Here is a 55,323-nt window from a genome sequence, read left to right as displayed (position 1 = left end):
GGGATGTGCAGCGGACCGAGGGCGAGCACCGCGCGGAACTCCTTCGGCGGCACCGGACGTGAGAACAGCCACCCCTGGTACGCGTCCACGCCGACACCGCGCAACACGTGGAACTGCGTCGCCGTCTCCACACCCTCGGCGACGCACTTGCGTCCCATCGCCCGAGCCATGTCCACCACCGCGCGGGCAACGGCGAAGTCCGAGGAGTCGTTGCCCACACCGGAAACGAACCGCCGGTCCACCTTGATGATCTGCGCCGGCAGGTCCTTCAGCCGGGCCAGCGACGAGTAGCCGGTGCCGAAGTCGTCGACGGCGAACTGCACGCCGCGCTGCACCAGTTCGTCCATCGACTGCCGCACGCGCGACGGCAGGTCGACCAGGGCGGTCTCGACCAGTTCCAGGACCACGCGGTCCCAGGGCACGCCGGACTCCAGGATCGCGTTCGACACGATGTCCACGAACTCCGGGTCACCCGGCACCAGGCCCGCCAGGTTCACCGCCACCGACACGGGACGGCCGTCGGGCGCGGGCCAGGTCGCGGCCTCCTTCAACGCCGTCCGCAGCACCCACCGGTCGAGCTCGCGCATCAGGTCGCCCTGTTCGGCGACCGGCAGGAACACGTCCGGCGGCAGCAGACCGCGGTCGGGGTGCGGCCAGCGCACCAGGGCCTCCGCGGTCAGCACCGCGCCGTCGACGCCGACGACCGGCTGGAAGTGCAACGCCAGACCGTCGTGCTGCAACGCGTCGCGCAGCTGGCCTTCGAGGTGCACCTGGCGGTCCGCGGAAGCGATCAGCGCGGCCGAGGCCAGCGACACGCGCCCGGCACCGTTGCGCTTGGCCTCGAACATCGCCGCGTCGGCGAAGCGGAGCAGGTCCGCACCGTTCGCCCGCGACCCGTTCGGCACCGCGGCACCGATCGAGGCGGAGACCCGGACGAGCTGCCCGTGCACCGGAACGGCCGTGCGCAACAACGACGCCACGCGGGTCGCGAGAGCGTCGACGCCACCGACCGAGTCGATGTCCTCGCAGATGATCACGTACTCGTCGCCCGACAGACGCGCGGCCGTGCAGCCGTCCGGCAGGCCGCCCTCCAGCCGGCGTGCCAGAGCCACCAGCAGCTCGTCGCCGGCGTCGTGGCCGAGGGAGTCGTTGACGCGCTTGAAGTTGTCGATGTCGCAGAAGAACACGGCGACCTTGGACCGGCCCGGGCCGTCCAGCAGCTTGCCCAGCATCTCCTTCACCAGCGCGCGGTTCGGGAGGCCGGTCAGCTCGTCGTGCGTTGCCTGGTGGCGCAGGGCTTCCGCGGTGCGGCGGCGCTCGGTGATGTCGAGGAACACGATCAGCCAGAAGCGGCGGCCGTCGTCCTGCACCGACAGCGCGATGTGCAGTTCGCAGTAGACCTTCTCGCCGTCGGGGCGGACGAGGATGCGCTGCGGGATCTTCTGCGTGCGCTCGGCTGCCCACTGCAGGCCCGGTGAGGTGTCCTCGGGGTGGGTGAGCTGCTCCGCGGTCATGCCGCGGAGTTGCTCCAGTTCCATGCCGAGGAGGTCGCACAACGCGTCGTTGGCGTCGACCAGGCGCTCGGCCTCGTCGAACAGGCCGATGCCGACGGGCGTGACCGACACCAGGTCGGTGAAGCGCTGCGAGGAACGCTTCATGCGAGCCTCGGCCGCGCGCTGTTCGGTGACGTCCTGGGCGGTGCCGACCGCGAGCTGCTTGCCACGCGGGTCGTGGACGATCATGCCGTGGCAGCGGAAGATCCGGGTTGAGCCGTCGTGACGGACCACACGGTGCTCGAACTGCATCGCGATCTCGTCCACGATCAGCTGGCGGCACAGGTCGTCGACCCAGCCGCGGTCCTCCGGGTGCACCAGGTCGAGGTACGCCTGGTAGCTGCCGTCGAGTTCCGCGGGCAGGCCGAAGAGCTCGCGCAGCATGTCCGACCACACGACCTCGCCGGTCGCCGGGTTCCACTCCCACATGCCGAGGCGGGCCGCCTGCTGCGCGTCCGCCAGTCTTCTGCGGTCGTCGCGCATCTGACGTTCCAGCGCACGGGCTTCGGTGACGTCCTGGATGGTGCCGTGGTAGCGCTCCACCCGTCCGGAGGACGAGATCTCGGCGCGGGCGCGGCAGATGTAGACGCGGTCGCCGATCTCGCTGCGCACCTCGACCTCGATCGGGGCGTCGTCACGGGTGTGCAGCAGCCGGTGGCGGAGGTCCTTGACGGCTTCCCTGTCGTCCGGGTGCACGCCGCTCAGCAGGTCGTCGTCCGGGGTCATGCCCAGCTCGGCGTACATCTCCATCAACACTTCGCTGCGGTGCACCGCGCGCGTGCCGGTCTCGTAGGCCCAGCTGCCGATGCGGGCGATGCGCTGGGCTTCGAGCAGCCGCGCGCGTTCCTGGGCGAGCTCGGTGGCCGCGCGCTTGGACTCGGTGATGTCGCGGATGTAGCCGGTGATCTTGTCGAGGCGGCCGTCGTCGTCCAGTCTCGCCTCGGCGACACCGCGGATCCACCGCAGCTGGCCGTCCGGGCGCACGATCCGGTACTCGATGTCGATCGGGTCGCCGGTGATCTCGCGGCCCTGCCAGTACGACTCGACCATGTCGTAGTCGTCCGGGTGCACCACGTCGAGGACGGCCTGGGCGCCGGGCACGACCGCACCGCGTTCGACGCCGAGAAGTTCGTAGTGGGTGTCCGACCAGACGGTCAGACCGGTCTCGGGGTCGTACTCCCACGACCCCAGCTCCGCGACCCGCTGAACCTTGCGCAGCCGGCGCTGTTCGTCGCGCAACGCGTCCGCGGCGGCGGCGAGATCGGAGACGTCGATCAGGAGGACGGCCTGCAGTCCCGTCCCCGGGACGGCGTGCCGTGCCACGCGCACCGGCAGTTCCGTGCCGTCGCAGCGCAACAACCGCAGGTCAGACTGGTTGCCCAGGAGCAGCTCGCCCAGCGGGTGCCCGACGAGGTCGTCGGCTCCCTGTGCGCCGGCCAGCTCCACGGCGGCGGGATTGGCCTGCATGACGACGCCCTTGATGTCGACGAGCAACGACGGCGCGTCGGGCAGGGTCAACCCGTCCAGCGTCACCGGAGGCTTGGCAGCCGTCCGTGCACGGCCGTTCACCACCGTCGCGCGTCCTACCCACTTGGGCACCGGCCCACCCTCTCCCGCATCTGCCGCCCGCGGCAATTCGGGTGGGCACGACAACGGCACCCGAACGGCGGCAAACACGAACCCTCTCCTCGGGTGAACACCCGAGGAGAGGGACGGTAGCGCTTCAGAGCGTCATCGCCCACCCCTTGACGGGTTAACGAAAAACCACGTTCGTGGTTCCGGTACCCACCAACTTGCAAAAGGGTGGCAAATGTTCGGGCTGGATCAGGCGACTCCGTCGGCCTTCGCGGCCACGGCCACAGCCGCCGCGACCTCGGGTCCGACCCGCGGGTCCAGTGCGGACGGAACAATTCGGTCTGGACCCAAATCATCTTTCGCAACGGCCAGAATGGCATCGGCGGCCGCGAGCTTCATGCCCTCGGTGATCCGCCGCGCACCCGCGTCGAGCGCCCCGCGGAAAATGCCGGGGAACGCGAGCACGTTGTTGATCTGGTTCGGGAAGTCGCTGCGGCCGGTCGCCACGATCGCGGCGTGCCTGGCGGCGACCTCCGGGTGCACCTCGGGGTCCGGGTTGGACAGAGCGAACACGATCGAGTCGCTCGCCATGCTCGCGATCAGGTCCTCGGACACCTTCGACGAAGACACGCCGATGAAGACGTCCGCGCCACGCAGAGCCACGTCGATGCCGCCGTCGAGGTTGCTGGAGTTGGTGACCGCCGCGATCTCCTCCTTGACCGGGTTGAGACCGGCGCGACCGGTGCGGACGATGCCGCGCGAGTCGAGGAGGGTGATGTCACCGGCACCGGCGGCGATGAGGATCTTGGCGATCGCGATGCCCGCGGCGCCCGCACCGGAGATGACCACCCGCTGGTCACCGATGTGCTTGCCGAGCACCGTGTTCGCGCCGTTGAGCGCGGCGAGCGAGACGACGGCGGTGCCGTGCTGGTCGTCGTGCATGACCGGGCAGTCGAGCGCCTCGATCAGCTTCTGTTCCAGCTCGAAGCACCGCGGGGCGGACACGTCCTCGAGGTTGACCGCGCCGAACGACGGGCGCAGCCGGACCAGGGTCTCGACGATCTCGTCCACGTCCGTCGTGTTGAGCACGAGCGGGATGGAGTCGAGGCCGCCGAACGTCTTGAACAGCGCGGACTTGCCCTCCATGACGGGCAGGGACGCGCTGGGGCCGATGTCACCGAGGCCGAGCACCGCGGTGCCGTCGCTGACGACGACGACCAGGCGGTGCGCCCAGGTGTACTTCGCGGCGAGGCTCGCGTCCTGGGCGATGGCCCTGCTCACTCGGGCGACACCGGGGGTGTAGGCGATGGACAGCGCTTTCGGGTCAGCGAGCGAGGCGGTCGCGCCGACCTCGAGCTTCCCGCCCAGGTGCGCGTTGAAGATCTCCTCGTCCGTCAGCTGCGTCGGATCGGAGTTCTCGGTACGGGCTTCGTTCACTGCTGTCACGGGGTCCCTCCTGCGGTGCGGGCGGCGTAGTAGCCCAACGTGGGCTCATCACCAGACGGCGCACCGGCCCAGCGTTGTCACGCCGGGTGCACGGGGCCTGGAAACTCGGTCGAGGCCCTCCGACGAGTTGCGTCGGAGAACCTCCCGAGTGCTGCGGGTGACGGAAGTGTGGCAGGGTCGCGCTCCGCTGTCTGCGGCGGGGATCACACTTTTTCCGCAGGTCAGAGGGCATGTAGCAAGACGTCCGTCCGGTTTTCTGCACCGACCGGTCGGTTTATGCAGGCAGGAAGCACCCGATCGGTCAAGAAACTTTGACGCCTTAGAGTGACGGCATGCAGGCGAGTTCGCTGAAAATTGACGGCGCGTTCGAGTTCATCCCCCGGACATTCCCCGACGACCGCGGCGTGTTCGTCTCGCCGTACCAGGAGGCCGCCTTCACCGAGGCGGTCGGACACCCCCTCCGAGTCGCCCAGACGAACCACAGCGTCTCCCGTGCGGGGACCATCCGCGGCATCCACTACGCGGACGTCCCGCCGTCCCAGGCCAAGTACGTCTTCTGCCCGCGCGGCTCGTTCATCGACGTGATCGTCGACATCCGCGTCGGCTCCCCGACGTTCGGCCAGTGGGAGGCCGTGCTGGTCGACTCCAAGAAGTGCAACGCCGTCTACCTGGCCGAGGGGCTGGGCCACGCGATGATCGCGCTGGAGGACGACACGACGATGAACTACCTGTGCTCCACGGTCTACAACCCGTCCGGCGAGCACGGCCTGACCCCCCTCGACCCCGCGCTGGACCTCCCGTGGCCGCGCGAGCTCGAATTCCTGCTCTCGGAGAAGGACACGGCCGCGCCGACGCTGGCCGAGGCCTACGAGGCGGGCGTGCTGCCGCGCTACGAGGACTGCCTGGCGCTGTACGCGTCCCTCAAAGCCTGAGCCTGGGCCTCGGCCACAGTCGGGCTTTGACGACTCCGAGCACCTCGGCCGGCCCGAGTTGCTCGGAGTCGGTGCTCGCAAAGGGGTTGTCGCCCACCACGTGCCACCCGCCGTCCACTGGGTGAGAGGCCCGCTTGATGGACAGTTGCTCCGGCCGGTGCGCCCATTTCACGAGCACGACGTCACCGGCTTTGGCCCGCGCACCCCATCTGACCAGCACGATGTCGTCGTTGCGCAGCGCGGGGACCATCGACGGCCCTTTCACGAGCACGGTGGAGAGGCGCGGTCTCAACGATCACCCTTCGGTCAGCCGGAGTAGGGTCTTCTTGTCGGAGCATCCACTGTTTTCATTCTGGGAGGAACGATGCGACTCGTGTCGCGCATTCTCCGCCCGCGCGTCGAGGCAACCGCGCACTGCGACCTGCCCTGCGGCGTCTACGACCCGGCACAGGCCCGCATCGAGGCCGAGTCGATCAAGGCGGTGCAGGAGAAGTACCAGGCGAACGAGGACCCGGAGTTCCGGGAGCGTGCCGTCCTGATCAAGGAGCAGCGCAGCGAGCTCGTCAAGCACCACCTGTGGGTGCTGTGGACGGACTACTTCAAGCCGCCGCACTTCGAGAAGTACCCCGAGCTGCACGACCTCTTCAACCGCGCCACCAAGGCCGCGGGTGCGGCGGGCACCAAGGGCTCGATGGACCCGGCGTCGGGTCAGGCGCTTCTCGACCTGATCGCGCAGATCGACAAGATTTTCTGGGAGACCAAGCAGGGCTGAGCCCTTCCTGGCTTTCTCGCGAACGGCGCCGCTCCCCCGGGCAGGGAGCGGCGCCGTTCTGCGTTTTCCGGGCAACCCGCGCGTCGCGGCGTGGGATGTGACCAGACGCACAGGGTTCCGGGTCCTTCTTCAGCGTTACGCGGCGTCAGCCACCTTGCCGGTCACCTCGAACCCGACACCGGTGGGCGAGCGCCCCTCGAACTTCAGCTTGACCTGCTCCTCACCCTCGGCCTCGGCGTCGGTCACAGTCGGCACGACGACCTCCACGCTCGTCTGCCCCGGCGGGACGGACACCCACAGCTGAAGCCCGGTGGAGGACAACGGCCGCGAGGGCAGCGCTTCCTCGCCCGAGTTCTGGAAGAACCACTCGGCATCAACGTCCGTTGTGGACAGTTCTCCGACGCCAGGTGCCAGCGGCAGTCCGACCAGGGTGAAGCTCGAGTCCGCGGCCTCCGACAAGGTCAGCTTCCAGCGCAGCGCACCGCCCTCGCCCACGCTGTCGGCGACCGGGGCCACCGTCAGCTTCGGGGCCGGGTCGTCGTCGCGCACCAGCAGGGCGCCGAACGCGGCGCCGATCACGGCGTTGTCGATCGCCACCACGCCGACGGGATAGCGGGTGCTGGGACCCCACTTCGTGTTGGCGGTGTAGGTGATCGGCACGTCCACGCGGTGCTCACCCGGCTTCAGCGTCACGAGCTTGGTGACCGGGGTGTTCGTCGTGTCGTTGTAGAAGAGCCGGACGGTTCGGGTGCCGTTGCCGGTGGCGGTGACGGCGACGTTGTGCGTCACCGTGCCCGAGTTGCCCTCGTCCACCGAGGTCACGGTGGCGTCGACGCGACCGAGACGGGCCGGCACGACCGGGACGAGACCCTTGTCCCAGCCGTGGGCGTCGATGAGCAACGCCTCGCCCGAGGCGGACTCGGGGACCAGTTCCAGTGCGGTCGCCTTGCCCACGCCCGCGGGCAGCGGGACGCGGACTTCCTGAGCCCACAACGCACTGAGGCGCGCGGTGCCGGGAAGACCGGTCACCGACACCGTGCCCAGCGAGCGCTTCTGTCCATTTTGGTCGGTCACGGAGATGGCGAAACGCGTGGCCGGGGCGTTTGCCGGAACGGCCAAGCGCAGCGCGAGTTCCTTCGAACCGTGCAGCGACACCGGCGTGGCCGGGCTGACCACGGCCGCCTGACCCGCAGCCGTCCACTTGAGCGCGATCGACTGGCGCTCCGGCTGGGAGGAGGCGAAGCGGAAGCGGACGAGGTGCGGCGAGCGGACTGCACCGCACGCGGCCGCCGGATCCGTGGAGACCTGGGCGCACACCCTTGCGCTGCCGGAAGCCTGTGTGTCCAGCGAAGGCACGACGAACGGCTTGCGGTCGCCGCCGACGGCGTGCGAGAGGACGCGCGCAGGGTCGGCGGACGGGGCGCGGACGCCGGAGCCGTCGAGCAGCGGCAGGACCGACTCGTCGCGGGCGAGGAACAGGTGTGCCGACGCCGCGATGTAGGTGGCGCCCGCGGTCTGCTGCTGGTCCGCGGTCAGGCGGGTGGCGGTTCCCGGCGCGCACACGGCGTCCGGCTGCTCGCCCGGCCAGAAGTCGTCGAACGCCGGCGCTTCGGCCTGGCCTGGCGTCCATTCGCTGTTGAAGTAGTTGTGGTTGGCGCCGACCATGTACAGCGCGCTGTGCAACGCGGCACCACGGCTGACGCCGCGGGTCTGGTCCACGAACATCTGCCCCTGCAGGTCGGACACGTCACCGTCGCAGCCGGGCAGGAACGTCACGGACGGCACGTCGGGCTGCGGGTTGTGGCCGAAGATCGTCGGGCCGATCAGCACGTCACCGCGAATGTTCCAGCGCACCGGGCCGCTGAAGCCGGTGTCGCCTGGCGGCGGGTTGAGGCTGTCGGTCGCTGCGCGGTTGACGCCCTCGCCACCGCGGGAGTGGCCGACGAGCAGCACCTTCGACATGTCAGCCGGCGGCGCGGACTTCACTGCGGCGGGCGCGGACGAACGCGCTGCGCCTGCCCAGTCCGCCCACTTCGTCAGGTGGTGGCGCACCAGGGAGGAACGACCCTGCGCGCCCGCGTCGATGGTCGCGGCGTCCTGGGCGTTGATGCCGTTGGCGGAGATCGAGACGGTCACGTAGCCCTGCGAAGCGAGCAGCTGCTGCGCCTTCAGGTAACCGCGGTGGCTCGGCACGGCGGTCAGCCCGGCAGGGCAGGGCCAGCTCATGCCGATCTGGTTGGGATTCGTCTTGCTGTAGCAGGTGAAGTGCCTGCCGTGCAGGAACAGCACCAGCGGCCGCTTGCCGGGAGCGTCCTTGGGCGCGACGACGACGGCGTCCATCTCGATCGGTGCCGCGTACTCGGGCAGCTTGATCGGGTCGAGTGCGTACTCGCCCGTGCTCGTGGCGTACGGGCCCGGCTTGCCGGGATCGGCCTGTGCCTGCGGCAGCAACGCGGGGAGCTCCGGCGCGGCGAGGCTCGCCGGTGGCGCGGGCTCCGCGACGTCCAGCCGGCGCCCCGCCGACCGCACCTGCAGCGCGGCGGGATTCGCCGGCTTGGCGTCCAGCGTGAACGTGCGGAGGTCCGCCGACTCCCTGGCGGTGCCGAGGATCCGGTCACCTTCCCAGAACTCGACGCCCGCGTCCGTCGGTGGCATCGGAGCGGGAGCTGTCCACCGGATCACGTCGCCGGCGACGCTCCATCCCGGTGCGGGCGACGGCGGTTCCGGCGCGGCCGAAGCCGGCAACGACGGTAGGACCGCGACGAGCAAAGCAGATGTGAAAAGCGCGACTGTGCGGCGCATGTGTGGGTCCCCCTCTGAAGGACGATCCACTCCGTTCTAGCGACGCCGCACAGCACGCGGCACACGGTTTCGCCCGGAATCCGCCAATCAAAACGACAACCCGACCTGAGTATTACGCCGTCCGGCCCAGCAGGCGGGGATCACCCTCGCTCATCAGCGGAGCTCGGCACGAGGTCAGTAGTCCCTGACGTCACGCTCGTTCTGGCGCAGCTTGTTCCAGGTGGAGGTCAGTTCGGCTCTGATGCGAGCGACGCGAACCCCGAAGGCCTCGCGGATCTCTTGGGCATCTACTTCGTCGGGGGCGCCGTGGTCGGGGTGATCGGCGGTCATGGCGGCCGGGATACCTCGCAGGGGCACTGCCCCAAACGTGGTTCCCGTCACTCCCTAGGATCGAACAGGTGAGCACCCACCTCTACCTGCTGCGTCACGGCCAGACCGAGTGGTCCGAGAGCGGCAGGCACACGGGACGCACTGACATCGAGCTGACGCCAGAGGGCGAGCAGCAGGCACGCCGCGCGGGCGCCACGCTCGCCCGGCTGCGGGGCACGGACCGGGCGCCCGCGCTCGTGCTGACGAGCCCGCGGCAACGTGCGACCAGAACCGCCGAGCTGGCCGGGCTCGAGATCACCGCGACGACCGAGAACCTCGCGGAGTGGGACTACGGCGACTTCGAGGGCATCACCACGCCGCAGATCCGCGAGCGCGTGCCGGGGTGGACGGTGTGGTCGCACCCGATGCCGAACGGCGAGACGCACGCCGAGGTCCAGGAACGGGCCCGCACCGTGCTCGCCGAGGTGCGCAAGATCCTGCCCGGCGGCGACGTGGTGCTCGTGGGGCACGGCCACTTCAGCCGAGTGCTGATCGCGGCGTGGCTGGGACTGGCGCCCGACCAGGGCGTCCACTTCGGACTGGACCCGGCCGGCACCTGCCAGCTGGGCGACGAGCGGGGCGACCCGCAGGTGCGCAGGCTCAACGTGCCTGCCTGGGAGGTGTGATGATCCGGCGGGTGGAACCGAGTGACGTCGACGCGGTCGTGAAGCTCGTGCACGAGCTGGCGCTGTACGAACGGGCGCCGGAGCAGTGCCATCTCACCTCGGAACAGTTGCACACCGCGCTGTTCAACGAGACCCCGGCGCTGTTCGGCCATGTGGCCGAAGTGGACGGTCAGGTCGTCGGGATGGCGTTGTGGTTCCTCAACTTCTCGACGTGGGACGGCGTGCACGGCATCTACCTCGAGGACCTCTACGTCACGCCCGAGCAACGCGGCAACGGACTGGGCAAGAAGCTTCTGGAAACACTTGCCCAGGAGTGCGTCGCCAAGGGCTACACGCGTCTGCAGTGGTCGGTGCTCAACTGGAACGAACCTAGTATCCAGTTCTACAAATCTCTTGGTGCCAACCCAATGGACGAGTGGACAGTGATGCGAGTAGCCGATGAAGCGCTGCAAAAGCTCGGTTCTTCACTCTGAAGGTTGACAGAAGGTCTCGAAAGGCTCACGAAACAGTCATTCCACACAGGACGAGTGCACGGTGCTGGCAGCGTCCCCGCACGCCGATCCCCCGGCACAAGTAAGCGTGGAAAGAAGGAAGACCGTGTACGAAGACTCCGGAATGAGCACCGGATCCCTGATCTTCAGCCTGGCTTTCGCCCTGCTCGTCATCGCCGGCATGTGGGCCACGTTCAGCAAGGCCGGCAAGCCTGGCTGGGCCGCCATCATCCCGTTCTACAACATCTACGTGTGGCTGAAGGTCGCCGGCCGTCCTGGCTGGTGGCTGATCCTGCTGCTCATCCCGATCGTGAACTTCGTGATCTCGATCATCGTGTCGCTGGACGTCGCGAAGTCGTTCGGCAAGAGCGGCGTGTTCGGGTTCTTCGGCCTGTGGCTGTTCGGCTTCGTCGGCTACCCGATGCTCGGCTTCGGTAGCGCGCAGTACCGCGGCCCGGCCGCAGCCTGATCACAGCTCGACCAGGCCGGGTCTGTACTTCGGGCCCGGCCTTCACTATGGTCAGTGATGAAATCGTTTTCAGAACGTTTCAGACGCCGAGTTGCCGCCGCCCTCGACGCAGGACGAGGAAGGACATCTCAACGATGAGGCGTCGACTGACCGGCGCGTTCGTCGCACTAGCGGTGGTCGTGGCACCGGTGGGCGTGGCGAAGGCGGCCAGCTTCAACGTCAAGGACTACGGCGCGAAGGGCGACGGCAAGGCGATCGACTCGGTCGCCATCGACAAAGCCATCGCCGCGGCGTCGGCGGCGGGCAACGGCGTGGTCGAGATCCCGCCGGGCACCTACCTGTCGCGCTCGATCCACCTCAAGAGCAACATCACGATCAACATCCAGCAGGGCGCGCGGATCGTGGCGTCCGGCAGCGGCATCGACGCGCCGGAGCCGAACCCCACCTACCGCAAGTACCAGGACTTCGGGCACAGCCACTTCCGCAACGCACTGCTGTGGGGCGAGAACGTCGAGAACATCAACTTCACCGGCAAGGGCGTGATCGACGGCGCCAACAAGCTGGAAACCGGCGAGAACATCCCTGCGGGCAAGGGCGACAAGATGCTGTCGCTCAAGTTCTGCAAGAACGTCAACATCACCGACGTGACGTTCCGCGAGGCCGGCCACTTCGCGATCATCACCAACGGCTGCAACGGCATGAAGCTCGACCGCATCACGGTCGACTCCCCTGACGACCGCGACGGCATCAACTTCATCAACAGCTCCAACGTCGAGCTGTCGAACTCGACGATCATCTCCAGCGACGACGCGGTGGCGTTCAAGAGCGACTACGCGACCGGCAAGACCTTCCTGAGCGAGAACAACATCGTCCGCGACTCGACCATCCAGTCGACGGAGAACAACGCCGTCCAGTTCGGCTCGGAGACCTGCGGCAGCTTCAAGAACATCCAGTTCCGCAACCTCAAGGTCACCGGCGCCTCGAAGGCGGGCCTCGGCATGGTGTCGATGGACGGCGCGGTCATCGAGGACGTGCTCTACGACAACATCCAGCTCACCAAGACCGCCTCGCCGATCTTCATCCACATCGGCAAACGCGGCCGCTGCCCCGGCAACCCTCCCGCGGGCAAGATCCGCAACATCACCTACCGCAACATCACCGGCACGAACCTGACCGCGCCGCGCGACATCCCCGGCGACCCCGAGTACGCGTCGACGATCTCCGGCCGCGCGGACTCGAAGATCACCGGTCTGACGTTCGACAACGTGCGGCTGACGGTGCCGGGCAACCACAAGGAGTCGGACGCCTCGCGCGTGCCGCCGGAGGTGTCCGGTGAGTACCCGCCGCGGATCTTCGGCGTGCGACCGGCGTTCGGGTTCTGGATCCGCAACGCTTCCGACGTGAAGTTCGTGAACAGCACCCTGGAGTTCGACAGGGGCGACGGGCGACCCGCGTTCACGACGGACAGCGTTTCCGGCATCTCCCTGAACGGGGTGAAGGTGGAACGGAGCACCGGCGCGAGCGATCTGCTGTGGCGCAAGAGCAGCGGAATGTCGGTCACGGACAGCACGTCGACGTCAGGGCAGGCGCTGCGGGCGAGGACGAGCTAGTGGCGCGACCCGGACCGTTGGCTGGGTGATTCACGCTCAGCAGGGCACCTCGCGGCACCCGTCTGACCGCGAATTCGCCCGGCAACGCTCCGGGCCACGCCACTAGATGATGACGCCGACAGCGCCGTAGGTGGAGGCGTCCGCCGCCGCAGACGTACCGGGCAGCTCGCCGTCCGCCCTCCAGTGGGCGGCGAGCACCAGCCCCGGCTCCAGCAGCTTGAGCCCGCAGACGAAGTCCGCCACGTCCTGCTTGGTGCGGGGCACGATCTCGGAGCCCATGCCGTCGGACAGGTCGACCAGCTGGTCCACCAGACCCGGCTCGACGTCCTTCGTCAGGTGCGTCAACGCCAGCACGCTGCCCTCGCACAGGGCGGCCCGGTAGCGCGCCACCATCCCGGCGGGCTCGTCGGTGATGTACGGGAGGATGCCGACCATCAGCACGGCGGTCGGCTTCGTGAAGTCGATCAGGCGGCGCGTTTCCGGGTGGCGGAGCACCGCGCCCACGTCGCGCACGTCGGCCTGGACGATGGCGGCACTCAGGTTGTCGCGCAGCATCGTGCGGGCGTGGGCCACGGTAACCGGGTCGTGGTCGACGTAGACGACGCTGCAGGACGGGTCGATGGACTGGGCGACCTCGTGGACGTTGCCGGCGGTCGGGATGCCGCTGCCGAGGTCCAGAAACTGGCGGATGCCCATCTCCTCCACGCACAGGCGTATGACGCGGCGGGAGAAGGAGCGGATCGTGCGGGCCATCTCGGCTACCGGAAAGCGCTTGATGCTCTCCTCGGCCAGGGCGCGGTCAACCGCGAAGTTGTGCGCGCCGCCGAGGTAGTAGTCGAACAGACGGGCAACATTTGGGCGTTCTGAATCGCCGTTTGTCGTCACCCGCTTCGGGCCGTCCTGCACTGCGCACCTCACCCTGCTCCCGAGCGGCGCGAACGCTGGCAGCACGGTAACCGGCTACTCCGTTCGTGTCCATCCACCATTTAGTGAACACGCACGGTGATGGCCCCCGGCCGGAGCCGAGGGCCATCGCAGGGTTACCGCTGATCAATCAGGGTGTGTCACACGCCCGCGGTCCGCCGGATCCAGTCGCGGTAGGGGGCGTGGTTGATGCTGGTGTAGTTCGAGACGGTCTCACGGTTCGAGGTCGACGCCACGCCGACCTGACGGCCGTTGGCGAACATCGGGCCGCCGGAGTCTCCACCTGCAGCGATGCCGTCGATGCGGTACACGCTGATCGCGACGCCACCGCGGTAGTCCCGACCGTTGGTGCTCGTGACCCGCGTGTTCGCGACCTTCAGGTAGCGGGACTGGCAGTTGATCTCCGGCTGGTTCCTGCAGGTGGCGCCCCAGCCGTAGAGCTGCACGGTCTGGCCGTTCTGAACGCTCGCGACGAGCGGGGAGAACGGGCCGGACATCGACGGCGTCACCTTGACCAGTGCCAGGTCGGCCGACGAATGCTTGATGACCTGAGTACCGGTCACCATCTCGCCGCCGGACGTCTGGTCCAGGCTGCCCGCGCGGAACGTGTACCTGGCGGAAGTCGACGCCACGCAGTGCTCAGCGGTCAGGATCCACTGAGGTGCGATCTTCGTCGCCGAGCAGTTCTCCCGCCCGTTGGCGAACAGACGCGCCGCGTAGGGGAAGTTCGACGCGTAGCTGCCACCGATGATCATCGGCGACATTTCCGGGTCCTCGGGGGCGGCCGAGGCCGTAGCAGGGGCGAGGGAGAGCGCCGCCAGGAGGGCGCCCGCGATCGCGGTCAACAAACGCATGGTTGGTCACCTCTTGAGTGCAGGGAGTGGTTAAGCAACCACGCACAGCTTCACTCGATCGTGTGACCGTGACCACCCTCCGTTAGTCGGCTTTGTCGCCTTCGTTCACATCGGCCAGGCCCATGGCCCACTGACGACCGTCGCGGGTGAACAGCAGCACGAGCACGACCACGCAGTAGATGCCGCCCAACGAGCCGAGAAGCTGCTGTTCGGACGGCCCGTACGCGTACCAGGCACAGCCCAGAAGCAGCAGCTGCGTGACGATGACGGGCGTGCGCGCGCCGTGGTGACCGCAGAACAACATGACCGACGCGAAGATCACCCCGCCGAACCAGAGCACGAGCACACCGGCGGCCCCGAGTATCGGGCCCGCGGACGGGGCACCCTGAATCACCCGCACGACAAGCGCAACGGCCAGCGCGATCCCGCCCAGGCCCTGCAGCAAGGTGAGCACGGCGGCGGTGCGCACAGCGCGCGGCGGCGCCGGGGTCCCAGTGGTCACAGGAGACCTTTCCTCACGTTCTGTACTGGTCACGGATCGTAGGCCACCCGGTTGGAGGTCTCACTTGGCACGTCCGGCGAGGGAAGATCAAGGGGCCTTCAGCGAGCCGGCGGTCGTCCGGGGTGCACTCGGCTGCGGGCCTACGCGGTGCGAGCGGAAGGGAGATTTGCGCCACTTTCGTGAAGCTGGGGCCACCCTGAGGGAGGACATGCGCGCCGCTGACGGTCACGCACTGTCTTACTCTGCAGTAGTGCGCGCTCTTCTCGTGGTGAACCCGCAGGCGACTACAACCACGCCGGCAGGCCGTGACGTGTTGGCGCACGCACTCGCCAGCGACGTGAAGCTGGAGATCATCGAAACCTGCTACCGCGGCCACGCGGCGGACGCCGCGAGCCATGCCGCGGAGGACGGGTTCGACCTGGTCATCGCCCACGGCGGCGACGGCACGGTCAACGAGGTGGTCAACGGCGTCCTGCGTGGCGGCCCACGGCCCGACAAGCCGATGATCGGTGTCGTGCCGGGCGGTTCGGCGAACGTCTTCGCGGGCGCCCTCGGGATCCCGCGCGACCCCGTCGAGGCCACCCACGTCCTGCTTCAGTCGATCGAGCACGGCACCCGGCGCCGGATCGGGCTCGGCCAGGTCTTCGCGGACGTCATCGAGGGCGACAAGAGCCGCTGGTTCACCTTCAACGCGGGCATGGGCCTGGACGCCGACGTCGTCGCCGGTGTGGAGAAGAAGCGGGCCAAGGGCCGCAATGCGAGCCCTGCTCTCTATCTGAGCGTCGCTGTCAGGGCTTATGCGCAGAACGTCCGAAAGCCGCAGCACTTCACCGTCGAAGTGCCCGGAGAGCCGCCGTTCGGCGATGTCGGCATGGTGTTCGTCTCGAACACCGACCCGTGGACGTACTTCGGCGACAGGGCGATCCAGCTCAACCCCAGCACGTCGTTCGACGGAGGCCTGGGTCTGAGCGCGCTCAAGACCCTGCGCGTGCCCACCGTCGGCCGCTACATCGCCCAGGTCCTCGCCACCGGGAATCCCAAGGGCGGGAATCTCGTTCGGCGCGACGACGTCGGTTATGTAAGAGTGAAGTGCGAGGAGCCCGCCAACCTCCAGGTCGACGGTGATTTCCTCGGCACGACCACTGCGGTGGAGTTCCGGGCGGTCCCGGACGCGTTGACTGTTGCCGTATAAGCGGCTTGACGGTCCGTGATCGGTTCGTGACTGTCTCGGTACCCACCCGGGATGTACTGCAATCGAGCGACAGCAGAGCGTTAAACCCCAGGTGAACGCTGTCGATCTTTTGGGTGAGTTCACTCACCGGGTCAGTGCTAACCCCTTGACATCCCAGCCGTTCGTGAAAGCATTCACAAGCACCCCAAAACGACCGCTGACAACCGGCGTGCCCTTGTGCGCGCCTAGCTGAGGAGTAGTTCCAATGGACTGGCGCCACCGCGCGATCTGCCGCGACGAGGACCCCGAGCTGTTCTTCCCCGTTGGGAACAGTGGTCCCGCGCTGCTTCAGATCGCCGAGGCGAAGACCGTCTGCCGCCGCTGCCCCGTCGTCTCCGACTGCCTCGCGTGGGCGCTCGAGAGCGGCCAGGACGCCGGCGTCTGGGGCGGGATGAGCGAAGACGAGCGCCGCGCTCTCAAGCGCCGCAACGCCCGTACGCGGGCTCGCAGCAACGCCTGACCAGGCAGTTAGCCGCGAAGTTCAGCTAAAAAGTAGAGCCCGACACCGTGCCAGGTGTCGGGCTCTTCTTTTGTTTGCACACCCTCCCGCATGACCACGTGAGACCGCTGAGGCTGGTCGTCACGTGTGCACGGCGTTAGTTTAGCGCCGCCCTCTGAGCGGTACGCGCAGGACCGCCTCTGTACCGCCTCGGGGCCTTCGCCGCAAGCTCAACGAGCCTCTCAATTCGGAATCGACAAGGGTCCGAACGATCTGCAAACCGAGACGATCGGTGCGCTCCAGGGAGAAACCGGGCGGAAGCCCCTTCCCGTCGTCGGAGATCGTCACGTCGAGCCACTTGGCGGACCGCTCGGAGTGCACGACGACCTCCCCGCGCTGGCCAGGGGCGTAGGCGTGCTCGAACGCGTTCTGCACGAGCTCGGTCAGGACCATAACCAGCGGGGTCGCGATCTCGGCAGGGACGATCCCGAACCCGCCCTCGCGGCGGACCTTCACCTGGGTCTCGGTGACCGCCACGTCGCTCATCATCGGGATCACCTTGTCGACCACGTCGTCAAGATCGACTCGCTCGTCGACCGACATCGACAACGTCTCGTGAACCAGTGCGATGGAAGTCACACGGCGGACCGACTCGGCCAGCGCCTCCTTCGCCTCCGGGTTCGTCAACCTGCGGCTTTGCAACCTGAGCAACGCCGCGACGGTCTGCAGGTTGTTCTTCACCCGGTGGTGGATCTCGCGGATCGTGGCGTCCTTGGACATCAACGCGCGGTCACGCCGGCGCACCTCGGTGACGTCGCGGCACAGCACGATCGCACCTGCGGCCTGGCCACGTGGCCGAAGGGGCAAGGAACGGAACAGCACTGCGGCACCGCGCCGTGACTCGGCCTCCATGCGCATGGACGGCTGACCGTCCAGTGCCTGCCTTATGCGCTGAGCGACCTCGGTGGCGTCGAACGGGTCCCCGATCAGGCTGCGGGTCAACGGCGCCAGGTGCACGCCGACGAGGTCCGAGGCGTGCCCCATGCGGTGGTACGCCGACAGCGCGTTCGGCGACGCGAACACCACCGCACCGGACGGATCGAGCCTGATCAGGCCGTCACCGACGCGCGGACTGGTGTGCACGTCCGGCGACGGCTCGGGCGCGGGGAAAGTGCCGTCCGCGATCATCTGGCACAGGTCGGCCGCACTGCCGAGGTACGAGATCTCCAACGGCGACGGCACCCGCGGCACCGCCAGGTTCGTGCTGCGGCTCAGCACCGCGATGACCTGGGCGCCCAGCCGCACCGGGATGGTTTCGCGCCGCACCGGCACACCCAGGTGCCAGCGCGGGTCCTCCTCGCGGCAGATCCGCGACTCGTCGATGGCCCGGCGCAGCTGCGGGTGCTCCTCGGCGGCCACCTCGCTGCCGACGACGTCCTCGGGGTGCGCGGTCGGTGCCGTCGTCGGACGGGCCTGCGCGACGCAGAGGAACTTCTGGTTGTCCAGCGGCACGTACATGAGGAAGTCCGCGAACGACAGGTCGGAGAGGAGCTGCCACTCGGCGACGACCAGCTGGAGGTGGTCGACGGCGGCACCGGAGAGCTTCGTGTGCTCGGCCAGCAGGTCCGTGAGCGTGCTCAGAACTCCTCCATGTCAAGATGTCACTGTGTTCGTCTGGTCGGCTGGGCCGACCATTTTGAATCAGTGACCAGCAGGTCGGCCCAGCCGACGTGTGGGTGAAGCAGTTCGATCCTAGGAGACACAGATGTCGAAGCGTGCCCGCAAGCGCCGCGACCGCAAGAAGGGTGGCGCGAACCACGGGAAGCGCCCCAACGCCTGAGTGCTGCGAAAAGGCCTGGTCACCAGCTCGGTGACCAGGCCTTTACGTTTGCGGCCAGAGCTCAGCCCTCGCTGCGGATCTCCACGATCGTGGCGCGGATGCGCGCCTTCAGGTCCGACGGGGCGAGATCCCCGCCGCACTTGCGCGCGAGCAGCGCCTTGAGGTGCTCCTCCAGCCCGAACTGCTCCAGGCACGGATGGCACTCGTCGAGGTGCGTCTGCAGGGCCTGACGGCGCTGCTGGTCGCACTCCTGGTCGAGGAACAACCAGACCTCGGACAGGACCTCTGAGCAATCGGTGTCGTGGGGTTCGCCGCAGTTCATGACCCGTCTCCGTTGTTGCCTCGGAGGAAACCACGCTCACGTGCGACGTCGGCCAGCATGTCGCGGAGCTGGCGACGGCCCCGGTGCAACCGGGACATCACCGTGCCGATCGGGGTGCCCATGATGTCTGCGATCTCCTTGTACGCGAAGCCTTCGACATCGGCGAGGTAGACCGCGATCCGGAACTCCTCCGGCAACCGCTGCAATGCTTCCTTGACGTCGCTGTCGGGCAGGTTGTCGAGTGCCTCGACCTCTGCGCTGCGCAGCCCGGTCGAGGTGTGGCTCTCCGCCTGCGCCAGCTGCCAGTCAGTGATCTCGTCCGTAGGCTGCTGGAGAGGCTGACGCTGCTTCTTGCGGTAGCCGTTGATGTAGGTGTTGGTGAGGATCCGGTACAGCCACGCCTTGAGGTTCGTGCCTTCCGAAAAGGACTCGAACGCCGAGTAGGCCTTGAGGAACGTCTCCTGCACCAGGTCCTCGGCGTCAGCCGGGTTGCGCGTCATGCGCAAGGCCGCCGAGTACAGCTGGTCGAGCATCGGCATCGCGTCGCGCTCGAAACGCGCGGCACGCTCCGCCGTCGTCTCCGTTGTGCCGGTGGCGGGCACCGCGCTCCCTTCCCAATGGTCCTGGGTCGGTAGTGATGCTACGCGGGGCCGCTCGAGCATGTTCGTCACCACGTCCTGGGTAACAACGGAAGTGCTGGTAGTAATTCCGCATGGCCGGACGTGGGACGCCCGCCACAGCGCTGCTGGACAAGCAGCGGGTGGCGCACACCTTGCACTCGTACGAGCACGACCCCCGCCACGAGTCCTACGGGCTGGAGGCGGCGGAGGCGCTCGGGCTGGTGCCGGAACGCGTTTTCAAGACGCTCGTGGCCGAAGTGGACGGCAAGCTCGCGGTCGGCGTCGTGCCGGTGACCGCGCAGCTCGACCTCAAGGGTCTCGCCGCGGCGTTGAAGGGCAAGAAGGCCAAGATGGCCGTCGTCGCCGACGCCGAGCGCGCCACCGGGTACGTCGCGGGCGGGATCTCCCCGCTGGGGCAGAAGAAGCGGCTGCCGATCGTGGTGGACGAGTCGGCGCTGGGCTTCGACACGATGTTCTGCAGTGCCGGGCGGCGCGGGCTCGAGGTGGAGATCGCGCCGGCCGAGCTGGTGCGGCTGACCGGTGCCGTGGTGGCGTCGATCAGCGCCTAGCGTCCGACCCAGGTGGCGATGCAGACCTCGTTGCCCTCGGCGTCCGCCAGCACCCACCAGCTCGGCGCGTGGCTGTCGTCCTTGAGGGTGCCGCCCGCTCGCAACGCTTGCTGGACGCGTTGCTCTGCCTGGTCGTGCGGTACCGACACGTCGATGTGCAGGCGGTTGCGGTCTGTTCGCGGCACGTCCATGTCCTGGAACCAGATGCCGGGTCCCTGGCCGCGCGGGTCGACGACGTCCTCGTCGCCTTCCGGCTCGTACCCGAGCACCGCCAGCCAGAACGGCATGACGCCGGCGCTGACCAGTGCGTCGAGGGTGAGGCCGACGTGCTGGAGCCGGACCGGTTCCGGGGTGGCACCGAGCTCGCGCGCCCTCGCGGAGATGCGCCGGGCCTCGTCGATGCTCGCCTCGGTGAGCGGAAGGCGGACGGTGATGCCGTCCGGCCGGATGTCCGCCGTGTCCGTGACCAGGTGCTTGATCTGGTCGAACGTGCCGCGGAAGTACGCACACGCGCCCGAGGTGAGCACCCGCCAGTCGGCAACGCCCTCGGCCGCGTGGAACTCCGCCGCGGTGATCGGCCTACTCACCGACCTGGCCGTCGATCGCCTCGCGGATCAGGTCGGCGTGGCCGTTGTGCCGCGAGTACTCCTCGATCATGTGGGTCAGGATCCAGCGCAGGCTCGGCACCCGGCCGTCCCGCCACGGCGCATGCTTGGCCAGCTGGCCGAGGTCACCGGTTTCGAGGGCTTCCGCGACGGCCTTGCGGGAGCGGTCGACCTCCTCCTGCCACAGAGCGATCAGCTGCTCCGGGCTGTCCTGAGCGGCCGAGTGCCAATCCCAGTCGTTGTCGGCCTTCCAGTCGACGCTCGCCCACGGCTCCAGCGGCTCGCGGTCGTGCAGCACGACGTGGAACCACTGCTGTTCGACGTACACGAGGTGCTTGAGCATGCCGCCGAGCGTCATCGACGACTTCGCGGTCGTCGCGTTGAGCTGCTCGGCGGTGAGGCCCGCGGTCTTCCACGCGAGGGTGGCGCGCTGGAACTCCAGGAAACCGCTCAGGGTGGCGAGCTCGTCGCCGTCCATCGGTGGTTCCGGGCGGCCCTGCTCGTCGAAGTCGGTCATGGGCGTGATCACAGCCCATTGCGTACAGTGCCACCACATGGTTTAGACCATTCAGGGAGGCAGGCATGCGCATCCTCGACCTCGACCGCACCGGGCTCGCGGCCCTCCGCGGCCAGGACCTCACCAGGGCGGTGGCCGCGTCCGAGGGACGGACCATGGTCGCCGAGGTGTTCGCGGATCGCGCCGCGCTGTCGTTCGACGGCCAGACCGGCGTGCACAACGCCGAGCTGATGGCCGCGTTCGGTGCCGATGTCATCGTGCTGAACATGATCGACCGGGTTTGGGACGGCACGACGTTCCGCTTCCCCGGTCTCGGCGAACTCCCCGGCCTGCACGCACTGGCCGAGAAGATCGGCCGTCCGATCGGCGTCAACCTGGAGCCGGGCACCGTTCCCGAACTGCGCAAGGCCACTCGTGCGAATGCTCAGCGGCTCGCCGACGCCGGTGCCGCGCTCATCGTGCTGACGGCCAACCCCAGCACCGACGGTTCGCTCGACGGCATGGCCAGGGCGACCGAGGAGATCCGGACCGACGCCGCGCTCTGGGTCGGCAAGATGCACCACGCGGGTCACCCGGAGCCGATCACCGCGCGGAAGCTCGCGAACCTCGTCGACGCTGGCGCGGACGGCGTCATCCTCCCGATCCCCGGCACGCTGCCCGGTGTCACGAGAGAGGCCGCCGCCGAAGCCGTCGCGGCCGTCCACGAGAAGAACGCGATCGTCATGGGCGCGATCGGTACGTCGCAGGAAGGCGCGCACACCAACGTGGTGCCGCAGCTGGCCCTCACGGCCAAGGAGATCGGCGTCGACGCGCACCACATCGGCGACTGCTTCCTGCCGGGCATGGGCGACCCCGAGCTGCTCTACGCCTACTCGGTGGCCGTCCGGGGCCGCCGGCACACGTGGACACGGATGGCGCGTTAGTCCAGCGGCCTCAGCACGCGGTCCAGCCACTCGCCGACGAACCGCCCCACGTCCGCGACGGACGCCTTCAGCGAGTGGTCGCCCTTCAGCAGCACCACTTCACGGTGGTGGCCTCGTGGGGGCAGGCCGAACGGGTCGTTCTCGCCCTGCACGACCAGGGTGGCGACCTCGACGCCGTCCAGCTCCGCCAGGCGGGACTTCTCCGGCTTGCCCGGCGGGTGCACCGGGAACGCCAGGCACAGCACCGCCACCGCCTGCCCCTCGACCGACGTCCGGCAGGCCACCCGCGCGCCCGACGACCTGCCCCCGAACACCAGGGGAAGGCCGTCGAACCAGCGCTCGCCCAGGTCGTCGACGACGGACAGCCAGGCGGTGTCGAGCTGCGTGGCCGGCGCTGGGGCACGACGGCCCGCGACGCGGTACGGCTGCTCGATCAGGGCCACGTGCACGCCGACGGCGTTCGCGGCGTGGCACGCGGCGACCAGATCCGGGGCTTCGACGCCACCGCCGGCGCCGTGGCCCAGCAGCAGTGCCGCGCGCGGTTCGTGGGCACAGTGCAGTGAGGCCCGCGCCGGACCGTGCGGGGTGTCCACCAACAGCGTCGTCACGACAGCTCGAACAACGTGGGTGAGGGCTTCTCTTCTTCGTTGAGAGAGACGCGTTCCATCAGGGACGGATTGTTGTTCTTCACGCTGTTCACCGCCATCGACACAGGACGCAACTCCAGCGCGTCGACAATCGAGGGATCCGGGGCCAGCAGCTCGGACGGGTCCTGTGACGTCGGGTCGAGCCACGCCGACCAACGGTCCCGAGGCAGCAGCAACGGCATGCGGTGGTGCACCTCGGTCATCGCGCCGATGGCGTCCGTGGTGAGCACCGCGCACGTGACCGTCGGGACGTCGTCCTTCCACCACACCGACCAGATGCCGGCCATCGCGAGCGAAGCGCCGTCGCCAAGGGTGATGAAGTACGGCTGTTTGCGCCCCTCGCCCGGCTGCCATTCGTACCAGCCGTCGGCGGGCAGGATGCAGCGGCGCTTCATCGCGGACTGCTTGTAGGCGGGCTTCTCCAGCACGCTCTCCGCACGGGCGTTGATCATCTTGGCCGCGCCGGAGAGGTCCTTGGCCCAGTGCGGGACCAGGCCCCAGCGCATCACGCGAATGCTGCGCTCCACCTCGGCAGCGTCTTCTGCGGGTTTGCGCTCGACCACCGCCATGACGTGCTTGGTGGGAGCGATGTTGTAGTCCGCCCCTGGCGCCTCGTCGCCGGTTCCGTCCACCGCGTCGAACTCGGCCGCCAGCAGCGCCGGGTCCTTGGTGGAGGCGTACCTACCACACAAAACCGATCACCTCCGAAGTCGTCATCGTCGCACGTCGGGAACACCTGTGCGAGCCACGCCACCGGCCATGCGGGATCATTCACGCATGACTCAGCACTGGTCAGCCCCCAGCGCAGCCGGCCCAGTCCACGCGACCGTGCCGGTGCCCGGCTCGAAGTCGATCACGAACCGCGTTCTGGTGCTCGCGGCACTGGCCGACGGGCCCTCCGCGGTGCACGCACCGCTGCGCAGCCGCGACACCGTGTTGATGGCTGCCGCGCTCTCCTCCCTCGGGGTGGGTTTCGCCGATCGCGAGGACGGTGGCTGGGACGTGACGCCCGCCCCGTTGCGCGGACCGGCCGACGTCGACTGCGGCCTCGCGGGCACGGTCATGCGGTTCCTGCCGCCCGCCGCCGCGATCGCCGAGGGTGAGATCCGGTTCGACGGCGACCCGCACGCACGCAAGCGGCCGATGAGCACCGTGCTGGGTGCGTTGCGCTCGCTGGGTGCGGACGTCGAGGGCGACGCGCTGCCGTTCACTTTGCGCGGCACGGGATCGCTGGCCGGTGGCGAGGTGACTATCGACGCGTCGGGCTCATCGCAGTTCGTGTCGGGGCTGCTGCTGTCCGGTGCGCGGTACGACAAGGGCGTGACGGTGCGCCACGACGGCAAGCCCGTGCCTTCGTTGCCGCACATCGACATGACGGTCGAGACGCTGCGTTCGGTCGGCGTCCGGGTGGAGACCGAAGCGAACCTGTGGCACGTCGAGCCGGGCCCGATCGCCGCGCGCACGTGGCACGTGGAGCCGGACCTGTCGAACGCGACGGTGTTCCTCGCGGCGGCCGCGGTGACCGGTGGCGAGGTGACGGTTCCGCATTGGCCGGCCAGGACCACGCAGGCCGGCGACGCGGTGCGAGACATCCTGGAGCGGATGGGCTGTTCCGTCGAGCTGTCGGACGAGGGTCTGACGGTGCGCGGCCCCGCGAAGCTGTCCGGTCTGGACATCGACCTGCACGACGAGAGCGAGCTGACGCCGACGGTCGCGGCGCTGGCGGCGCTGGCCGAGGGGCGGACGGTCATCCGCGGTGTCGCGCACATCCGCGGCCACGAGACGGACCGGATCGCGGCGCTCGTCAACGAGATCAACGCGCTGGGCGGCAACGCGTCCGAGACCGAGGACGGCCTGATCATCGAACCCGCGCCGCTGCACGGCGGGGTGTGGCAGGCCTACGCCGACCACCGGATGGCGACCGCGGGCGCGATCGTCGGGCTGGTGGTGCCGGGCGTCTCGGTGGACGACATCGGCAGCACGACCAAGACGATTCCCGATTTCCCAGGCATGTGGAACGCCATGCTCACGGAGGCGCGTTGAAGTGAGCAAGCGGGACTGGCGCAAGCTCGACGAGTCCGACGTTCGCGTGCGCCCCGGCAAGGGCACGCGGCCGCGCAGCAAGAGACGGCCCGAACACGCCGACGCCGAGAGCGCGATGGTGATCGGCGTGGACAGGGGCCGCTGGACGTGTGCGCTGGAGTCCGGTGTCATCGTCACCGCCATGCGTGCGCGCGAACTCGGCCGCACGCCCGTGGTGGTGGGCGACCAGGTCGGCATCGTCGGTGACACGTCGGGTCAGCCGGACACGCTGGCCCGGATCGTGCGCGTCGAGGAGCGGACCTCGGTGCTGCGCCGGACCGCGGACGACACCGATCCGTTCGAACGCGTCGTCGTCGCGAACGCCTCCCAGCTCATCATGGTGGTCGCACTGGCCGATCCCCCGCCGCGCACGGGTTTCATCGACCGGTGCCTGGTCGCCGCCTACGCGGGCGGCCTGGAACCGGTGCTGTGCCTGACGAAGTCGGACCTCGCTTCCGCGGACGAGCTGCTGGCGCTGTACACCGAGCTCGACGTGCCGGTGATCGTGACGCGGTTCGACGAGGAGCCAGCCGCCCTGCGCGCCAGGCTGACGGACAGGGTGTCGTGCCTGATCGGCCACTCCGGCGTCGGCAAGTCCACTTTGGTCAACAAGCTGGTGCCGGACGCGAACCGGGCGGTGGGCGTGGTGTCCGGCGTCGGCAAGGGCCGGCACACCTCGACGCAGGCCGTGGCGCTGCGGCTGCCGGAAGGCGGCTGGGTCGTGGACACGCCGGGCATCCGCTCGTTCGGCCTCGCGCACATCACGCCGGACGACATCGTGAAGGCGTTCCCGGACTTCGCGGAGGCCGCGGAGGAGTGCCCGCCCGGCTGCGGCCACCTGGGTGCGCCGGAGGACCCCGGCTGCATGCTGGACGAACTGGTGCCGGACGCGCCCGGCCGCCTGACGTCGTTGCGGCGGCTGCTCGCGTCCCGCGCGGGGCTGGACGACCACGCGGATTGAGCTTGCGCCCGTCAGTCACACTTCCGGCGTGAGCAGACAGCTGGGGGTTCTCTCGCTGGTGGCCGGGGTGGTGGGGCGTGACGTCCAACCCGCGGAGTCAGACGGGCACCGGTGTCGTGGTGACCGAACTTTCGGCCGACCGGGTCCTCGCGGTGAGCGCCGAGCGGACACCGCCCGGGTACGACATCGGGATGGCCGCTCGCACCAAGATCGTCGCGATCCTGCGAGAGTTGGTGTCGTGATCAGGTACCTGGGACTCGTCGCGCTGGTGGCGTTGACGGCGTGCACCGCGGAACAGCCCGCTCCCCCGAAGTTCGAGGACACCGACCCGTGCACGCTGCTCGCGTCCGGTGACGCGGGCAACCTCAAGGGTGCGGCCAAGGGCGAGCGGGCGTGCGACTTCACGTTCGACTCGCTGACCGTGCGGCTGACGCTGCGGACCGAGAAGTTCGCGGACGCGTCGCATCCGTTGCTGTCGGATGGCGGCTACGGCGCGGTGGTCAACGACCACCCGATGACCCGCCGCTGCACCGACGAGTCCGGGACCGTGACGTGTGAGGGCGTCGTCGAGGCGCGGGACGGTCAGCTGATCGGGCTGAAGGTGGTCCAGCGCAGCCACGACCTCAACGTGGTCGGGCAGGTCACCCAGGGTCTCGCTGCCAAGGCACTGGAAAGGCTGCCGAAGTGAGGCGCTGGCTGCCCTTCGTGCTTCTGCTCACGGGCTGCAGCGCCGCACCGGTGGCGACCGCGCCCTCCAGCACCACGACCGAGACGACAACGACGACGGTCGCCACGACCTCGCCGCGCATCGACACACCGCGCAAGCTCGCCGGCGCCGACCCGTGCCAGATGCTCACCGCCGCGGACCTCGGCGGGACGTTGTTCGGCAGCCCTCAGCCGCACCCGGCCGTCCCGCGGTCCTGCCTGATGCAGGTGGGTCCCGGCACGGAGAAGGACATGATGGTCCTGGTGGCGTTCGGGGACGCTTATGCGCGGCCGGACAAGGCCGTGGAGATGCTGATCGGCGACGGTCACTCGGCAGCGACGTCGTGTGCCGCCACGCCTCAAGGCGTGGAGTGCACGACACTCGTGGCGATCAACGCGACCGAGTCGCTGAAGGTGGTCGTGCGCCTGCCGGACGGCAACGCGGACCAGGTCGCTTCCATCGTGCAGGAACACGCGAAGGATGCGTTCGCCCGAGTGCCTGTCACGTCCTGACGCGCTGTCTCGTCCACTGGTCATGAAGGTATTCGTGATCGGTGCGACGGGTGTGCTCGGACGGGAAGCGGTGCCGCGGCTGCGGGCGGCGGGACACGAGGTGGGGGTGCTGGACCGGCACACGACCTCGATGTTCGACGCAGGGCAGCTCGCGAAGGCGCTCACGGGCTACGACGCCGTCATCAACCTGGCCACCCGCATCCCGCTCACCGCGAAGGCGGTCATGGCCAGTGCCTGGGCGGAGAACAACCGCATCCGCACCGAGGGCAGCGCCGCGCTCGTCGAGGCGGCTCAGCGCGCGGGCGTCGAACGGATCGTGCAGGAGGGCATCTCGTTCGTGTACGCGGACGGCGGCGACCGCGAGCTCGACGAGACAGCGCCCATCAAGCCGGTCGGGCACGTCGCGAGCTCGGTGCAGGCGCAGCAGAACGTGCTCAGGCACCCCGGCGGGGTGTTCCTGCGCATCGGGCTGCTGATGGGCGGCGAGGCCATGTCGCCGCCGGTGCTCGTGGGCGACGGGTGGATGTCGGTCGTGCACCCCGGAGACGCGGCAGCCGCGGCCATCGCGGTGCTGGACGCGCCTCCGGGCATCTACAACGTCGGGTCGCCGGTGTTGAAGCGCGACCTCGGGATCACGCGGCTGCCGAAGTTCATGGGCAGGTTCGCCGCGTCGTTCGAGGTCTTCGCGCGGTCGCAGCGGGTGGTGAGCACGAAGCTCACCGACGCCACCGGCTGGAAACCACGGGTTCAGCCCATGTGCGGATAGGTGTGATCCGTCGGCGGCACCAGCGTTTCCTTGATGGCACGCGGGCTCGTCCAGCGCTGCAGGTTGTAGATCGAGCCCGCCTTGTCGTTGGTGCCGGAGCCGCGCGAGCCACCGAACGGCTGCTGCCCGACGACCGCGCCCGTCGGCTTGTCGTTGACGTAGAAGTTGCCCGCCGCGAACCGCAAAGCCTTGTGCGCCTGCGCGACCGCCGCCCGGTCGCGCGCGAAGACGGCGCCGGTCAAGGCGTACGGCGTGGAGTTCTCGATGGTCTCCATGATGTTCGGGAAGTCCGCGTCCTCGTAGACGTGCACGGCGAGGATCGGGCCGAAGTACTCGGTCGTGAAGATGTCGTGGTGCGGGTCGGTGCCCAGCAGCACCGTCGGATCGACGAAGTAGCCCACCGAGTCGTCGCACGTGCCGCCCGCCAGCACCTCGACCGAGGTGGACGCGGACGCCATCAGCAGCGCGTCCTTGTGCTTGGCGAACGCGCGATGGTCGATCACCGCGCCGCCGAACGCCGACAGGTCCGTCACATCGCCGTACGACAGGGACTTCGTGACGTCGAGCAGCCGTTCACGAACCTCGCTCTCCCACAACGACCGCGCGACGTACGCCCGCGACGCCGCCGAACACTTCTGGCCCTGGTACTCGAAAGCGCCGCGAACCAGCCCCGTGACGAGAGCCTTGGGGTCAGCGGAAGCGTGCGCCAGCACGAAGTCCTTGCCACCGGTCTCGCCGACGACGCGCGGGTAGGCGCGGTAGTGGTCGAGGTTGCTCGCCATGGTCTGCCACAGCGCCTTGAACGTGCGCGTGGACCCGGTGAAGTGCAGTCCCGCGAAGAACCTGTCCCGCAACGCCACCTCGCTCACCGCCTGGCCGTCGCCGGTGACGAGGTTGATCACGCCCGGCGGCAGACCGGCCTCTTCGAGCATCCGCATGGTGTAGTGCGCGGCGAGCTGCTGCGTCGGCGACGGCTTCCACACCACGGTGTTGCCCATCAGCGCGGGCGCGAGCGGCAGGTTCCCGGCGATGGCCGTGAAGTTGAACGGCGTGATCGCCACGACGAACCCGTCGAGCGGCCGGTGGTCCATCCGGTTCCACACGCCGGGGCTGCTCGCCGGCTGCTCCTCGAGGATCCGCCGCCCGAAGTGGACGTTGAACCGCAGAAAGTCGATCAGCTCGCACGCCGAGTCGATCTCGGCCTGCTGCACGGACTTCGACTGCCCGAGAATCGTGGCGGCGTTGAGCGTGTCGCGCCACGGCCCGCTCAGCAGCTCGGCCGCCCTGAGCAGCACCGCTGCGCGTTCGTCGTACGGCAGCTCCTGCCAGCCCGGCGCAGCGTGCTGGGCAGCTCGCATGGCCTCCGCGACATCGGACTTCGTCGCCTGTGCGGTCACACCGAGCACGTGCCGGTGATCATGCGGCTGAACCACGTCGATGCGATCGCCACCAGCCATGCGCTGCTGACCGCCGATGGTCATGGTCAGCTCGTGGGTGATGCCTTCAAGCTCTGAGATGCGCGCCTGCAGACTGGCGCGTTCTGCGCTACCAGGAGCGTAGGTGTGCACCGGCTCGTTGACCGGTTCGGGTGCAGACGTTACGGCGTCCATTCCCCCATCGTGGCACGCGGTAGTAGGGTCCGTCGGGTGGCGCGGGTGACTGGCATCGGCGGGGTTTTCCTGCGTTCCCGAGATCCTGCGCGCCTGGCCGCCTGGTACCGCGACAACCTGGGCGTGCCGATGAGCGAAAAGGGCACCGTCACCTTCCACTGGCTCGACACGGCGACGTCCGAACGTCCGGGCACGACGACGATGGCGTTGTTCGCCCAGGACACCGACTACATCGGCGAACCCCACCAGCGCACCATGCTGAACCTGCGCGTCGACGACCTGCCGTCGTTGATGGCGAAGCTGCGGGCGCGTGGCGTTGAGGTGCTGCCGGACACCGAGGACTCGGAGTTCGGGAGGTTCGGGTGGTGTGTTGATCCGGAGGGGAACCGGATCGAGCTGTGGGAGCCCGCCGAGGGCATGTAAAACCGGGTGCGGCTGGACAGCCAGTGGTGTCTGATCGGCCCTGTGTTGCGAACGCCGGAAGTCGACGAGCTGACCGCGGCCGTGCAGGCCCTCCGCGAGTGGCAGCACGACGACGCGCCCATGCAGCTGCATCCGGGGGACATCGGCTGGGCCTGGCGGCTCGGCGCCGAGGCGACAGCCGCCACGGTCCGCACCTGGAGCCGTGACGGCCGGATCCTCGCGGTCGGTTTCCTGGACCAGCCGGACCTGCTCCGCTTCACCATCGCCCCGGACGCCCACCACGACGAGGAACTGGCTCAGCGGCTCGCCGCCGACGTGAGCGACCCGGCCCGCGGCGTGCTTCCGGCGGGCAAGGTCTACATCGAGTCCCCCAAGCACACCCGCTTCCAGGAGCTGATGTTCCAGAACGGCTGGCAGTCCGACGTACCGTGGACCCCGCTGCGCCGCGACCTCTCATCGCCGGTCGAAGATCCCGGCGTGGAGATCGAGGTGATCGGCCCCGACCGGGCCCACGTGCACGCCGACGTGATCAGGGCGTCGTTCGAGAGGTCGACCTTCACCGCGGACCGTTGGCACAACATGGCGAACGGCCCGTACGAGGACGCCCGCAGCCTCGTCGCCCACGCCGGGAACCAGCCGGTGGCAGCCGTGACCGTGTGGTCGGCGGGCCCCGGCAAACCCGGCCTGCTCGAACCGATGGGCGTGCACCGGGACCACCGCGGCCAGGGCTTCGGCAAGGCCATCACCATCGCGGCGGCGAAAACCCTCCAGGAGCTCGGTTCGTCCATCGCGCTCGTCTGCACGCCGAGTTCCAACGTCGGTGCGGTCGCCACCTACCGGGCAGCGGGGTTCCAGCCGATGCCGGAGGTGTTCGACCAGCGCCGCGACTAGAGGAGTTCGAGCACGAAGGCGAGCTCCTGCGGGGCGTACCAGGCCAGCTCGTGGTCCTCGGCGCTGCCCAGCGTGAACTCGGCGTCCGGGTCGCCCATGTCGGCGGCGTCGACCACCTCGGCGGCCGCTCGGACGTCCTCTTCGGCCTCGGACGTGTCCAGGTGCACGGACGCGACGTCCTTCAGCGTGACGGAGCCGGCGACCTTCACGACCGAGTGGTCGAGGTCGGGGCGCAGCGTCACGTCGTCGGCGTCCACGGCGATGACCGCGCGGCGCGGCTCGGTCTTCTCGTCGCCCGCCAGCAGCCTGAGCGAGGCTCGGGCGGCGTCGAGCATCGCGGCGTATTCGAGCTCCTCGGTGTCGCCCGCCGCGTAGGACTCGCGCAGGGCGGGCGTCAGCGCGAACGCCGTGCCGCCGATCGGGGTCAGCTCGCCGCTGTCGACGAACGTGCGCAGCATCGACACCGTGGCCGGGATGTAGACCCTCATGAACCGCTCGCCGTCCCCATCAGTTCCTCCACCGACTCCTCGACCATGGTCGCGAGAACGTCCACATCGGACATGGCGTCGCGGTCGCCGTTCAGTCCGAAGTAAACACCGCCGTCGTACGACGTCACCCCGATGGCCAGTGCCTGGTTCTTGGCGAGCGGGACGACCGGGAAGATCTCGGTCATTCTCGCGCCCGCCGCGTACAACGGCACCTGCGGGCCGGGAACATTTGTGACGATCACGTTGAACAGGCGGCGCGAGAACGACGAGGCCGCCCGCGCGCCCAGCGCGTGCAGCGTCGGCGGGGCGAAGCCGGAGACCTTCACCAGGGCGTCTGCGGCGACGGACTGGCCGGACTCCTTGTGCGCGCGCATCGCGTGGCTCACGTGGTGCAGGCGCACGACCGGGTTCGGTTCGCCGACCGGCAGGTCGACGAGGTAGGCACTGACGTTGTTGCCCGAGTCCGGGTCGGCGTCGCGGACCGAGAGCGGCGCCATCGCGCGGATGGTGGTGCTGCCGGTGACGTTCTCGCCGCGGCTGAGCAGCCAGTTCCGCAGCGCACCGGACAGGGCCGCGAGCACCACGTCGTTGACCGTGCCGCCGTGTGCCTTGCGGACGGACCGCAGGTCGTCGAGCTGAGCACGCGCGACGGCGAAACGGCGCTGCGGCGACGTGATGCGGACGTTCAGCGGGCTGCCGGGCGCGGGGGTCGCGGCGGTGCGGACGGCGGCGGCCACGGCACCGAAGGCGTTGAAGACCTTCTCGACCGTGGCGACGGTGTCGAGCGCGGCGCTGCGGACGTTCTCCACGAGTTCGCCGGGGCGCTGCACGATGTCGGTGACCGCGTCGGCCACGAGCTGCAGCGAGCTGGGCTCCGGCTGCGGCATCCAGAGGTTCTCGACGTTCGTGCGCGGCGACGGCGACACGTCCAGCATGACCTGGCCGATCTCCAGCGACGCGATGCCGTCGATCATGGCCTGGTGGGTCTTGGTGATGACGGCGGTCTGGTTCTTCGCGAGGCCCTCGACCAGGTAGATCTCCCACAACGGGCGGGAGTGGTCGAGCGGGCGGGACATCAGGCGCGCGACCAGGTCGTGCAGCTGGGTGTCGTTGCCGGGCTTGGGCAGCGCTGACCGGCGCACGTGGTAGGTGACGTCGAAGTCCGGGTCGTCGATCCAGACCGGGCGCGCGATGCGTCCCGGGACGTGCACGACCTTCTGCCGGTAGCGCGGCACGAGGCTCAGGCGTTGCTCGATGAGGTCGACGAGCTTGTCGTAGTCGAATCCCGCCTTCGGCCGTCGGAAGACCGCCACTCCGCCGACGTGCATCGGCGTCGTGGAGTCCTCCAGGTACAGGAACGAGGCGTCCAGCGCTGACAGGCGGTCCGGCATGCCCGCCAGCCTAGTGGCGATCGGGGTCCATGAGTTTTTGAAGTGCGGCACGTTCCACGGGGTCGCGGTCGTGGCGTTCGAGCCGGATGCGCGCCGCCTCCGGGATCGCCTCGCGCGCCTTCGGGTCCACGTTGGCCATGAACGCCTTGAGGAACCGCCACCGCGTGAGCTTCTTGACCGGCGCGAGACGGGCGACGGCCAGCGACACCCAGCTCAGCGCGACGTCGAGCCTGCGGTCGCCCTTCGTGGCGCAGGCCCAGTCGAGGACCACGGGCCCTTCCGGACCGAGCACGACGTTGCCGGGGTGCAGGTCGAGGTGCAGAAGGTCGCCCTCGCCGCTGAGGAAACCGGGCGCCGGGATGACGTCGAGACAGTGGTGGAGCTCGGCCAGATCCCGTCCGAGCTGACCGGCGAGCCAGGGCTTGCGGCCGATCTCCTCGGACATCCGCGGGCCGGGCACGTACTGCATGACGAGTTCGTCGGCGGTGGCCTCGTGCACGCGCGGAACGGGAATGCCGTGGTCGCTCAGGTACACCATCATCTCGGCCTCGCGCCGCAGGTCACGGCCGGTGCGCGTGCGCTTGACGAGCAGGCCGTCGGACCGGATGAACACGTCCGAGTCCTGGCCGCTCGCAATGTGTTGACGTTGCGCGACGCTGCGCATACCTGCCGTCATGTGACGATCATCATTGATATGATCCGAAACACAAGGGCCGAACGGCTCTAGCGCACCTCTTCACCCGTTTGAGCCGAGCGTGCGGGGCTCTGTCACCCTCTTGCTGTGGAGATCTCGCCCAAGGACCGTTTCGTCACCGTCTACGGCCGCAAGCCGGTGCTGGAAGCGCTGGACGACCCGGCGTTGTCGGTGGACAAGGTGGTGCTCGCCGACACGGCCCGCGGCCCGGCGGCTCGGGAGATCATCGACGCGGCACGTTCCCGCGGCGTCGCCGTGCAGCGCGCCACCGCGCAGCGCGTGAAGGTGCTGGCGGGCAACGGAAAGCAGGACCAGGGCGTGCTCGCCGACGTGGTCGCGCCCCGCATGAAGCCGCTCGCCCTGGCGCTGGAGGAGGGTTCGCTGCGGTCCGTGCTCGTGCTGGACGGCATCACCACGCCCGCCAACGTCGGCATGATCCTGCGCACCGCGACCGCCGCCGGCATCGACGGCATCGTGGTGCCGCGCCGAGGTGTCGCGTCGATCGACCCGCTCGTGGTGAAGGCCTCCGCCGGGGTGGCATTCCGAGCGCCCGTGCTGCGCTGCGGCACCGCGGCGGAGGCCTCGGCATTGTTGCGCGCGTCAGGCTTTCCGCTTTACGCGTTGGATTCCCACGCGTCCGACACGATTTATTCTGCTTCTTTCGAGGCGCGTGCCGCCTTCGTCCTGGGCAGTGAAACGTCCGGAATCACCGACGACGTGCGTCCGCACATCACGTCGTGGCTGTCGATTCCGATGGCGGCAGGCGTGGAATCGTTGAACGTGGCATCAGCCGCAGCCGTGCTCTGCTTCGAACTGGTGCGCCGCGCTCAGAGCCAATAGACGTGATACCCGTCGACTCGGGGATACCCGAGCAACGACGTGCACACCGCGACCGAGGACGCGCCCCTGACCCGGCCGATGCTGCCGGTCTGGCCCCAGGTGCCCAGGCCGTTGGAGCAGTGGGCGACGGCCCGGAAGCGTCCTGGCCGCCCTTCGTCGCAGAAGACCTCGACGCTGCGCCCGTCCCTCAGGTATTCCTCGTAGCAACCACGCTCCTGCGCCTGGGCGGGTGATGCAATTGCCGTGGCTGCAATGGCGACTGCAACACAAGCGACAATTCTTCGCATTTTCTCCCCTAAGCATTCGACTACTTGCCCAATTGACGGTAGTGCGCAGCCGAATAATGGGCAATTACGCTGCGGGGTGAACCCTCAATCGCAGAGTGCTATCGCTAGCAGGATTTCCAGCTCCTCGAGGGTGGACCGTGTCGACCGATGGTGGACACCGACCATGCCCGCTGCCGCCGCACCCCTGACGTTGATCGCGAGGTCGTCGACGAAGACGCACTCGCCAGGTTCGAGGTTCAGCCTCGTCGCGGTGAGGAGGTAGATCTCCGGGTCCGGCTTCGCCAGGCCCACCTCGCCGCTGATGATCGTGGCGTCGAAGAGGCCCTGCCACGTTCCCGGCGGCTGCCACCAACCGTCCGCGTTGGACAGCAGGGCGGTTTTCAGACCCTGTTCCCTGGCCTTGCGCAGCGCGGTGAGCAGCGGGGGTTCCGCGGCGTTGTCCTCGCCGGGATCGGTCAGAACGCCGCCGTAGTCGAGCACCAGGGCTTTCAACACCTTGTGGACGGTACCCACTTCCGGGTGGACCGTGTCCCGATGTCGCCGGGTGTCGCGCCTGGTTCGGCATGCCCCCAGTTGTTCGTCGCCTGCCCGCCTACGAGCCGCCGGTCGGAATGCCGGCTGTCATCCCCCGGCCTCGGCCACGGCCGGTCTGGGTTCCGGTACCGGAACCGCCGTCGCCTGAACTGGATGCCGCTCGGTTGGTCTGGGTGGTTCTGGAGGTGCTGGACGGCCGGCGGTCCAGACGGTTGCTGCGGGAGGTCGCGGTCCCCGGGCTGGCTGCTCGGCTGGGCGGAACGGTCCGGGTGCGGGCCACCCGGATGGTTCGGGCTCCTCGGGTTTGTCATCCGTCCCGGTTCGTCGCGGAGATTTCCGTGACGATTCTGCGGGAGGGCCGGGCGTTTGCCGTCGCGGCTCGGGCTGAGCATCGGAGTGGCCGATGGTGGCTGACCACGTTCTCGGTGCTCGAGTGAGGCAGCCTCCGAAACGACGCGTGGGCCGCGCTCCCGGAGGAACGCGGCCCACGTGGTCGTGCTGCGGTCAGCGCCGCTTGTTGCGGTTGCCCTTGGCCGCCTGACGTGCCGCCTCGCGACGCTCCTTGCGGGTGCCGCCCTGCTGGCCGGCACCGTTGGACTCGCCGTGCTGCTCCACGCCGCCGTCTTCCGCCGGGCCGCTGTAGGTCAGGCGCTGCTCGCCGGGGCCGCCGAGGCCCTTGCCGCGCAGGGCGGGCGGGATGGCGTTGCCGCTGGACAACTGGGCCATGGCCGGACCTGCCGGAGCCTGGGCCTGCTGCTCACGCTGCTGCTGGGCCGCGGCCGCCGCGCGGGCACGGGCCCGGGAGCCGCTCTGCGGGGTCTGCGGAAGCGCCTGCGGGGTGGTGCTCAGGGAGACCGGGACCTCGGGCTGCGCGGGCTCCGGTTCTGCCGCTTCCACCTGGAGGTTGAAGAGGAAGCCGACGGTCTCTTCCTTCAACGCGTCGAGCATCGCGTTGAACATGTCGAAGCCCTCGCGCTGGTACTCGATGAGGGGGTCGCGCTGCGCCATGGCGCGCAGGCCGATGCCCTCCTTCAAGTAGTCCATCTCGTACAGGTGCTCGCGCCACTTGCGGTCGAGGACCGACAGCAGGACGCGGCGCTCCAGCTCGCGGGTGGCGCCTTCGCCGACTCGGCTGTCGATGTCGGCCTCGCGGTTGCGGTACGCCTGCAGGGCGTCCTCGACGAGGACCTCGCGGAGGTGCTCGCGGGTGATGTCCTCATCGGACTCGAGGAGCTCGTCGGGGTCCAGCGAGACCGGGTAGAGGGTCTTGAGTGCCGTCCAGAGCTTGTCGAAGTCCCAGTCCTCGGCGTAGCCGTCGGCCGTGGCACCGTTGACGTACTCCTCCACGACGCTGACGATCATGTGCTCGACCTGTTCCTTCAGGTCTTCGCCCGCGAGGACGCGGTGGCGCTCGGCGTAGATCACCGTGCGCTGGCGGTTCATGACCTCGTCGTACTTGAGGACGTTCTTGCGGATCTCGAAGTTCTGCTGCTCGACCTGGGTCTGCGCGCTGCGGATGGCGCGGGTGACCATCTTGTGCTCGATCGGCACGTCGTCCGGCACGTTCAGGCGCGTCATGACCATCTCGACCATGGACGCGTTGAAGCGGCGCATCAGCTCGTCCTGCAGCGACAGGTAGAAGCGCGACTCGCCGGGGTCGCCCTGACGGCCGGTGCGGCCGCGGAGCTGGTTGTCGATGCGGCGCGACTCGTGGCGCTCGGTGCCGAGCACGTAGAGACCGCCTGCCGCGCGGACCTCGTCGGCCTCGGCCTTGCCGGCGATCGTCAGCTCCTCGACGACCTTGGCCCACTCGGCCTCGTACTCCTCCGGCGTCTCCACCGGGTCGAGGCCGCGCTCGCGCAGCTCGTGGTCGGCGATGATGTCCGGGTTGCCGCCCAGCACGATGTCGGTACCGCGACCGGCCATGTTCGTGGCGACCGTGACGGCGCCCTTGCGGCCGGCCTTGGCGATGATCAGCGCCTCGCGGTCGTGGTGCTTCGCGTTCAGGACCTCGTGCGGGATGCCCTTGCGCACCAGCAGCTTCGAGAGGTACTCGGAGCGCTCGACGCTCGTGGTACCGATCAGGACCGGCTGGCCCTTCGCGTGCTTCTCGGCGATGTCGTCGGCGACGGCGTCGAACTTCGCCTCCTCGCTCTTGTAGACGAGGTCGGGCATGTCCTTGCGCTGCGGCGGGCGGTTCGTCGGGATCGGCACGACGCCCAGCTTGTAGGTCTGGTGGAACTCGGCCGCCTCGGTCTCGGCGGTACCGGTCATGCCGCCGAGCTTCTCGTACAGGCGGAAGTAGTTCTGCAGGGTGATCGTGGCGAGAGTCTGGTTCTCCGCCTTGATCTCCACGCCTTCCTTGGCCTCGATGGCCTGGTGCATGCCCTCGTTGTAGCGGCGGCCGGCGAGCACACGACCCGTGAACTCGTCGACGATCATGACCTCACCGTTGCGCAGGATGTAGTCCTTGTCGCGCTTGTAGAGCTCCTTCGCCTTGAGGGCGTTGTTCAGGTAGCCCACCAACGGCGTGTTGGCCGCCTCGTAGAGGTTGTCGATGCCGAGCTGGTCCTCGATGAACTCCACACCGAGCTCGGTGACGGCGACGGTGCGCTTCTTCTCGTCGTACTGGTAGTGGTACGACTTCGACTTCTCCTCGACGACCTCGATGCGGTCCTTCTGGGAGAGCTGCGTGACGTCGATGCCGCGCATGCGCGGGGCGAGCCGGGCGAACTCCGTGTACCAGCGCGCCGACTGCTCGGCGGGGCCGGAGATGATCAGCGGGGTGCGGGCCTCGTCGATGAGGATCGAGTCGACCTCGTCGACGATCGCGTAGTAGTGGCCGCGCTGCACGCACTCGTCCAGGCTCCACGCCATGTTGTCGCGCAGGTAGTCGAAGCCGAACTCGTTGTTCGTGCCGTAGGTGATGTCCGAGTTGTACGCCGCGCGCCGCTGCTCGGGCGTCATCTCGGAGAGGATCGCGCCGACGCTCAGTCCCAGGAACCGGTGGACACGGCCCATCCAGTCCGCGTCGCGCTTGGCGAGGTAGTCGTTCGTCGTGATGACGTGCACGCCCTTGCCCGCGAGGGCGTTGAGGTAGACCGGCATGACCGAGGTCAGCGTCTTGCCCTCACCGGTGCGCATCTCGGCGATCTGCCCGAGGTGCAGCGCCGCGCCACCCATGAGCTGCACGTCGTAGGGGCGCTGACCCAGCGTCCGCTTCGCGGCCTCGCGGGCGACGGCGAACGCCTCCGGCAGCAGCTCGTCGAGCGACTCGCCGTCGGCATGGCGCTTCTTGAACTCCTCGGTCTTGGCGCGCAGCTCGGCGTCGGAGAGGTCGACCACGTCATCTTCGAGGCCGTTGATGGCGTGTGCGATGTTGCGGAGGCGCTTGAGCATCTTGCCCTCGCCGGAGCGGAGCAGTCGGGACAGCACCATCTGGATAGACCTCATCACCTGTATCGCGGCGCGCCCACGTCGGACGCCTTTCCCCTGCCCATCGTAGGCAAGTCGCCAAGATGTGCGCACAGACACAGGCGGATTGGGCCTTGTGACCTGGTATACGCAGGTCAGCCCCATCCGCGAGGGCCTGCCGCCACCTCGGCTACTGGTGTGGTGAACGCATGAGGCCCGCGTGAAGGTTCCTGGTCCGGCCAACTTCACCTTGACGGTGAACGCCCATGAGTGGAATGCGGCCGACCGGCGGTAGACGCACGCCGCCGCCCCGCACGCGAGGGGTGCGGGGCGGCGGCGGTCGAAGGTGGGTGTGTGTAGTTACCGGGTCAGGCCAGCCTGATCACGCCGTAGTCGAATCCCTTCCGGCGGTAAACGACGCTCGGGCGCCCGCTGTCGGTGTCGGCGAACAGGTAGAAGTCGTGTCCGACCAGTTCCATCTCGTAGAGAGCCTGGTCGACGGTCATCGGTTTGGCGGCGTGCTCCTTTTCGCGTACGACGCGTCCGGGCAACTTGTCCTCGAGGCCGTCGTCCCACCGCTGCGCGGGCACTTCCGCCATGCCCTCGTAGTCGGCCTCGGGTGCGTCGAGCACCGCGGTCTTCGCGCGGCGTGACGTCATGCTTTCGCCAGCGGAGGAGAGATCCCCCAGTCCGCTTGTCGCTTCTGCCACCGAGATCGGGGCGCGCGCCCCGTGGTGGACTCGCCTGCGGTCGTGCGACCGACGCAGGCGGTTCTCGAGCTTCGCGACCGCAGAATCGAGCGCGGCGTAGAAGTCACCCGCGCAGGCTTCGGAACGGACCACGGGTCCACGTCCCTTGCCAGTGATTTCGACCCGCTGGCAGTTCTTCGACTGTCGGCGGTTCGGCTCGTGGAAAAGTTCCACGTCGAAGCGGATGACCTTGCGGTCGTAGCGCTCAAGCCGGGCCAGCTTTTCGGCGACGTGAACCCTGTAGTGATCGGGCACCTCGACGTTGCGGCCCTTAACGACGATGTCCATACACGACCTCCCTCGCTTTGCTGCGAGCTATGGCTGGACTGATTTCGGGCGCCGTGGCGATCTTGGATCGCGGCTGTGTCGCTGAGGGTCGTCCTCGGCAGGTCTCACGGCGCCAGGGTCATGGGCTGTTCGCCTCCTCCCCGTGGGCCGGGAACGCTGATAGCGGTGCACGTTAGCTTGGGATTCACCGTCGCGTAAGCCCCCTTGCCGGGGGAACGACGAGATTTCTTGGTGACTACGCAGCGCGACGACAGCGCGTTGCCAGTCGTGTCCCGAGCGTGCCACGAACCCTGCCCACCGGCATGTTGCTCACCCGTACGGCCCAGCGCCGGACCGGCACTCGACGGCAGTCTCGCTGCGTCGAACGGATCCAGTCGTGGCCTCATACCCAGCCAACGGCCGACCCCCGCGTCATGTTCCCGAAACCTCGAAGAGATCGAGTCCGAAGCACGAACTGGGACGGGACCACACTTCTTGCAACCGAAGTGATGGGAGCCGATGCCTGATCACGACCCAGTCACGCCTGGCCGAACGGGCGATTTCGCCCAATCACGGACAAGAGCGTTGATCAACGCAGCGGCGGGCATACCCAGCATTTCCAGTAATAACCGCTGGTCAGATCCACATGTGAATAATCGTTAACTCGGACCGGCGGATCGGGTCGTCCCGACGCCCCCACAGCGCCGCGCGCCGCATGTGCACCCACGGCCGGTCCCGGCACCAGCTGAGACGGCGACGTGTGGACCCCTCAGTTCCGAAACATCCGCTCAACAGAGGCCGGGCCGAACGGACGAAACAGGTTTCCGGATCTTGGGACGTCGTTACAGAACTGGCGGCGAGCTGGGCTGATGCGTCCAACCTGGACCCACCGGTGATCGACAACGCGACAAGAACTTCACCCTTGTGGGCGGTGCCGAAAGTCCCCAGTCGAGACACCGGAACGCCGGCCGCGATTTTTGTCAGACCCCCTCGCCATGCTTGTGCCATGACCGCTTTTGATCTGCTCCTCCCGTCCTCCTGCGCCGGCTGCGACCGCCCCGGCACCGCTTGCTGCGCCACGTGTCTCGACGAGTTCGGGCCGCCGGCACGGATCCAGGTGCCCGGTGTCGGGCCGCCCGTGTGGGCGCTGGCCGCCTATCGGGGCGCGGCAAGGGAACTCGTGCTCGCCTTCAAGGAGCGTGGCGCACGGGCGCTTGTGGCGTGGTTCGGCGCCATGGTGGCGGTGGCGCTGGTGTCCGCGGGCCCGCGGCCGTGGACGCTCGTGCCCGCACCGTCCCGGCGCAGCGCGGCGCGCGACAGGGGCGGCGACCACATGCTGAGAATCGCGCGGGCCGTCCAGGTCGCGAACGTGGCTCAGGTCCTCCGGCTCGCTGCCGGAGTGAGCGACTCGGTCGGACTGAGCCCCGCCGAACGAAGACGGAATCTCGAAGGCAGGGTCGAGGTCCACGGCAGACCGCAACCGGGCACCACGGTGCTGCTCGACGACGTGATCACCACGGGCGCGACGGCGTCGGCCTGCGTTCGTGCCTTGCGCCGGGCAGGAGTGCGCACGGACGCCGTGCTCGCACTGACCTCCGCCCGGCCGAACCAGCCGCGGTGAATCAACCCGGGTAGAAGACCTGCGCGCCCGTTGACACCCGGATCGAGCTCGACTTCCACACATCGGTGATGTCCGACGCGGACCACAGGCCGGTCGGGTCGATCACCTGCACCTGCCTGGCCGGCGCCGCGGCCACCGAGGTCACCGGCACGGTGAGGTTCGACTGGCTGTAGCGGTCCAGCCTGGACCCGTCCGCGTAGACCTTGGTGACCGGCAGCGAGGGCAGAGAGGAGGAGACCACCAGCACGTCCTGGGAGAGCCAGTCGACCGACTGCACGCCCGACGCCAGCGCGGACGGCTGCACCGGCCGCGGTGACCGCAGCGCCACGTCCTGGTTGTTGCGCACCACGGAGGCGACGTAGAGCTTGCCGCCGATCACCAGCGCCGCCCGCGCGCCGTCGCGCGACAGCCGCAGTTCGCTGATCCGGCCGAGCGGCTCGATGTCGGTGGTGTTGACGCCCTTGGCGGACCAGCTGCCGTTGTCGGACCGGGTCACGCGGGTGACGGAGGCTCCGTCGACCGCCGTCCACACCTCGGCGGCCGGCTCCGTCGGCCCGCTGGAGAGCAGCCACGTGGGTCTGCTGAGCATCGTCGCGCGGAGGTCCACTTCGGACAGGTCCTGCTCCAGCTCCCCCACGCGCAAGCGCATTCCGCCGCCCGCCCGCGAGACCACGGCCAGCCTCGAACCGTCGAGCGACTGCGCCGCGCTCACCACGCCGTACGAACCGCTGCCCGCGGGTCCCTTGATCGGGTTGCCGTCGGACAGCGACTTGATCGCCCCGTTCATCACGACCATGCCCTGGAGGTTCGCATTCAAAGCCAGCAACGATTCGCCCGCGGTCGCCGACACGTCGGACGGCCGGTAGTCGCGCTGGTCCGGCAGGATCTGCTGACCGTCGACGAGCACGCGCACCCGCGAAGTCGTGACCCCGGAGAACGACTTCACCACCTGCGCCACGATCTGCTTGCGCTTCTCGGGCGTCAGGTCCTTGCCCACCTTGGTGAGGTTGACCTCCAGCGCCCCGTCGTCGGCTTCCTGCGTCTCCGCGAAGACGTCGGTGTCCGGGCTGAGCGCGCTCACGAGCGTGTCGCGCACCGCGTCGCCGGGGCCCTTGATGAGCAGTTCCGTGACGCGCGAAGGGATGCTCGTCGCGGGAGGCACGACCACGTAGCGCGGATCCGGCACCAGGACGGTGAACTCCGGGTTGTAGAAGTAGAGCGTCACCCTGCGGTAGTTGTTGTTGAAAACGCTCATCGGCAGGTACACGCCGGGTGGAGCCTCGGAGATGCGCCACTGGTTCTCGCTGTTGCGCTCCAGCTTGATCGGCAGCTGGACGTCACCGAGCTCCGGCACGAACGCGTTGTCGTTGCCCAGGCGGCCGACGGCCTTGCCTTGAAGCAACACGGAGGTCGTCTTGTCCTGCGGTGCCTGCGCCGGCGGCACCGTCGAGTAGGACGTCTCGATGATGTACGGGTTCTTGGTGTTCCACTTCTCGCCGGCCTCGGGCGTCAGGTACGCGCGGGCGGCCGCGTAGTTGCTGTCCGGGTTCGAGGTCGCTTCGATGAAGTCGCGCACGAGCACGATCGGTTCGATGTTCTGCCGCGGTTCCGGAGCCTTGATCGTGTTGGTGACCTTGCTGTCCTTCGACCCGATCGGCTTCGGCTGGGTGTTCGTCGGGATCGCGGCGCACCCCGTCAAGGTCACGAGGACGAGCACCAGCAACGCCAGTCGCTTCACCGCACTTCCTCCGAAACCTCGTCCGCCGACTTCTCCGCGGGTGCCCCGTCGACGGGCTCCGCGGGCTGCCAGGTGATCTCCTCCGGGGTCAGCTCGACCTCGTCCAGCTCATCCGCGACGACCGGTTCCTCAACCACCGCAACGGGTTCGAGCGCGATCGCGGGCGCGAGCGGCAGCGGGCTCTCGCGCACCTCCTCGCCGTGCCTGCGCGGCAGCGTCAAGCGGAACACGGCGCCGTGGCCCGGCTCGCCCCACGCCTCCAGCCAGCCGCCGTGCAGCCGCGCGTCCTCCAGCGAGATCGACAGCCCCAGACCGGTGCCGCCGGTGCGGCGGTTGCGCGACGGGTCGGCACGCCAGAACCGGCTGAACACCAGCTCGGCCTCGCCCTGGCGGAGTCCGACCCCGTGGTCCCGCACGGTGATCGCGACGGCGTCGTCGTTGCCGCGCATGGTCAGCTCGACCGGCTGGCCCTCGCCGTGGTCGATGGCGTTGGCGAGCAGGTTGCGCAGAATCCGTTCCACGCGCCGGGAGTCGAGCTCTGCGGTGAGCTCGGAGTCCGGCAGGTCCAGCACCACCGGCGAACCGGCGGTCGTCGCGATCGCGCGCACCGAGTCGTGTGCCCGGCGCGCCAGCACGCGGATGTCGACCTGTTCCGCGGTCAGCTCCTCGACACCGGCGTCCAGTCGCGAGATCTCCAGCAGGTCGCCGAGCAGCGACTCGAACCGGTCCAGCTCGTCGACCAGCAGCTCGGTGGAGCGGGCGAGCCCGGCGGGGAACTGCTCGCGCGAGGCGTGCAGGACGTCCGCGGCCATGCGCACGGTCGTGAGCGGTGTGCGCAGCTCGTGCGAGACGTCCGAGGTGAAGCGGCGCTGCAGCTGGCCGAACTCCTCCAGCTGTTTGAACTGGGCCTGGATCGACTCGGCCATCTCGTTGAACGACTCGGCCAGGCGCGCCACGTCGTCCTCGCCGACGACGTGCATGCGTTCGTGCAAGGTGCCGTCCGCGAACCGTTCCGCGACCTCGGCCGCCTGTCTGACCGGCCGGACCACCTGGCGTGTCACGAGGTTCGCGATGAGCGCGAGCAGGATCAGCAGCACGATGCCGCCGACGGCCAGCGTCGACTGCACGACCTCGGCCGTGCGCTGCTCCGCGGTCAGCGGGAAGATCAGGTACAGCTGCATCGAGCGCGCGGACGTGCTGATCGGCAGGCCCACGACGAAGAGCGTGGTCGGCGTGCCGTCGCGCTGCACCGTGTGGATCTGGGTGCCCTCGGCGCCGTTCTCGACCATGTCGCGCAGGGCGCGCGGCACGTCCTCGAGCTTGCCGACGAACGGCACCCGCCCGGCACCGGCGGACCCGAGCCCGTCGGCCAGGACGGGCTCGAACGCACCGGCACCCGCCGTCGTGGCGTCCGTACCGGAGCCACCGACAGCGAGCTTGTTGATGGCGCTGGTGAACCGCGTCTGCACGCTGTCCGGGCCGGGGTTCAGGCCGACGAGGTCCGACTGGATCAGGGCGCGCGAGGCCATCGCCTGCCGCACCGCGGCCTCGTCCTTGGTGCTCAGCAGCTGGTTGGTGATCTGCATCTGCAGGACCATGCCCAGCACGAACACCACGGCGGACGACAGCGCGAGTGTGGACACGACGACGCGCAACTGCAGCGAACGACGCCACAGGTCACCAAACGCGGCCCACCGCTTGCGCGCCTCCTCGACGAGGAACTGCGCCTTCGCGACGACCGGCCGAACGAACTTCATACGCCACCTGTCACGGAGGGCCGGCCTTGTACCCGACACCGCGAACAGTCAACACCACCTCAGGGTGCTCCGGGTCCCGTTCGACCTTGGAGCGCAGCCGCTGCACGTGGACGTTCACCAGGCGCGTGTCGGCGGCGTGGCGGTAGCCCCACACCTGCTCGAGCAGCACCTCGCGGGTGAACACCTGGCGCGGCTTGCGGGCCAGCGCCACGAGGAGGTCGAACTCCAGCGGCGTCAGCTGGATCGGCCTGCCCTCGCGCAACACCTCGTGGCCGGGGACGTCGATCGTGAGGTCGCCGATCTGCAGCACCTCGGACGGCTCGGCCTCGGTCCGCCGCAGGCGCGCCCGGATGCGGGCCACCAGCTCCTTGGGCTTGAACGGCTTGACCACGTAGTCGTCGGCGCCGGACTCGAGGCCCAGCACCACGTCGACCGTGTCGCTCTTGGCGGTGAGCATCACGATCGGCACGCCCGACTCGGACCTGATCGCCTTGCAGACGTCGATGCCGTTCATGCCCGGCAACATCAGGTCGAGCAGCACGAGATCGGGCTTGAGCTCGCGCAGCGCGGGCAGGGCACGGGCACCATCGGCGACAACCGCGGTGTCGAAGCCCTCCCCGCGCAACACGATCGTCAGCATCTCCGCCAGGGCGGGGTCGTCATCGACGACGAGCACGCGTGCCTTCATACTCAATATCGTCGCACTGCCGGTCGCGCGTTCGCGCACCGCCCATGTTCCGTTGCCGCTGGTGGCGGTGTGCGCTCGTTCGGTAACCGGCCGGAACCCTCGCTCCACGTGCCCCACCTCGCCCGATTTGGCCTGCTCGTCGCGGGAGTATCCGCACGACGCTCACCTTTCGTTACCTGGTGTTGTCAGACCGTGCGGACGGCGGAGGCCAGCCAGATGCGCGCATCACCGACCTTCCGCGGGTCGGTGATCGCCGGTACCGGGCGTTCGTGCCGGGCGGCGAGGTCGACCTGGTGCGTCACGGTGGCGTCCCAGCCGTACCCGTCCAGCCACTCGACCGGGTCCTCCACATCGGAGCGCCATCGGGCGTCGAGCGCGTCGAACCGCTCGTGCACGGCTCTCATCTGCGGCAGGTCGCGGAAGGCCCGGTTGACGTGTTCGAGCGCGAGCGTGCTGCCGCGGGCGGACAGCGCGCTCACCCAGTACATGAGCTGCTCGCCCGCGTCCGGCGGCAGAAACATGAAAAGGCCCTCCAGCAGCCATGCCGTGGGCCTTTTCGGGTCGTGTCCAGCGTGGATCAGCGCTGTCGCCCAGTCCTCACGCAAGTCGCAGGGGACGACGACCCGGTCGCAGGTGGGCTGGGCACCCAGGTTGTGCAGAGCGTCCTCCTTGAACTCGAGGAGACCGGGTAAGTCGAGTTCGAAGAGTCTTGTGCCTGGTGGCCACTTCAGCCGGAACGCTCTTGTGTCAAGGCCGGCCGCCATGATCACGACCTGGGGCTGGGCCGTACCGAGGAGCTGGTCGTCGAAATACCGGGTGCGCAGGACGAAGTGGTCGCCTGCGAGGGTGCGGACGCCGTTGAGGTCGTTCGCGGAGCCGGCGGCCTCCACGAGTCCGGCGGCCAGGGGATCGTCGAAGAGGCGGTGGAGATGACGTTGCTCGTTGGCGCGGGCGGCAGCGATCAGGACCGCCGTACGGGCGACTCCGACCGGGGAGCACTGCAGAACACGCTTCAAATTGTAATCTCCTATACACTCACAGTGACGTACCGGATCCACGATCGTGTCAACCGGTACGCACGTGAGCGACCACTCAAGGAGTGAAGAGTGGTTCCAGAAGCGAATGAAACTTCACGTTTGACCGCCCGTCGACCACTTGCCACGGGGCCAGCCAGTTGATGTTCGCCAATCCGTCGTAAACGATCCCGCACCGCGTCTGGAGGTCGCTATTGGATTCGTAAATGTCGCGGGCGCGGGTGTCGTCGTCCTGCTCGCGTTTGGCGGCGCGTTCGGCCGCGACCTCGACGGGCACGCGGAGCAGCAGGTGCAGGTCCGGAACGGGCAACCCGAAGCGGTCGATCTCCAGCGCGCGCACCCACTCGACGAACTCGCCGTTCTCGTCCTGGCGCAGCCGCGCGGCGTTGTAGGCGGCGTTGGAGGCCACGTAGCGGTCGAGCAGCACGACGTCGTACTGCTCGAGGTCCTTGCGGATCTGGTCGGCCGCGCCGCGCCGGTCGAGCGCGTACAGCACGGCCATGCCGTAGACGGAGTCGCTGAGGTCGCCGATCCTGCCGTAGAGGGCGTCGCGGACCAGGTCAGCGTGCACGCTCTGCCCGTAGCGCGGGAACGCGTGGCTGGTCACGGTCCTGCCCTGAGCGTGCAGCGCCTCGGTCAACCCGTTGGCGAGAGTGCGCTTGCCGGCCCCGTCCAGGCCTTCGATCACTACGAGCTTTCCCACGGGCGAACCCTAACGGCCACTCACACGGCCGCAGCACATCCCCCACACGGGCGAAATCCGATCTTTCGATCACCGGAACGAGTGACTACGGTGAACAGTCACACGGCGCGTGTGTGAAGGGTAGGTGCCGCGGTGGCCGCGGAATCCGGGCACGCCGAATCGGTCGACGAACCGATCGGTCACCCGACCGGGGGTCTACCGACCCCGCTCGCCGAGACGCTGCGCTACGGGCCGTTCCACCGCGCCCTGCGCGAGGCGATCGCCCACCGGGGCCTCTCGCTCGCCCGGCTGCGCGCTCACCTCGAACAACTCGGTGTCCAGGTAGGCCAGTCAACGTTGTCGTACTGGCAACGCGGCCTGCGTCATCCCGAGGTCCCGCGCGCCATCAGCACAGTGCGCGCGCTCGAATCCGTGCTGCGCCTGCCGCCGTCGTCCTTGCTGGACCTGATCGGCCCTCGCAACGCCAACACCTACGCACCCCGCCCGGTGGCGACCTGGCCGGAGCCCGCGCCGCTGCTCGCGACGTTCGACTCCGTACCAGAGGCCGCGCGCGGCAACGCCGACCTCGAAGTGCTGTCCGTGCACGACACCGTGCAGCTCGGCATGCACCGCGAACAGCGCTCCATCACCACACGGCTGGTCGTGCGCGCGGTGCGGCAGGGCCCCGATCGCTATCTGGCCGTGCACCACGGCGACGACGGTTCGTTGATCGAGAACGCGATGGTTCGCGCCGGAGAAGGGTGCCGGCAGGGTCGTCTGCGCCGGGAAAGCGCTTCCCGCAACCTGGCCGTGGAAATGCTGTTCGACCGGCGCCTCGCGGCCGGTGAGGAACACGTCTTCAGCTTCACGATCGTCGACGACACCGGCGGCGCGACTCCCGGCCACCACCGGACGTTCCGCGACGTCTGCGGCTCGTACCTGGTGCAGCTGTCGTTCCACCGGCGTGCGATGCCCGCGCGTTGCATCAAGCAGTTCCGGGCCTCGGCCGACGCCACACCGGTCGACGTCGAGGAGCTGGTGTGCGGGCTCGGCGGCGTCGTCAGCGCGTACTTCGGCGATGTGGGGCCCGGCATCGCGGGCATCGCCGTCGAGTGGTCCTGACTTCGCCGATCAACGGTTCGTGAGGGCGCACAGCGCCCCGAACCTCGGGGGTCTGGGGGGCGTCCCCCAGAAGACAGGCGACCGACATGGTCCGCGCATTCCGCGGACACACGTCGCCGGAGGGAAGCGAGAGGGCTAAATCTTTACAGGAGTTGTGTAGAAGGAAGCACTCTCATGGCCTCGCGTTGTCCACGCTAGCAGTGATGTCCAGCAGGTTGTCCAGCGTCAAGTGCAGCTTCGCGCCGTCCTGATTGGACTTCCGCCTGATCAGTTCAGCAAGCCGCGCGACCGTGAAGTACTTGCGGCTCAACACACCTGCGATGGTCTCGCGGAGCACACCGCGGTTGGTCTCGATGCGGTTTCCCCACGACGCGCCGCGCAGGTACAGGTGCAGCCACGTCGCGACCCAACCGTCGCCGGCGCGTTCGAAGACGACCGGCAGCGCGACGCGACCGGTGCCGCGCATGGCACTGCGGGCCCGGACGGTGCTCGGCTCGAACGGCTTGCCCCTCTGGTCCCCGTCGCGGGTCATGAAGCCGAACATCGACTCGGCGACCTCGTTGAACCCCTCACCCGAGTAGACGTTCACCTGCGGCACCACAAACCTGGAGGTGGAGGCGTCGCGCGGGATGTCGATGAACTCGGTGGCACCTTCGGAGGCGTCGGTGAGGTCACCGGAGTAGTAGGCGCCGTCGTGGTGGTAGTTCGTCCACGACACGTGGCCCTGGAAGTCGAGGTCCGGACCGAGCAACGCCGCCGTCAGGTCGTAGTCGGTGCGCATCTCGGTCTGCCGCCAATACGTGAAGAACCGCAGCAGCTCGCCTTCCACCCACGTCCTCGACCCGCGCGGCAGCACCCCGAAGCCTTCCTCGGAAGCCTTGCCGGACAACGGAACCGTGACGTCGAGCAGGTCCGGGTCGACGGTCAGTTCCGAGACTTCCGGCAGCCTGCGGAGGATCTCGTCCTCCAGCACCGCGGTGATGGACTCGACGGCTTCCTGGTCGAGCGGAGGCCGCGAGTCCTCGGTGATCCACGCGCGGCGGGAGCGGTTGGCGAACACCCGCGCTGCGTCGGGCGCGGTGCGGTTCTCCAGGTGTTCCAGCAGTGAGCACAGGACGCGGCCCGAGGTCTCGGGCGCGGCTTTGCTGATGGCATCGACGATGTGCGGAACGTCCTCTTTGGTCCCGTGGCGGAGCAGCCTGTCGACCTGCCGCACGAGCATGCCCGGTGCGGTACTCAGGATCTCCGCGGCTTTGCGGATGTCGCTGTCCTGGAACGCGATCTCGACGCGCCCGGCCAACGACCGCACGGTCTTCTGCTTGCGCGCCACCGCGAAGACGTCCTGCGCGTGCGGCCACTGCTCGTGCTCGTGCGGGTGCAGCCGCTCACCGAGCCGCTTCCACTGCTCGCGGTGCTTGAGAACGTCGCCGAGCTTGCCGGGACTCTCCTCGACGGTGCTGTCGAGCGCCGCCAGCAGCAGCCGGCGTTCGGGGCGGCGGAACGACCTGAGACGGGCAGGTTCGAGCAGCGTCACGTCACCGCCGGACGCCTGGCACGCGAGCCGGAGGACGTCCGTCACGGTGTCGACCACCGGCGCGGCGCCGCGGGCGAGGCGGGCGGCGTTGACGACGGCGCGGTTCTCCCGCACGGGGATCGGGTCCGGCAGCTCGCCGGTCTGCTCCGCGAGTTCCGCGAGCAGCGTCAAGTCAGCTTCGTTCAGCGGCGTCGGACTGGTCGCCAGCTCCAGGAAGAGGCGGCGGGTCTCCTCTTCGAGCGTGCCGCCGAGCTGCAGGACCGTGAGGTGGTCCTTGATGGACGGCAACAGCTCGTCGTGCGCCGCGAGCATCTCCTCGTAGGTGTGCTGGACGCGCCCGTAGCGCGGCAGCGCGAGCAGGTTGCCGCGCCCGATCTCGTGGAAGTCGGGCACGCGCCGCGCCAACGCGTCACGCACGCAGTCCGCCCAGAACTCGACGGTGTCCGGGACGCCGTGCGGGAAGTCCTTGAAGTAGGGGTTGTGCTGCACGTCGTCACCCACGAGCCCGCGCACCGCGTCCACGATCGTCTTCGCGTAGGCGGTGGGCTGCGCGAGCCCCTCGACGTGGCCGAGCAGTTCCTTCGACGCCTTGAACCCGACCTGGAGCAGCGCGCTGTCGAGCTGCCTCGCGGCGGCGCGGCCGTCACCCGCCGCTCCCGTCGCCAGGGGTACGCGCAGGGTTCTCCGGATCAGGGTGAGCACGAAATCAGTCAACCTCGCACGTCAACCGAGTTCCGCGAGCGCTTTCTCGTATTGATCGCGGTCGAACCGGAACGGCCCGAAGCGGCTGTAATCGCGGCCTTTGCGGCGTGGCTGACGGAACCCGTCCCAGACGACCGTGTCGCCTTCGACCGCGATGTCCGCGAGCAACGGCCAGCAGCCGGTGTCGCCGCACGAGCAGGCGAGCACGAATCGCCCTTCGCCGGGCTGGAACGAGTGGGCGTCTCGTGCGTCCGCGATGAAGCCGCCGTACATCTCGCCCGTGGGCTGCATCTTGGTCCGAGCCTCGAAAACGTCGATCAGCTCGGTGAGCGGCGTACCGTCGACCAACGGCACGACGGCATCGCACGACCAGACGTCGTGCGTCTCCACCGCGAAACCGAGCTCGTTCACGACCGCAGCGTAATTCCACCCGTTTGGGCACGCTGTTGTTTTTTCTCCATCACCTAACGTCGGATCCATGAACGGCGATCCGTCCACTCCGTACAGCCGTGACCTGGGCGACGAGCTGCGCCAGGTGCGGGAGCGCTTCACGACGTTCCGCGCGCGGCGGATCGCCCGGATGCTCGGGTGGGATCCGGGCAAGGTCTCCAACATCGAGCACGGCAAGGTGCGCGCCAGTGAGATCGACATCGTCCAGTACCTGGGCCGGTGCGGGCGGAGTCAGGCCTTCATCGAGGACTTCCTCAACAGGTACAGGTCCGCGTTCGACCACTACTTCGTGCAGGTCACAGACAACATGCGCACGATGACAATGGCCGAGTCAGTTGCCGACAAGATCACCAGCTACGACCTGACGACCATTCCGGGTCTGTTGCAATCAGAGGAGTACGCGCGAGCGCTGTACGAAGCCCGTGACGTGCTCACCCCAGACTTGATTGAGGCGGCTGTCCGCTTCCGGATGGAGCGGCAGGCGATCATGCGACGACATGATCGGCCTGAGTGCATCTTCTACGTGCACGAGAACGCACTGCGGCTCAAGGTCGGCAACGACCAGATCATGGAAGACCAGCTCATGAGGCTCCTCTTCCACACTCACGTCATCCGCATTGTGCCCGCAGCGAGTGGTCCAGCTGGCGTTCACATGGCCAACTACGTGCTTTGGCACTACGAGAAACGCAGTGACGTGGCCTACACCGAATCCGATCTCGCTCAGGTGTTCGTGCAGGATCAGGTCGGGGTCAAGCGCTGTAAGTCGATCTTCGCGCTCTTGGATGCGCTGGCCCTCAGTGAGGAACAATCGCGGTCAATGGTGGCGGATCTCGCCAGCCGATCGCGGGAGGACCTCAATGACCGGAGACTGCACCTGGCGTAAGAGCAGCTACAGCGGCGGCGACGCAGTCGACAGCAACTGCGTCGAGGTGGCGTTCGCCCGGGTCGTGCGCGTACGAGACTCCAAGAACACCGCAGGCCCCGAGCTGGGGTTCAGTGCTGATGCCTGGCAGGCGTTCGTCAGCTCTGCGGCAACCGCACAACAGTAGGGCCCGCGCCGACGTTGACCACGAGTTCCCACCGAGGAGCGGCAGTGGGTTCGAGCGCGGTGATGAAGTCTGCGTGGATCAGTGGGCCGCCGGCGATCTCCTGGTAGAAGCGCCGGGCCTCGTCGGGCTGGTCACAGGCCAGGACCATGCGGCCGGGAGGAACCTTCCACCCGGTGAAGGTGCGTGCCTGCCACAGCGAGACAGCGGCACCGAACGGGTCGACCAACGTCGCCATGCGGCCCTGATCGCCCGCCTCGAAAGGCGGCACGACGAGGCGAGCGCCGTTCGCCACCGCCGCTTCGGCACAGCGATCGACGTCGTCGACTGACAGGTAGAAGGCGATGTGGGCGGGTGTGCCCGGTGGGTAGATCGGGTTCGCCAGGTCGCTCACGCCGCCGATCAGGTGGCCGTCGACGGAGATCTTGGTGGCCTTGCGCCAGTCGTCCTCGTCCACCGCGAAGTGCCAGCCCAGGGACTGCGAGAAGAAGGCGGCGGTGCCGGCCGGGTCGTGGGTTTTCAGGTCCATCCAGCAGAACTCGTTCATCCTGCGCTCTTCAGGTCGTAGGGCACCGGCAGTCCGAGCGCGGCAAGGAACCTCGCCGTCTTGACCTCGACGAACACCTCGGCGTCGTCGATGGCGTCGACATCTTCCCCTTCGTCCCACTCGACGTCGTCCGGATTTTCGTCCGCGGCCAGGTAGCCGAGAAGCTCTGCCTGCTTGGCGGTGGCATCACCCGAGTTGTGGAGGGCCCACCACGCGGCCAGGCCCGCTGCCTCGCGCAGGACGTCGGTCGGGTCGGAGGCGTTGGGGTTTTCGAAGTAGGTGCGCGGTGTCAGGCCGAGGTAGGCGACGCCACTGCCTGGTCCGGCGGGCGCGTAGACGACCGAGGTGATGTCGCTGTCGTGGATGTCGATCCACAGCGACGGCTCGTCCAGCGGCGGCAGCTCGCCCTCGGACAACGTCTTCCACTGGCCGTGCTCGTAGGCGTAAGTGCCGAAGAATCCCACGACGGACATGAAACAGGGGCCTCCCGCACAGCGCACGGGAGGCCCCTGTCAACTAGTCCTCGTACTGCAAAGCGGCGATCTCCCACGCGGACGCCGCACTTTCCCGAGTGGCGATGTGTGCGGCGGGCATGTCGAGCACCTGCATCAGGCTCGGGTCCATCTCGATGACGTGGCCGAGGTGGAAGAGTCCACAGGCGTCGTCCACGTTCGGGTCGTTCACGCCGTCCCCGATGAGCCAGTCCCCCTCGTCGTCGTGCACCACGACCAGAGCACGCATCTCCCCGTTGGCGACCGTGCGCTGCACGATGGCGCCGACTTCCGGGCAGCAATCCGACGGTGTTGCTGTCACGGCGTTCGCTCTACTCCTCAGGTGCGAAGAGGGTGCCCCGGCCGCGTGGTGCGCAGCCAGGACGCCCCCGACGACTTGCAGGCTCAGTAGCGGTAGTGCTCCGGCTTGAACGGGCCCTCGACGTCGACGTCGATGTACTCGGCCTGCTCCTTGGTCAGCTTCGTGAGCTTGCCGCCGAGCGCCTCCAGGTGGATGCGGGCGACCTTCTCGTCCAGCACCTTGGGCAGGCGGTAGACCTCGTTGTCGTACTCCTCGTGCTTGGTGAACAGCTCGATCTGCGCGATCACCTGGTTGGAGAAGGAGTTCGACATGACGAACGACGGGTGGCCGGTCGCGTTGCCGAGGTTGAGCAGACGGCCCTCGGACAGGACGATGATCGACCTCCCGTTGGGGAAGACCCACTCGTCGACCTGCGGCTTGATGTTGTTGCGGCGGATGCCGGGGTAGCGGGCGAGGCCGGCCATGTCGATCTCGTTGTCGAAGTGGCCGATGTTGCCGACGATCGCCTGGTGCTTCATCTGCGCCATGTGCTCAACCATCACGACGTCCTTGTTGCCGGTCGTGGTGATGATGATGTCGGCCTTGTCGAGGACGTCCTCGAGGCGCTGGACGTCGTAGCCGTCCATGGCGGCCTGCAGGGCGCAGATGGGGTCGATCTCGGTGACGATGACGCGACCGCCCTGACCGCGCAGGGACTCCGCGGCACCCTTGCCGACGTCGCCGTAGCCGCAGACGACCGCGACCTTGCCGCCGATCAGGACGTCGGTGCCGCGGTTGATGCCGTCGATCAGCGAGTGGCGGATGCCGTAGCGGTTGTCGAACTTCGACTTGGTGACGGCGTCGTTGACGTTGATGGCCGGGAACAGCAGCTCACCGGCGGCGGCCAGCTGGTACAGGCGCATGACGCCCGTGGTGGTCTCCTCGGTCACGCCGCGAATGCCGGACGCGATGTTGGTCCACTTCTTGCCGTCGGCGGCGAGCGAGTTGCGGAGCGTCTCGAGGACGATCTTCCACTCCTCTGAGTCGTCGTCCTCGGCGTTCGGGACCACGCCCGCCGCCTCGTACTGGACGCCCTTGTGGACGAGCAGCGTCGCGTCGCCGCCGTCGTCCAGGATCATGTTCGGGCCCTTGCCGTCGGGCCAGGTGAGCATCTGCTCGGCGGTCCACCAGTACTCCGGCAGCGTCTCGCCCTTCCAGGCGAAGCAGGAGATGCCCTTGGGCTCCTCCTCCGTGCCGTACGGGCCGACGACGACCGCCGCGGCCGCGTGGTCCTGGGTGGAGAAGATGTTGCAGGACGCCCAGCGCACCTCGGCGCCCAGGTCGACCAGCGTCTCGATGAGCACGGCCGTCTGGATGGTCATGTGCAGCGAGCCGGAGATGCGCGCGCCCTTGAGCGGGTACACCCCGGAGTACTCGCGGCGGAACGCCATGAGGCCGGGCATTTCGTGCTCGGCCAGGCGGATCTCCTTGCGACCGAACTCGTGAAGCGACAGGTCGGCCACTGCGAAGTCGATGCCGTTGCGGGTCTGCAACCGGTCCGCGGTCATTGCGAAGTCCTCCAAGGCACTTCAGAGAGGGTGTCGTCCGACCATACCGCCCGCTGATGCACCACTATGACCCCTACTTCGGGTGAGGGAGGTCATCGGGTGTTGATCGCGGGCCCGGACACACGTGTCGTCGAGCTGCGGGTCCACGGCGTGCAGGGCACAACGCCGCAGACGCTGGTCGACGCCGTTGCGGCCGTGGACGTTGCGGGGGACGGGGTCGGGCGCATCGTGCGCCCCGCCGACAGACTCCGCAGGCCCGCGCCCGGTCCGGTGTTGCAGACCGAGGGACGGCCCGTGACCAGGGTCGTCGAGGGGTATCTCTGGGGCGGCATGACGTCCGGAGGTGTGGCCAAGGCCACGTGGGCGCTGCTCTTCCCGTTCAGCATCGCGAACGTCGCGCACTGGATGCTGCCTCCCGTTCCCGAGCGGAACCTGCCCGCTCACCTGCTCGGACTCGGTCTGCGGTCGCTGCTGCGGGTGTTCGCGCTGCTCCTGACAGCACTGCTGGTCGCACAGGTCTCCGTGGTCAGCCTCGACCTGCTCGCCGCCCAGTGTCTCCGCCCCGGTGCCGAGTGTCTGACCAGCATTCCGACCGATGTGCGACTGTTCCCCTGGTTCCGCACCTTCCTGGGACTTCTGCCGATCGTCGTGCTGATTTCGGTGATGCGGCGCATCTCGCACGTCGACTGGCGCATCGAACGCAAGGAGATCGCCGAGGCGGAGGACGAGGAGCGGCAGCCGGCGTCCGGTCTGCCCGGCGCGCACGTCGCCACCGATCCGGACACCCCG

Annotated in this window: 60 protein-coding genes (2 of these 60 only partly in view); 26 read left to right on the top strand and 34 right to left on the bottom strand. The window is 68.5% G+C overall.

Annotation, left to right across the window (positions count from 1 at the left end):
* On the bottom strand, nt 1-3,152 hold the 5' portion of the coding sequence (locus C8D87_RS14610; protein WP_109639270.1) for a sensor domain-containing protein. Its footprint begins 13 nt before the window's first position; 3,152 of the gene's 3,165 nt are visible here — the first part of the coding sequence; it begins with the start codon at nt 3,150-3,152; the stop codon falls past the left edge of the window.
* Nucleotides 3,153-3,377: 225 nt separating this feature from the next.
* Nucleotides 3,378-4,574 carry an NAD(P)-dependent malic enzyme gene (locus tag C8D87_RS14605; protein WP_411711361.1) on the bottom strand — a complete coding sequence of 399 codons (1,197 nt, stop codon included), beginning with the start codon at nt 4,572-4,574 and terminating at the stop codon, nt 3,378-3,380.
* 332 nt (nt 4,575-4,906) lie between these two features.
* Between C8D87_RS14605 and C8D87_RS14600 the strand changes: the two genes are divergently transcribed.
* Entirely contained in the window at nt 4,907-5,506 is a 600-nt protein-coding gene (locus tag C8D87_RS14600) for a dTDP-4-dehydrorhamnose 3,5-epimerase family protein (protein WP_109639269.1), read from the top strand.
* On the opposite strand, the gene C8D87_RS14595 is transcribed toward C8D87_RS14600, so the two are convergent.
* A complete protein-coding gene (locus tag C8D87_RS14595; RefSeq protein ID WP_267899855.1) occupies nt 5,496-5,798 on the bottom strand; it encodes a S24 family peptidase in 303 nt (100 codons plus the stop codon). The genes C8D87_RS14600 and C8D87_RS14595 overlap by 11 nt on opposite strands.
* Nucleotides 5,799-5,870: 72 nt before the next feature.
* Between C8D87_RS14595 and sodN the strand changes: the two genes are divergently transcribed.
* Nucleotides 5,871-6,278, top strand: coding sequence for a superoxide dismutase, Ni (gene sodN, locus C8D87_RS14590; protein ID WP_109639268.1), 408 nt, complete (start codon nt 5,871-5,873; stop codon nt 6,276-6,278).
* A 135-nt stretch (nt 6,279-6,413) separates the two neighbouring features.
* On the opposite strand, the gene C8D87_RS14585 is transcribed toward sodN, so the two are convergent.
* Together C8D87_RS14585 and C8D87_RS45875 are read right to left on the bottom strand one after the other, a co-directional pair.
* Nucleotides 6,414-9,080, bottom strand: a complete 2,667-nt coding sequence (locus C8D87_RS14585) for an alpha/beta hydrolase family protein (protein WP_146771705.1) — start codon at nt 9,078-9,080, stop codon at nt 6,414-6,416.
* Between the two features lie 174 nt (nt 9,081-9,254).
* Nucleotides 9,255-9,410: a hypothetical protein gene (locus tag C8D87_RS45875; RefSeq protein WP_170166420.1), complete on the bottom strand. Its 156-nt coding sequence runs from the start codon at nt 9,408-9,410 to the stop codon at nt 9,255-9,257.
* 68 nt (nt 9,411-9,478) lie between these two features.
* On the opposite strand from C8D87_RS45875, the gene C8D87_RS14580 reads away from it, so the two are divergent.
* The 4 genes from C8D87_RS14580 to C8D87_RS14565 all read left to right on the top strand — a co-directional run bounded on the left by C8D87_RS14580 (nt 9,479) and on the right by C8D87_RS14565 (nt 12,645).
* Entirely contained in the window at nt 9,479-10,075 is a 597-nt protein-coding gene (locus C8D87_RS14580) for a histidine phosphatase family protein (RefSeq protein ID WP_112226957.1), read from the top strand.
* Nucleotides 10,075-10,548: a GNAT family N-acetyltransferase gene (locus tag C8D87_RS14575; protein WP_112226956.1), complete on the top strand. Its 474-nt coding sequence runs from the start codon at nt 10,075-10,077 to the stop codon at nt 10,546-10,548. Before C8D87_RS14580 ends, C8D87_RS14575 begins: the two co-directional genes overlap by 1 nt.
* A gap of 142 nt (nt 10,549-10,690) precedes the next feature.
* Nucleotides 10,691-11,035: a DUF5684 domain-containing protein gene (locus tag C8D87_RS14570; RefSeq protein ID WP_109639368.1), complete on the top strand. Its 345-nt coding sequence runs from the start codon at nt 10,691-10,693 to the stop codon at nt 11,033-11,035.
* A gap of 134 nt (nt 11,036-11,169) precedes the next feature.
* The gene (locus C8D87_RS14565; protein WP_170155134.1) at nt 11,170-12,645 is read left to right on the top strand and encodes a glycoside hydrolase family 28 protein; all 1,476 of its coding nucleotides are present in this window, start codon (nt 11,170-11,172) and stop codon (nt 12,643-12,645) included.
* A gap of 102 nt (nt 12,646-12,747) precedes the next feature.
* Here the strand turns inward: C8D87_RS14565 and C8D87_RS14560 are convergent, their stop codons facing one another.
* From C8D87_RS14560 to C8D87_RS14550, 3 genes are all read right to left on the bottom strand, one after another.
* The gene (locus C8D87_RS14560) at nt 12,748-13,551 is read right to left on the bottom strand and encodes an SAM-dependent methyltransferase (RefSeq protein WP_233442088.1); all 804 of its coding nucleotides are present in this window, start codon (nt 13,549-13,551) and stop codon (nt 12,748-12,750) included.
* Nucleotides 13,552-13,709: 158 nt separating this feature from the next.
* Nucleotides 13,710-14,423: a S1 family peptidase gene (locus C8D87_RS14555; protein ID WP_109639262.1), complete on the bottom strand. Its 714-nt coding sequence runs from the start codon at nt 14,421-14,423 to the stop codon at nt 13,710-13,712.
* Between the two features lie 82 nt (nt 14,424-14,505).
* Complete coding sequence (locus C8D87_RS14550) at nt 14,506-14,925, bottom strand: hypothetical protein (protein WP_233439993.1); 420 nt, start codon at nt 14,923-14,925, stop codon at nt 14,506-14,508.
* Between the two features lie 250 nt (nt 14,926-15,175).
* Between C8D87_RS14550 and C8D87_RS14545 the strand changes: the two genes are divergently transcribed.
* On the top strand, nt 15,176-16,117 hold the full coding sequence (locus C8D87_RS14545) for a diacylglycerol/lipid kinase family protein (protein WP_109639260.1): 942 nt from the start codon (nt 15,176-15,178) through the stop codon (nt 16,115-16,117).
* 244 nt (nt 16,118-16,361) lie between these two features.
* The gene (locus C8D87_RS14540) at nt 16,362-16,616 is read left to right on the top strand and encodes a WhiB family transcriptional regulator (protein ID WP_015104912.1); all 255 of its coding nucleotides are present in this window, start codon (nt 16,362-16,364) and stop codon (nt 16,614-16,616) included.
* A 141-nt stretch (nt 16,617-16,757) separates the two neighbouring features.
* On the opposite strand, the gene C8D87_RS14535 is transcribed toward C8D87_RS14540, so the two are convergent.
* Nucleotides 16,758-18,236: a sensor histidine kinase gene (locus C8D87_RS14535; RefSeq protein ID WP_109639259.1), complete on the bottom strand. Its 1,479-nt coding sequence runs from the start codon at nt 18,234-18,236 to the stop codon at nt 16,758-16,760.
* A gap of 124 nt (nt 18,237-18,360) precedes the next feature.
* On the opposite strand from C8D87_RS14535, the gene C8D87_RS49140 reads away from it, so the two are divergent.
* Complete coding sequence (locus C8D87_RS49140) at nt 18,361-18,435, top strand: 50S ribosomal protein bL37 (protein WP_096498094.1); 75 nt, start codon at nt 18,361-18,363, stop codon at nt 18,433-18,435.
* Between the two features lie 61 nt (nt 18,436-18,496).
* On the opposite strand, the gene rsrA is transcribed toward C8D87_RS49140, so the two are convergent.
* Nucleotides 18,497-18,757: a mycothiol system anti-sigma-R factor gene (gene rsrA / locus C8D87_RS14525; RefSeq protein ID WP_109639258.1), complete on the bottom strand. Its 261-nt coding sequence runs from the start codon at nt 18,755-18,757 to the stop codon at nt 18,497-18,499.
* Nucleotides 18,754-19,419, bottom strand: a complete 666-nt coding sequence (locus C8D87_RS14520; protein ID WP_109639366.1) for a sigma-70 family RNA polymerase sigma factor — start codon at nt 19,417-19,419, stop codon at nt 18,754-18,756. The genes rsrA and C8D87_RS14520 overlap by 4 nt, the downstream gene beginning before the upstream one ends.
* 50 nt (nt 19,420-19,469) lie before the next feature.
* Between C8D87_RS14520 and ybaK the strand changes: the two genes are divergently transcribed.
* Nucleotides 19,470-19,946: a Cys-tRNA(Pro) deacylase gene (gene ybaK / locus C8D87_RS14515; protein ID WP_109639257.1), complete on the top strand. Its 477-nt coding sequence runs from the start codon at nt 19,470-19,472 to the stop codon at nt 19,944-19,946.
* Here ybaK and C8D87_RS14510 read toward each other — a convergent pair.
* Nucleotides 19,943-20,533: a VOC family protein gene (locus C8D87_RS14510; RefSeq protein WP_112226955.1), complete on the bottom strand. Its 591-nt coding sequence runs from the start codon at nt 20,531-20,533 to the stop codon at nt 19,943-19,945. The genes ybaK and C8D87_RS14510 overlap by 4 nt on opposite strands.
* Nucleotides 20,526-21,068, bottom strand: a complete 543-nt coding sequence (locus C8D87_RS14505; protein WP_112227093.1) for a DinB family protein — start codon at nt 21,066-21,068, stop codon at nt 20,526-20,528. The genes C8D87_RS14510 and C8D87_RS14505 overlap by 8 nt, the downstream gene beginning before the upstream one ends.
* 65 nt (nt 21,069-21,133) lie before the next feature.
* Here C8D87_RS14505 and C8D87_RS14500 point away from each other — a divergent pair, with 65 nt between their 5' ends.
* Nucleotides 21,134-21,991, top strand: a complete 858-nt coding sequence (locus tag C8D87_RS14500; RefSeq protein ID WP_109639254.1) for a DUF7916 family protein — start codon at nt 21,134-21,136, stop codon at nt 21,989-21,991.
* Here the strand turns inward: C8D87_RS14500 and C8D87_RS14495 are convergent.
* Together C8D87_RS14495 and C8D87_RS14490 are read right to left on the bottom strand one after the other, a co-directional pair.
* Complete coding sequence (locus C8D87_RS14495) at nt 21,988-22,599, bottom strand: alpha/beta hydrolase family protein (RefSeq protein ID WP_109639253.1); 612 nt, start codon at nt 22,597-22,599, stop codon at nt 21,988-21,990. The two genes, C8D87_RS14500 and C8D87_RS14495, sit on opposite strands and share 4 nt — an antisense overlap.
* Complete coding sequence (locus C8D87_RS14490; RefSeq protein ID WP_109639252.1) at nt 22,596-23,330, bottom strand: SOS response-associated peptidase; 735 nt, start codon at nt 23,328-23,330, stop codon at nt 22,596-22,598. The genes C8D87_RS14495 and C8D87_RS14490 overlap by 4 nt, the downstream gene beginning before the upstream one ends.
* 85 nt (nt 23,331-23,415) lie before the next feature.
* Between C8D87_RS14490 and aroA the strand changes: the two genes are divergently transcribed.
* The 6 genes from aroA to C8D87_RS14465 all read left to right on the top strand — a co-directional run bounded on the left by aroA (nt 23,416) and on the right by C8D87_RS14465 (nt 27,665).
* Entirely contained in the window at nt 23,416-24,681 is a 1,266-nt protein-coding gene (gene aroA, locus C8D87_RS14485; RefSeq protein ID WP_109639251.1) for a 3-phosphoshikimate 1-carboxyvinyltransferase, read from the top strand.
* 1 nt (nt 24,682) lies between these two features.
* Entirely contained in the window at nt 24,683-25,681 is a 999-nt protein-coding gene (gene rsgA, locus C8D87_RS14480; protein WP_109639250.1) for a ribosome small subunit-dependent GTPase A, read from the top strand.
* Nucleotides 25,682-25,758: 77 nt separating this feature from the next.
* Entirely contained in the window at nt 25,759-25,923 is a 165-nt protein-coding gene (locus C8D87_RS45870) for a hypothetical protein (protein ID WP_170166419.1), read from the top strand.
* Nucleotides 25,920-26,369 (top strand): hypothetical protein, encoded by a 450-nt coding sequence (locus C8D87_RS14475; protein WP_112226954.1) that lies wholly within the window; start codon nt 25,920-25,922, stop codon nt 26,367-26,369. Before C8D87_RS45870 ends, C8D87_RS14475 begins: the two co-directional genes overlap by 4 nt.
* On the top strand, nt 26,366-26,899 hold the full coding sequence (locus tag C8D87_RS14470; RefSeq protein ID WP_112226953.1) for a hypothetical protein: 534 nt from the start codon (nt 26,366-26,368) through the stop codon (nt 26,897-26,899). Before C8D87_RS14475 ends, C8D87_RS14470 begins: the two co-directional genes overlap by 4 nt.
* A gap of 22 nt (nt 26,900-26,921) precedes the next feature.
* Nucleotides 26,922-27,665, top strand: a complete 744-nt coding sequence (locus tag C8D87_RS14465; protein WP_112226952.1) for an NAD-dependent epimerase/dehydratase family protein — start codon at nt 26,922-26,924, stop codon at nt 27,663-27,665.
* Here the strand turns inward: C8D87_RS14465 and pruA are convergent.
* On the bottom strand, nt 27,647-29,275 hold the full coding sequence (pruA, locus tag C8D87_RS14460) for an L-glutamate gamma-semialdehyde dehydrogenase (RefSeq protein WP_112226951.1): 1,629 nt from the start codon (nt 29,273-29,275) through the stop codon (nt 27,647-27,649). The genes C8D87_RS14465 and pruA overlap by 19 nt on opposite strands.
* 36 nt (nt 29,276-29,311) lie before the next feature.
* Here pruA and C8D87_RS14455 point away from each other — a divergent pair, with 36 nt between their 5' ends.
* Together C8D87_RS14455 and C8D87_RS14450 are read left to right on the top strand one after the other, a co-directional pair.
* Entirely contained in the window at nt 29,312-29,698 is a 387-nt protein-coding gene (locus tag C8D87_RS14455) for a VOC family protein (protein WP_170155132.1), read from the top strand.
* Between the two features lie 33 nt (nt 29,699-29,731).
* Nucleotides 29,732-30,589 carry a GNAT family N-acetyltransferase gene (locus tag C8D87_RS14450; RefSeq protein WP_112227092.1) on the top strand — a complete coding sequence of 286 codons (858 nt, stop codon included), beginning with the start codon at nt 29,732-29,734 and terminating at the stop codon, nt 30,587-30,589.
* Here the strand turns inward: C8D87_RS14450 and C8D87_RS14445 are convergent.
* From C8D87_RS14445 to C8D87_RS14435, 3 genes are read right to left on the bottom strand one after another with little or no spacing between them, the layout of a single operon-like run.
* Complete coding sequence (locus tag C8D87_RS14445; RefSeq protein WP_109639245.1) at nt 30,586-31,077, bottom strand: DUF6912 family protein; 492 nt, start codon at nt 31,075-31,077, stop codon at nt 30,586-30,588. The genes C8D87_RS14450 and C8D87_RS14445 overlap by 4 nt on opposite strands.
* Nucleotides 31,074-32,468 carry a WS/DGAT/MGAT family O-acyltransferase gene (locus tag C8D87_RS14440; protein ID WP_109639244.1) on the bottom strand — a complete coding sequence of 465 codons (1,395 nt, stop codon included), beginning with the start codon at nt 32,466-32,468 and terminating at the stop codon, nt 31,074-31,076. Before C8D87_RS14440 ends, C8D87_RS14445 begins: the two co-directional genes overlap by 4 nt.
* A gap of 10 nt (nt 32,469-32,478) precedes the next feature.
* Nucleotides 32,479-33,144, bottom strand: coding sequence for a phosphotransferase (locus C8D87_RS14435; protein ID WP_112226950.1), 666 nt, complete (start codon nt 33,142-33,144; stop codon nt 32,479-32,481).
* A gap of 105 nt (nt 33,145-33,249) precedes the next feature.
* Here C8D87_RS14435 and C8D87_RS14430 point away from each other — a divergent pair, with 105 nt between their 5' ends.
* A complete protein-coding gene (locus tag C8D87_RS14430) occupies nt 33,250-34,002 on the top strand; it encodes a TrmH family RNA methyltransferase (RefSeq protein ID WP_109639242.1) in 753 nt (250 codons plus the stop codon).
* Here the strand turns inward: C8D87_RS14430 and C8D87_RS45095 are convergent.
* Both C8D87_RS45095 and C8D87_RS14425 read right to left on the bottom strand, forming a co-directional pair.
* Complete coding sequence (locus C8D87_RS45095; protein WP_146231712.1) at nt 33,990-34,289, bottom strand: hypothetical protein; 300 nt, start codon at nt 34,287-34,289, stop codon at nt 33,990-33,992. The genes C8D87_RS14430 and C8D87_RS45095 overlap by 13 nt on opposite strands.
* 84 nt (nt 34,290-34,373) lie before the next feature.
* Nucleotides 34,374-34,784, bottom strand: coding sequence for an HAD-IA family hydrolase (locus C8D87_RS14425; RefSeq protein ID WP_112227091.1), 411 nt, complete (start codon nt 34,782-34,784; stop codon nt 34,374-34,376).
* A 68-nt stretch (nt 34,785-34,852) separates the two neighbouring features.
* On the opposite strand from C8D87_RS14425, the gene C8D87_RS49135 reads away from it, so the two are divergent.
* Nucleotides 34,853-35,260, top strand: coding sequence for an Rv3235 family protein (locus C8D87_RS49135; RefSeq protein WP_411711360.1), 408 nt, complete (start codon nt 34,853-34,855; stop codon nt 35,258-35,260).
* A gap of 67 nt (nt 35,261-35,327) precedes the next feature.
* Here C8D87_RS49135 and secA read toward each other — a convergent pair whose 3' ends face one another.
* Together secA and hpf are read right to left on the bottom strand one after the other, a co-directional pair.
* Complete coding sequence (gene secA / locus C8D87_RS14415) at nt 35,328-38,261, bottom strand: preprotein translocase subunit SecA (protein ID WP_112226948.1); 2,934 nt, start codon at nt 38,259-38,261, stop codon at nt 35,328-35,330.
* Nucleotides 38,262-38,605: 344 nt separating this feature from the next.
* Nucleotides 38,606-39,274: a ribosome hibernation-promoting factor, HPF/YfiA family gene (gene hpf, locus C8D87_RS14410; RefSeq protein ID WP_109639239.1), complete on the bottom strand. Its 669-nt coding sequence runs from the start codon at nt 39,272-39,274 to the stop codon at nt 38,606-38,608.
* Nucleotides 39,275-40,259: 985 nt separating this feature from the next.
* Here hpf and C8D87_RS14405 point away from each other — a divergent pair.
* On the top strand, nt 40,260-40,874 hold the full coding sequence (locus C8D87_RS14405) for a ComF family protein (protein ID WP_112226947.1): 615 nt from the start codon (nt 40,260-40,262) through the stop codon (nt 40,872-40,874).
* A 1-nt stretch (nt 40,875) separates the two neighbouring features.
* Here the strand turns inward: C8D87_RS14405 and C8D87_RS14400 are convergent, their stop codons facing one another.
* From C8D87_RS14400 to C8D87_RS14380, 5 genes are all read right to left on the bottom strand, one after another.
* Nucleotides 40,876-42,612 carry an LpqB family beta-propeller domain-containing protein gene (locus C8D87_RS14400; protein WP_112226946.1) on the bottom strand — a complete coding sequence of 579 codons (1,737 nt, stop codon included), beginning with the start codon at nt 42,610-42,612 and terminating at the stop codon, nt 40,876-40,878.
* Nucleotides 42,609-44,369, bottom strand: a complete 1,761-nt coding sequence (gene mtrB / locus C8D87_RS14395; RefSeq protein WP_112226945.1) for an MtrAB system histidine kinase MtrB — start codon at nt 44,367-44,369, stop codon at nt 42,609-42,611. The genes C8D87_RS14400 and mtrB overlap by 4 nt, the downstream gene beginning before the upstream one ends.
* 10 nt (nt 44,370-44,379) lie before the next feature.
* On the bottom strand, nt 44,380-45,057 hold the full coding sequence (gene mtrA / locus C8D87_RS14390) for an MtrAB system response regulator MtrA (RefSeq protein WP_030471262.1): 678 nt from the start codon (nt 45,055-45,057) through the stop codon (nt 44,380-44,382).
* A 185-nt stretch (nt 45,058-45,242) separates the two neighbouring features.
* Entirely contained in the window at nt 45,243-46,073 is an 831-nt protein-coding gene (locus C8D87_RS14385) for an SAM-dependent methyltransferase (protein ID WP_233442087.1), read from the bottom strand.
* 76 nt (nt 46,074-46,149) lie between these two features.
* Complete coding sequence (locus C8D87_RS14380) at nt 46,150-46,794, bottom strand: dTMP kinase (protein ID WP_112226944.1); 645 nt, start codon at nt 46,792-46,794, stop codon at nt 46,150-46,152.
* A gap of 132 nt (nt 46,795-46,926) precedes the next feature.
* Here C8D87_RS14380 and C8D87_RS14375 point away from each other — a divergent pair, with 132 nt between their 5' ends.
* The gene (locus C8D87_RS14375; protein ID WP_109639234.1) at nt 46,927-47,895 is read left to right on the top strand and encodes a hypothetical protein; all 969 of its coding nucleotides are present in this window, start codon (nt 46,927-46,929) and stop codon (nt 47,893-47,895) included.
* Between the two features lie 172 nt (nt 47,896-48,067).
* On the opposite strand, the gene C8D87_RS14370 is transcribed toward C8D87_RS14375, so the two are convergent.
* Together C8D87_RS14370 and C8D87_RS14365 are read right to left on the bottom strand one after the other, a co-directional pair.
* A complete protein-coding gene (locus C8D87_RS14370) occupies nt 48,068-50,131 on the bottom strand; it encodes a TerD family protein (protein WP_112226943.1) in 2,064 nt (687 codons plus the stop codon).
* A gap of 21 nt (nt 50,132-50,152) precedes the next feature.
* Nucleotides 50,153-50,542, bottom strand: a complete 390-nt coding sequence (locus C8D87_RS14365) for a hypothetical protein (protein WP_112226942.1) — start codon at nt 50,540-50,542, stop codon at nt 50,153-50,155.
* A 67-nt stretch (nt 50,543-50,609) separates the two neighbouring features.
* Here C8D87_RS14365 and C8D87_RS14360 point away from each other — a divergent pair, with 67 nt between their 5' ends.
* Together C8D87_RS14360 and C8D87_RS14355 are read left to right on the top strand one after the other, a co-directional pair.
* Nucleotides 50,610-51,464: a helix-turn-helix domain-containing protein gene (locus C8D87_RS14360; RefSeq protein WP_109639232.1), complete on the top strand. Its 855-nt coding sequence runs from the start codon at nt 50,610-50,612 to the stop codon at nt 51,462-51,464.
* Entirely contained in the window at nt 51,364-51,630 is a 267-nt protein-coding gene (locus C8D87_RS14355; protein WP_325049666.1) for a DUF397 domain-containing protein, read from the top strand. The genes C8D87_RS14360 and C8D87_RS14355 overlap by 101 nt, the downstream gene beginning before the upstream one ends.
* Here C8D87_RS14355 and C8D87_RS14350 read toward each other — a convergent pair.
* The 4 genes from C8D87_RS14350 to ahcY form a co-directional block, all read right to left on the bottom strand.
* Nucleotides 51,602-52,174 carry a VOC family protein gene (locus C8D87_RS14350; RefSeq protein WP_170166418.1) on the bottom strand — a complete coding sequence of 191 codons (573 nt, stop codon included), beginning with the start codon at nt 52,172-52,174 and terminating at the stop codon, nt 51,602-51,604. The genes C8D87_RS14355 and C8D87_RS14350 overlap by 29 nt on opposite strands.
* The gene (locus C8D87_RS14345) at nt 52,171-52,647 is read right to left on the bottom strand and encodes a hypothetical protein (RefSeq protein WP_112226941.1); all 477 of its coding nucleotides are present in this window, start codon (nt 52,645-52,647) and stop codon (nt 52,171-52,173) included. The genes C8D87_RS14350 and C8D87_RS14345 overlap by 4 nt, the downstream gene beginning before the upstream one ends.
* Before the next feature lie 43 nt (nt 52,648-52,690).
* The gene (locus C8D87_RS14340) at nt 52,691-52,987 is read right to left on the bottom strand and encodes a hypothetical protein (protein WP_146771704.1); all 297 of its coding nucleotides are present in this window, start codon (nt 52,985-52,987) and stop codon (nt 52,691-52,693) included.
* Nucleotides 52,988-53,070: 83 nt separating this feature from the next.
* Nucleotides 53,071-54,534: an adenosylhomocysteinase gene (gene ahcY / locus C8D87_RS14335; protein ID WP_112226939.1), complete on the bottom strand. Its 1,464-nt coding sequence runs from the start codon at nt 54,532-54,534 to the stop codon at nt 53,071-53,073.
* Between the two features lie 99 nt (nt 54,535-54,633).
* On the opposite strand from ahcY, the gene C8D87_RS48550 reads away from it, so the two are divergent.
* A protein-coding gene (locus tag C8D87_RS48550; protein ID WP_267899854.1) for a hypothetical protein crosses the window boundary here: on the top strand, nt 54,634-55,323 show its 5' end (the start). Its footprint extends 1,716 nt past the window's final position; the window shows 690 of its 2,406 coding nt (coding positions 1-690); its start codon is at nt 54,634-54,636; its stop codon lies beyond the right edge, outside the window.

This window comes from Lentzea atacamensis (assembly GCF_003269295.1).
Taxonomy (GTDB): domain Bacteria; phylum Actinomycetota; class Actinomycetes; order Mycobacteriales; family Pseudonocardiaceae; genus Lentzea; species Lentzea atacamensis.
This window is presented reverse-complemented; position numbering and strand designations above follow the sequence as displayed.

What these genes read in the sequence shown, in the direction of transcription:
- C8D87_RS14600 (WP_109639269.1), top strand. Translation starts at nt 4,907, where the DNA reads ATGCAGGCGAGTTCGCTGAAAATTGACGGCGCGTTCGAGTTCATCCCC.
- sodN (WP_109639268.1), top strand. Translation starts at nt 5,871, where the DNA reads ATGCGACTCGTGTCGCGCATTCTCCGCCCGCGCGTCGAGGCAACCGCG.
- C8D87_RS14585 (WP_146771705.1), bottom strand. Translation starts at nt 9,080, where the DNA reads ATGCGCCGCACAGTCGCGCTTTTCACATCTGCTTTGCTCGTCGCGGTC.
- C8D87_RS45875 (WP_170166420.1), bottom strand. Translation starts at nt 9,410, where the DNA reads ATGACCGCCGATCACCCCGACCACGGCGCCCCCGACGAAGTAGATGCC.
- C8D87_RS14575 (WP_112226956.1), top strand. Translation starts at nt 10,075, where the DNA reads ATGATCCGGCGGGTGGAACCGAGTGACGTCGACGCGGTCGTGAAGCTC.
- C8D87_RS14570 (WP_109639368.1), top strand. Translation starts at nt 10,691, where the DNA reads ATGAGCACCGGATCCCTGATCTTCAGCCTGGCTTTCGCCCTGCTCGTC.
- C8D87_RS14565 (WP_170155134.1), top strand. Translation starts at nt 11,170, where the DNA reads ATGAGGCGTCGACTGACCGGCGCGTTCGTCGCACTAGCGGTGGTCGTG.
- C8D87_RS14555 (WP_109639262.1), bottom strand. Translation starts at nt 14,423, where the DNA reads ATGCGTTTGTTGACCGCGATCGCGGGCGCCCTCCTGGCGGCGCTCTCC.
- C8D87_RS14540 (WP_015104912.1), top strand. Translation starts at nt 16,362, where the DNA reads ATGGACTGGCGCCACCGCGCGATCTGCCGCGACGAGGACCCCGAGCTG.
- rsrA (WP_109639258.1), bottom strand. Translation starts at nt 18,757, where the DNA reads ATGAACTGCGGCGAACCCCACGACACCGATTGCTCAGAGGTCCTGTCC.
- C8D87_RS14520 (WP_109639366.1), bottom strand. Translation starts at nt 19,419, where the DNA reads ATGCTCGAGCGGCCCCGCGTAGCATCACTACCGACCCAGGACCATTGG.
- ybaK (WP_109639257.1), top strand. Translation starts at nt 19,470, where the DNA reads ATGGCCGGACGTGGGACGCCCGCCACAGCGCTGCTGGACAAGCAGCGG.
- C8D87_RS14505 (WP_112227093.1), bottom strand. Translation starts at nt 21,068, where the DNA reads ATGACCGACTTCGACGAGCAGGGCCGCCCGGAACCACCGATGGACGGC.
- C8D87_RS14500 (WP_109639254.1), top strand. Translation starts at nt 21,134, where the DNA reads ATGCGCATCCTCGACCTCGACCGCACCGGGCTCGCGGCCCTCCGCGGC.
- aroA (WP_109639251.1), top strand. Translation starts at nt 23,416, where the DNA reads ATGACTCAGCACTGGTCAGCCCCCAGCGCAGCCGGCCCAGTCCACGCG.
- C8D87_RS14465 (WP_112226952.1), top strand. Translation starts at nt 26,922, where the DNA reads ATGAAGGTATTCGTGATCGGTGCGACGGGTGTGCTCGGACGGGAAGCG.
- pruA (WP_112226951.1), bottom strand. Translation starts at nt 29,275, where the DNA reads ATGGACGCCGTAACGTCTGCACCCGAACCGGTCAACGAGCCGGTGCAC.
- C8D87_RS14445 (WP_109639245.1), bottom strand. Translation starts at nt 31,077, where the DNA reads ATGAGGGTCTACATCCCGGCCACGGTGTCGATGCTGCGCACGTTCGTC.
- C8D87_RS14440 (WP_109639244.1), bottom strand. Translation starts at nt 32,468, where the DNA reads ATGCCGGACCGCCTGTCAGCGCTGGACGCCTCGTTCCTGTACCTGGAG.
- C8D87_RS14435 (WP_112226950.1), bottom strand. Translation starts at nt 33,144, where the DNA reads ATGACGGCAGGTATGCGCAGCGTCGCGCAACGTCAACACATTGCGAGC.
- C8D87_RS45095 (WP_146231712.1), bottom strand. Translation starts at nt 34,289, where the DNA reads ATGCGAAGAATTGTCGCTTGTGTTGCAGTCGCCATTGCAGCCACGGCA.
- C8D87_RS49135 (WP_411711360.1), top strand. Translation starts at nt 34,853, where the DNA reads ATGCCCCCAGTTGTTCGTCGCCTGCCCGCCTACGAGCCGCCGGTCGGA.
- secA (WP_112226948.1), bottom strand. Translation starts at nt 38,261, where the DNA reads ATGGTGCTGTCCCGACTGCTCCGCTCCGGCGAGGGCAAGATGCTCAAG.
- hpf (WP_109639239.1), bottom strand. Translation starts at nt 39,274, where the DNA reads ATGGACATCGTCGTTAAGGGCCGCAACGTCGAGGTGCCCGATCACTAC.
- C8D87_RS14405 (WP_112226947.1), top strand. Translation starts at nt 40,260, where the DNA reads ATGACCGCTTTTGATCTGCTCCTCCCGTCCTCCTGCGCCGGCTGCGAC.
- mtrB (WP_112226945.1), bottom strand. Translation starts at nt 44,369, where the DNA reads ATGAAGTTCGTTCGGCCGGTCGTCGCGAAGGCGCAGTTCCTCGTCGAG.
- mtrA (WP_030471262.1), bottom strand. Translation starts at nt 45,057, where the DNA reads ATGAAGGCACGCGTGCTCGTCGTCGATGACGACCCCGCCCTGGCGGAG.
- C8D87_RS14360 (WP_109639232.1), top strand. Translation starts at nt 50,610, where the DNA reads ATGAACGGCGATCCGTCCACTCCGTACAGCCGTGACCTGGGCGACGAG.
- C8D87_RS14355 (WP_325049666.1), top strand. Translation starts at nt 51,364, where the DNA reads ATGCGCTGGCCCTCAGTGAGGAACAATCGCGGTCAATGGTGGCGGATC.
- C8D87_RS14350 (WP_170166418.1), bottom strand. Translation starts at nt 52,174, where the DNA reads ATGAACGAGTTCTGCTGGATGGACCTGAAAACCCACGACCCGGCCGGC.
- C8D87_RS14345 (WP_112226941.1), bottom strand. Translation starts at nt 52,647, where the DNA reads ATGTCCGTCGTGGGATTCTTCGGCACTTACGCCTACGAGCACGGCCAG.
- ahcY (WP_112226939.1), bottom strand. Translation starts at nt 54,534, where the DNA reads ATGACCGCGGACCGGTTGCAGACCCGCAACGGCATCGACTTCGCAGTG.